The sequence below is a fragment of the Acinetobacter sp. CFCC 11171 genome (assembly GCF_003268405.1).
In the GTDB taxonomy this organism is placed as follows: Bacteria; Pseudomonadota; Gammaproteobacteria; order Pseudomonadales; family Moraxellaceae; genus Acinetobacter; species Acinetobacter amyesii.
On the sequence record NZ_LQXP01000025.1, the window covers coordinates 1 to 54671 of the forward strand.

Sequence of the window (54671 nt, forward strand, 5' to 3'; positions counted from 1 at the left end):
GAAGATCGTCCACGTCGCGAATTTAACAGCGATCGTCCACGTCGTGAAGGTGGTTTTGATCGTCGTTCTAACGATGACAACCGTGGTAACCGTGTAGATTACAAACCAGCTCGTGAAGGTTATGGCGATCGTCCAAAACGTTCATTTGGTGAAGATCGTCCACGTCGTGAATTCAACGGTGACCGTCCTCAACGTTCATTTGGTGAAGATCGTCCAAAACGTTTCGGCGATGACCGTCCAAAACGTTTCGGTGATGATAAACCACGTGGTGAACGCACTTTCGGTGAAGACCGTCCACGTCGTAAATTCAATGACTAATTGAATTTTGAAAGAAATATCGAAAAAACCGGTGGAAACACCGGTTTTTTTTATGGATTTAAATTAGCTTTTTAATCAGAAAAATGTATACTTGATCAAACTTTATGTGTTTAATGATAATTAATATGAACGGAAACGCGTTGGCAAATATGCGTACAGTGATGATCGAGGTACTTATGCCTTATATCGGTTTGACACTCTTATTGTGTAATATCGTTTACTATATATACAATTATTTTAACTAAATTCTTCTATTGGGTTGAAAGCACCCTCTATAAAATCGCATTAATAATAAAAAACAATTTACCTGATGGAATGCAGGGATATGCGCTCATGCAATGGTAACATTTTAAACTTCAATCCTTTATAGTATGCATGCTGAAAAAAATGCAGGAAAATCCTCAGCTATGAATAATCAAACGTCTTCTCAGACTCAGGCACTGATCGAAGTGAAAAACCTGAGTTTTAAGCGAGGAGAGCGCGTCATTTATGACAATGTCAGTTTAAAAATTCGTCGTGGTCAGATCACTGCAATTATGGGTCCATCTGGTACAGGTAAAACGACTTTACTCCGTTTAATTGGTGGTCAATTGACTCCCGATAATGGAGAAGTGTTGCTTGATGGGCAGGACATTGCACAGATGTCACGTCAGGAACTCTTCGCTGCGCGTGCGCGTATGGGGATGTTGTTTCAGAGCGGTGCATTATTTACCGATATGTCGGTATATGAAAACGTAGCCTTTCCAATTCGTGCCCATACCAAGTTGCCAGAGCATTTGATCGCTGAAATTGTTGCGTTGAAATTAGAGTCGGTTGGTTTACGTGGTGCAGAACAAATGATGCCCTCTGAACTATCGGGTGGTATGAATCGTCGTGTGGCTTTGGCCCGTGCAATTGCACTCGATCCTGAACTGATCATGTATGACGAACCCTTTGCAGGGCAAGACCCGATTGTGATGGGGGTTTTAACTCGCTTGATTCGTTCGCTACGTGAAGCTTTAGATTTAACTACGATTATTGTCTCGCATGATGTGGCTGAAACATTATCAATTGCAGATTACATCTATGTGGTGGCTGAAGGGAAAGTGCAGGGCGAGGGAACACCTGAGCAGTTAAAAGCACATGCCTCGCCTTTTGTGAAGCAGTTCTTGACGGGTTCGGTAGAAGGTCCAGTCGATTATCAATTCAGTCATCAGCCCTATTTAAATCATGAGGTTCGTTCATGAATGCTATTGCCGCATTAGGTAGACGCGTCATTGAACGTGTTCGAGGAATCGGCGTAGCAACCATTATGTTGCTGCAGATTCTTTTTTCCATGCCGACTTTACTTGGCGTGAAATTGTTTATTTATCAGATGTACCGTGTTGGTGTGCTTTCATTACTGATTATTGTGGTATCTGGCTTATTTATTGGCTCGGTACTGGGTTTGCAAATGTATAGCATTCTGTCGACCTTTGGTAGTGAAGCAATGCTCGGTACCGCCGTTGCACTGACGTTACTGCGTGAACTTGCACCTGTGGTGGCGGCTTTACTCTTTGCAGGTCGTGCAGGCTCTGCTTTGACGGCTGAAATTGGTTTGATGAAAGCCACTGAACAGTTGTCGAGTATGGAAATGATCGGGGTCGATCCATTAAAACGAGTGATCTCGCCTCGACTTTGGGCCGGTATTTTTAGCTTACCAATGTTGTCGGTGATTTTCGCTGCGGTCGGCATCATGGGCGGTAAATTGGTGGGTGTTGATTTTCTAGGTGCAGATGAAGGCTCTTATTGGAGTGGCATCGAGAACAGTGTGCAATTCTTTAAAGACGTCTTTAATGGCACCATCATCAAAAGTTTTGTTTTTGCATTAATTTGTACTTGGATTGCGGTCTATCAGGGTTATGCCTGTGTCCCAACTTCAGAAGGTATTGCAACGTCGACCACACGTACTGTCGTGTATTCTTCGTTGTGTGTTTTAGGTTCAGATTTCGTGTTGACTGCGGTCATGTTCGGAGGTATTTAATGAAATCACGTACGAGTGAACTGGCCGTCGGTTTTTTTGTCATTCTGTTTGCTATCGCTATTTTCTTCTTGGCGATGCGTGTGAGTGGTTTGGTCGGCAATAACATTGAAGACAGTTATGAATTGACCGCGACATTTGAAAATGTAAACGGGATTAAACCCCGTGCCAAAGTCACCTTAAGCGGTGTTAAAGTTGGTCAAGTGGAATCGTTGAAACTCGATCCTGTGACGCGTTTAGTGACAGCACATCTGATTATGGATGGTTCATTAACCTCTTATAACGCAGAACAATTAAAAGAAGTGCAAAAGAATGCACTCGAAGAACTGCGTTACACATCAGACTATGAAGCAGCGACACCTGCGAAACAAAAAGAAATGGAACAGCAACTGATTGCTAACATGAAATCCATCACCAATATCGATGAAGATGCTTACATTATGGTGGCAACCAATGGTTTATTGGGCGAGAAATATTTAAAAATTGTACCGGGTGGTGGTGTCAACTTCTTAAAACGTGGTGACCAAATTGGTAATACCCAAGGTACGATGGAAATCGAAGATTTGGTGTCTAAATTTGTGACCGGTGGTGCAGGGAACAAATCTGACAACACAGCAGATGCTGAACAAAAAACAGAAACTGCTGACACAACAACGGCAGACGAACCTGCATTTGTTGAATAATTTTTAGGAGAAATTAAGTGAACACATTGTTAAAACATACGCTTACAGCAAGTATCTTATCAACTATGATGGCAGGTACAGCTTTTGCTGCTCCAAGCGAAGCACCACCTGCATTTGTAAAAAAAAGTGGCTGATGGCCTCATTACACGTTTAAAAGCAGACCACGCAAAACTACAAAATAACCCTGCGGCTGTGAAAACGATTGTTCGTCAAAACTTAGACCCGTATATCGATTCACAAGCGTTCACACGTATCGTGATGGGTACGTATGCAACGAATCAATACAGCTCAGCGGCTCAACGTGCGCAGTTTGAACGTAACTTCCGTGCAACACTGATCGAAAACTATGGTTCAGCTTTTGCCAAGTTTAGTAACCAAACATATAGCATGCGTCCATATAAAGCATCGAACAGTAAGAACCCTGTTGTAACGATTGATTTCCATAACAACGGTGAAAAAATTCCAGTCTCTTTCCAGTTGGCGGATAAAGGTTCACAATGGAAAATCCGTAATATCAACGTTTCGGGTATCGATCTAGGCTTACAATTCCGTAATCAGTTTGCGGCGACTGTAAAACGTAATGGCGGTAACATTGATAAAGCAATTGCGAACTTCAAACCTGATGCTGATGCTGCATTAGACAAGAAAAAATAAGATAGGTGATGTGTGATTAAACTTCATCAACAAGAATTGATGGTTTCAGGCAAAATCGATTACAACAATGCCGAATTGTATTATCAAGACGGCTTGAAATTGATTCAACAACAGCAAGCTTTTCCCTTGGTGGTCAATCTTGCTGAGCTTGAGCATGGCAGTACTTTGGCTTTAGCTGTTTTAGTCCGTTGGTTACGTCAAACGCCAAAAGCGCAAGGTTTACAGTTTAAAGCAGTCCCTGAAAAAATGATGAAGATTATTCAAGCCTGTCATCTTGAGCATGACTTGCAATTGATCTAAATAAAAAAAAGCACCGTAAGGTGCTTTTTTTATTTTAGCGGGGCAAGAAACTCTCGCAAGTCTACGCAATAGGAACGGATTAAATCCATTTCTTCCAGCGGAAGTACATCAATGGGCCAATAAAGAATGCCACGATGATTAAGCTGACCACGATAAAACTGGTTGTACCATGCGCGAATGGCAGTACATCGGTGTTCATCCCATAGACGCTAGCTACTAACATCGGTGGCGCAAGCATACTCGGTAAAATCGAGAATCGACGAATCGTATCGTTCTGCTCGGTGTTAATGAACCCAGAAGTGGTATCCAGTAAGAATCGAACCTTTTGGAATAAGAACGCATCATGCTCAACAAGAGAACGTACGTCTTCACTGAGTTCTCGGATGTCGGCATCATAAATATGACTGCCCAAGGCCCGAGGACGTGACAGGAAGGTGAGAACACGACGTAAATCGATCAGACACAGCTGAGCTTTCCCGAGCATATCTTCTAAATGCGCAAGTCGGGTAATCATGTCATCTAAGTCTAAAATCATCTCACGATGACGGTTATTCAGTACTTCTGTAGAATACTTTTCTAAGTCCTTGTGGATATCTTCCAAGATATCCGCAAGTTCATCGAGTTTGGCTTCTAAAAGACCCAATAAAATCCAAGTTGGATCTTTATAGTCAATTTCATAATCGTTACGACGCGCGCGGGCACGAAAGGCACGGAAAGCCACCAGCTTTTCACCCCGTAAAGTGAATAAGCGTTCTTTATGTAAAATAAAGGCAACTGTTTGTACGGTAGCTAAGGTGCTAGCATTTTCTTCGGGTTCACCATCGACCTGAAAATTTTTATTTTTCGTTAAAAAATAGGTGCTGATGTGCAAAATACCATCGTCATCACGGTAGAATCGTGCACTCGACGAAATATCTTCTAATGATTTTAATGTGGGTAAATTTTGATCATAGGCATCCATAATCCATTGCTGCTCTTCCTGAGACGGGGCAATGAGATCGAGCCAGACTAAATCCTGATGTAAATCGAAGTCACCATTGATGGTGACATCTTCTAAGCTACCGCGCTCTGTCGCGTAAAAGGCTTCAAGCATGTTGTCTTTTCCCCTTACGCAGTAAGTTAAAAATGAATGGGTGTATTTTAGACAAGGATTTGCTGAAAAACACTGTTCTAATGCTTAATTTATGAAAAAATCTGTTTAAAGTTGATTTTTCCAGCATAGCGTTCCTGATCTGATGGTGATTATAAATGAAATCTATCGCAATTTTCTGTGGTTCCGCCCTTGGTAACAATCCTGCCTATTTACAGGTGGCTGAAAAAGTCGGTCGTCATTTAGCGGCCCAAGGTATTACATTAGTCTATGGTGGTGGCCGTTCAGGTTTGATGGGGGTTGTGGCAGATAGTGCTTTGCGTGCAGGTGGGCAAGTCATTGGGGTGATTCCAAAAGTCTTGGTCGATAAAGAATTGGCACATCCAGATTTAACCGAATTGCATGTGGTAGAAAATATGCAACAACGGAAAACCAAAATGTCTGAACTCTCGGATGGATTTGTAGCGATTCCAGGTGGAGCAGGGACTTTAGAGGAAATTTTTGAGCAGTGGACGTGGGCTCAATTGGGCATTCATTTAAAGCCATGTGCCTTTCTCAATGTAGATGGTTTTTATGACGATTTATTGAATTTTCTAAAAACAACTGCAGAAAAAGGCTTTACCCATCCGCGTTTTATCGAAGCCTTAATTGCAGAAGATAATATTGAAACGATTGTTGAGCAGTTTCAACATTTCACTGCGCCAGAGCCGAAATGGGGCATGGTTGAACGTACAGCCTTTATCGCCGATTTGGAACAAGATTGATGAAAATTATCACTGTTGCCGCAGCCATTATTTTAAATGAACAGCATGAACTTTTAGTGGTTCGTAAAAAACACACGGCATTCTTTATGCAAGTAGGCGGCAAGTTAGAACCCCATGAAGCTCCTGAAATCACCATGCTACGTGAAATTCAGGAAGAAATTGGCTGCGCTGCGCAGATTGAACAATTCATTGGTCGTTTTGAAACGGCCGCTGCGAACGAAGCTGATCATCTACTGGTGAGTTATGTCTATCTGGTCCAGTTGCAAGGTGAACCGAAAATTGATGCGGAAATTGCAGCAATGCAATGGGTCAGCTTGGATGATACACAAACAAAACTTGCGCCTTTAACGCGTGAGGTGGTGATTCCTTGGGTGAAGCAGCAGGCGCGATCTCTTGCTGAAAGCTAAACCGCTTTGCTTGCTCAGTTTCTTTATTAGTGGTTGATGTTTGAAACTAAGGCTGTGCCGCAGCAATGCATGCGGCATATACCTGCGTGCAATGTAGCTGATGTAACAGCGTACTTAATGCATGGATTGAACTCCCCGTGGTCACCACATCATCGATGATGAGGACTTTACGGAAACGGCGTTTTTTAGTTGGGTCGATAATAAATTGCTGTTCGATATTTTCTAGGCGTTCTAGCCGACTTAAACCTTTTTGAGCGTGCTGTGCTTGACGAATCACGGGTTGCCAAACAGGGATGCGCAATTGCTTTGCCATCATGTGTGCAACGAGCAGCATTTGGTTGTATCCACGGTCCTTAAGGCGTTCAACTGAAATAGGCATGGGCACAATGGCTTGAACCCTAGCTAAGCGCAAGCTTAAAAGGCTCTGTGCCAGTAAATTTTGATAGTGCAATTGTTGCTCATACTTATAGCTTTGGATGATGCGATCTATTGGAAAATCATAGTGAAAGGCACAAGAGATGCTGTGTTCATGGCGATTAACCATTTTTTTAAACCAAGGCAGTTGTTCCCAGCAGTCAGTACAAAGCGAATGATGTTGTTGTCGATCGATACCACAGAGCAGGCAAGGGGAAACGCTCTGCATTCCTTTTCGGATGAAATGTTGGATGGATTGGAGCATATTTTTATTCTAATCATTCTTTTTTGAGTATTTTGCACAGATTGCTGTGAAGTGCAATCACGACACTACAGCAATCTGTTCGACAAGCTTACTGGTTAAAGCCAATCTGTATTTTAGGATGATCGATCTGTCATCCCAATAATTATTATACATAGGCATAACGGGGTGCTTCAGGCAGCCATCGTTTTAAAAGCGCTTGAGCCTGTGCAGGATAATCATTTAGGACTTGTTGAGCCACATAGTGTGCCTGATTGAGTAAATGGTCATCGCGCTCTAATTTTGCTACACGAAAGCCCATATCGCCTGTTTGTTTAGTGCCGAGGAGCTCACCGGGGCCGCGAATTTCCAAATCTTTTTCAGCAATAATAAAGCCGTCATTGGTCTCACGCATAATGCGTAGACGCTCTTGCCCATTTTGCGATAAAGGATTTTTATACAGCAAGGCACAGAAACTGGCTTTTGCACCACGTCCTACACGACCACGTAGCTGATGTAGTTGTGAAAGCCCTAGGCGTTCTGCATTTTCAATCACCATGATCGAGGCATTTGGGACGTCAACACCGACTTCAATCACTGTGGTTGCAATGAGTAATTGCAACTCATTATTTTTAAATTGTTGCATCACTGCTTGCTTTTCATCGGCCTTCATTTTGCCGTGAACCAGACCAATATTGAGGTCTGGGAAGCGTTCTTTAATTTCATTAAAAGTTGCCTCAGCGGCTTGAGCATCTAAGGTTTCGGATTGTTCCACTAGGGTGCAGACCCAATAGGCTTGTTTGCCTTCAGCACAATTGCTGGCAATCCGCTGTAGCACTTCTTCACGACGGTCAAGTGGGATGGTAACCGTTTGAATCGGTGTACGACCGGGTGGCAGTTCATCAATGACGGAGGTGTCTAAGTCACCATAAGCCGACATGGCCAAGGTGCGAGGAATAGGGGTTGCCGTCATCACCAGTTGATGTGGTGTCATGCCATTGAGACCTTTGTTCCGAAGTGCCAAACGCTGATCGACGCCAAAACGGTGTTGTTCATCAATAATCACTAAACCTAATTTGGCAAATTGTACATTGTCTTGAAATAAAGCATGTGTACCGACCACTAAATTGGCGGAACCATCTTGAATACTTTGTTCTGCAGCAGCTCGAGCTTTACCTTTTTGCTTGCCGGAAAGCCAAGACACGGTCAGACCCATAGGCTCAAACCATTTTTTGAAATTTAGATAATGTTGTTCGGCCAAAATTTCTGTTGGCGCCATCATGGCCACTTGCCAACCTTCCTCGAGCGCATGACAGGCTGCAACGCCTGCAACCAAAGTTTTACCTGCACCTACATCGCCTTGTACGAGTCGAAGCATAGGTTTGTTCTTTTTCAGATCGACCGCAATTTCTTTGGACACGCGTTTTTGTGCGCCGGTCATTTCAAACGGTAGTGTACTTAAAAGTTGTTTGGTGAAGTTCTTACTTGTAGAGAATGACGGTGCTTCGATTTGTTGAATATAAGCACGGCGGCTGAGCAAACTGACCTGATGGGCAACCAATTCTTCGAAAATTAAACGTTGCTGTGCAGGATGAGAACCTTGGCTGAGTTGCAACATATTGGCATCGACAGGGGGGTGATGAATATAGTCCAGTGCTTGTTTTAGGGCATAGCCATTGGTGAATTTTTCCGGCAATAATTCAGGTAAGTCATCACTATATAACTGTAGTGCTTGTTTGACATATTCACGCAATTTGGACTGCGTTAAGCCTTCGGTTGCGGGGTAAATCGCAGTGAGTTGGGTTTGTGGTAAAGGTGTGTGTTCAGTAATCACCTGTAGTTCAGGATGATACATTTCTAAGCCACGAGCACCAACACGGACTTCACCAAAAATCCGTAAACGATTGCCCGGTTTTACCCGATCAGTAATGCCTTTGTAGATATGGTAAAAACGTAAAGTAACTTTGCCACAGTCGTCATCCAGTAGGGCGGCCATCGATTTACGCTTTCCGGGTGGAAAGTCGATACTTTTGACTGTGCCTTCCAGTAAATAACTACGACCCACGGTCAATTGGTTCATGGGGATGATCGTGCTACGATCTTCATAGTCGCGTGGCAGATGAAACAAAAGATCATCTGTCGTGAAAATATTTAGTTTTTCAAGTAAAGCAGCGGCGGCATTGCCAACCCCTTGCAATTGATGGACGGCAGCCATGTCCCCTCAACTTCGGTTTATATGATCTAAATGGATCAGTTCTGAGAATAGGTCGTTTGATGCATATTCTATTTATCGGTTATGGTAAAACATCGCAACGTGTTGCTAAACAATTATTTCAGCAAGGTCACCAAATTACCACAGTGAGTCGTAGTGCGAAAGAGGATGATTTTGCAGAACATTTAATCCAAGATATTCACCAACTGGATTTGTCGCAGGTTCAACCGATTGATACTGTCTATGTTCTTTTGGCTCCTGCACGTCATGCTCAATTCAATGCTGTGGATGCTTACCGAAATACTTATGTCGATTCTGTACAGCCAATTGTTCAAGCATTAGCACATCATCCAATACAACGTTTAATCGTGGTGTCGTCCACTCGTGTCTATGGTGAGCATGCGGGGGAGCGCATTGATGATGACACTGTGCCACAACCGATCGATGAGCAGGGGATGCTGTTACGCGAAATGGAGCATCGCTACTCACAAGCATTTCCTACCGAATGCGTGATTGTACGTCCATCTGGGATTTATGGCACATCGACAAAACGAATGCAGAAACTGGCCGAAACGACTCATCGCTATCCCAATATCCATTGGTCAAATCGAATACATATCGATGATTTGGCAAAATTTCTGTGTCATCTACTTCACGTGGAACATCCTGAGAAATCATATATTTGTTCTAATAAACAACCTCAACCATTACATGAGCGGATCTTGGAATTACAAAGAGCTATGCATTTACCCGAATTGGTTTTAGAGAGCGAAGTAGAAACAGGTAAAAAGATTTATGCAACGCGGATGATGGAGAGTGGTTTTAAGTTGGAGTGTTGAGTATTTTGGGGTATTTAGATTTTGAATTTAAATAATTATTGAGTTTATTTGATAAAAACAAATGGTGCTTTAATATTTATTTATAAAGAATAATTCAATTCAGTTAACTATAAGGGGATTTATGTCGAGCTATATTGATTATATTAAGCTTTCCACAAGTGCTATTTGTGATGCTGTCATGACCTTTGATCAAGCACGTTCTGCTGAAAAAATGATGGGATGGGAATATATGGGAGAAGATAATTCTGCTTGGAAGGAAGGCCCTTATTTGTCATTGGGAGCAAATCAGAAAGATATGGATAGGAGCCAGCCATATTGTATGAGATCAAGTATTTATATGCGTGCAATAGCAGGAGTTGTTTTAGATAATCAATTTCATAATACGGGGAAAACACAGATACCTACATCAAAGCTTGAACCGCATCAATCGAGGGTTGAGCCTGTAATATCAAAGTTGATTATGATTGAACAATTTGAAATTTTTAAAGATTTTATGGTTTCGTGTGATGGTCCATATAATAAGAAACAAGTAGCAAAATGGGAGGGGAAGCTTCCAAATGATATTTTGAATAAAATATCAAGTTTAACAATAAGAAGAAATGCATTAACCCATGACATTGATTATGAACTTCCAACAATGAAAGAGGCTGTAGAGTTTTTTTATGCTTTAAGATACATAGTAAATAATTACTTTAATTTTTCTTCTGAAAAAAATGAAGATTCCAAAATTTAAAGCTCATTATCTCTAATGAACAGAGACAAGCCTTTTACAACTTGTCCCTGATTTTGCTCATCTTCTTCCGCTTTTATGGCGAAAAAATCAGAACGGTTTATTTTCTCTTACGTTTCAAACGTTTTTTAGCTTGTTCAGCAGCCACTTTATCCAGTGCTTCTTTTAACTCTTCATCACTAAAGGTTGTAATGTGCTGCAACATTTGGAGTGTCACATCATCCAAAACGAGGTTGGTATATTGCGCAACATTTTGGAAATTTTCATCAAACACAATGGCGTTGTTTTCATTGGTGCTGATATAACCTTGTTGTGTTAAGACTTTAATAAAGCTTTGGAATAAGGCCTTATCAAAGAACTCTGGCGAGTTAAATTCATACAACACAGATAGACGTTGACCAACCAAGTGACTGAGTTCTTCAACCTGACGCGTTGAGATATTACCCGAACCACGTTGTGTGATTAAAGCCAAAGTCATGTAGTAACGCTCTAGACTTTGCATCACGGGTGCAGCCAAGACTACTAACTGATTGTGCTGCTCTGAGTTAGGCGCAGGGGAGATCAGGTTGCCTTCTGCATCTTCAGAAATTAGCTTGGCTTTAATCAGTACTTCTGCATACGCACAGATCTGATCTTTAAGCTCTTCATCATTCCATTTGAGGAATAACTCAGCTTTTAAGAATGGATACAGTGTACGAATGACATTAATTAAATCACCACGGCGAATTGAACCATTATGTTCAACCAAAGCGGCAATGAGTGATGGCAAAATAAATGCGTGCAGGATGTTGTTACGGAAGTAGGTTAACAGCACCGCTTGATTATCAGCAATGGCAATAATATCGCCAAGGACATGATTAACACGTTTAATCAGCTTGAGTTTTAAACCATAAGCAATGATTTCTTTACCTGACAGCGGTGTTACTTGCATGCGCTCATCGTAAGGTAAGGCAGTTAAAAGATCGCGATAGGTATCTAACTGCTTAATGCAAATCTCTTCATCTAAAGTATGTTTAGATGTCGCCAATAAAATCAATGAAAGCAATGAAACTGGGTTCACCACTGCTGCACGGTTAATATTTTCTAAAATCACGTGTGCAGAGCTGTTAATGGCATCCGAAACTTCTGGCGGAATTGGGTCGTCATTTTTCTCGATTTTGATGTTGCTTGCATTGTGCTGTTTCAACATGTCATCAAGGAAAACCGGCTCACCAAAATTCAAATGAACTTTACCGAAAATACGTTCGATCTTACGCAGGGTTTTCATAATCCCGATGATTGATTCGCCTTCTTTTGGCTTACCATTCATTTCACCAACGTAGGTCGCACCTTCCATTAAACGCTCATAACCAATATAGGTCGGTAAGAACACGATCGGTTTGGCTGGATTACGTAAATGACCATGGACAGTCATGGCGAGCATGCCGGTCTTCGGTGGTAATAAACGACCAGTACGTGAACGCCCACCTTCGATGAAGTATTCAAGCGGCGTATTACGCGCCAAAATACTGTAGAGGTATTCTTTAAATACGGTGGTGTAGAGACCATTGCCACGGAATGAACGACGAATAAAGAACGCGCCGCCGCCACGTAAAATTTGCCCGACAAATGGCATGTTTAAGTTATCGCCCGCAGCAATGTACGGCACCATCAAGCCACGTTTATAGATCACATATGACAATAATAAATAGTCGATATGACTACGATGGCATGGGGTGTAAATGATCTCGTAGTCTTTGGCCAGTTCACGAACGGTACTGAAGTTATGCACTTCGACGCCATCATAAAGCTGTGTCCACAGACGAGTCAGTGCTAAGTCAGCAAAACGTACTGTTGATGCAGAATAGTCAGAAACGATTTCATTTAAATAACCAATCGCACGACGTTCAGCTTCAACCATGCTGATTTTACTGCGAATGCTTTCACGACGAATCGCATCTTGCACATCCGTAGATTTGATCAGGCCATGCATCACATTACGACGGTCAGATAAATCCGGACCCAAAACCACTTCACGCTGCGCATCTAAATAATCATTCAGTGTGCTAACAATATAAGTCGCAGGTGACAAGTTTGGATGTGTAGTTTTGGCATATTCAACCAAACGACGCAAAGACTGTGGCTCATGGAATTCGAGGTACGATTGACGACCGTGCAAACCAATATTGACCAGCTGCTTCACTTTGCTTGGTGTAGACCATGTATCGGTAAATAATAATTTAAACCAAGAATCTTCTTTATCGGGTTCACGGCCCCACAGCACGGTTACAGGAACGAGCTCAACATCCGCATCAGGATTTTTTTCCAAAACCTCAATTAAACGTAATAAACGAGGTGGAAAGGCATGTGGCGGTGGATTGAGTAAGTTGTCTTCATCATGATGTTGTAAAAACACCACAGAGGCTTTTTCTGTTTGCGTACCCACAGTCATTGGGTCGAGTGCAGGGTGTAGCTTTAAACGACGGGTTTCACCATCGACAATTAAAGCATTACTCCGTGAATGATTTTGCAGAACGTAGCAGGTAATTTTCGTTGTCTGTACGCCGGTATCTGTATCGGTTTCAGTCACTACAGGTTCTACAGGGACTTCACCTAAAACATGCGGTGTTACCACAAGGTCAAGCAGTTTACTCGAAAGCTTTCGATACATCTGACCAAAGCCGCTCTTGGACATACAAACTCCTACTTTTCATGACCAAACCACAGAGATTCTGAGGGGAATCTATTCTGCGTAATTGTACTTAAAAACTGTATGTCATTTTCTGACAAATTGCATAGATATTGTAAGATTTTATCGTTAAAAAACGTATTTTTAGCAGTTATATTGCATCAGCAAGGTGACAGATCAGTCAGCGAATCTTTAGGGTTTTAGTCTGGATTTATGGCAAAATGGAAAATATATTTAAACATCTGTTGATGTTGCCTGCATTAGCTTAATCCCGAATGATAGATAGGTTTGTTATGAATGCCTTAACACAAGAGTTGGTTGATTTACTCAGCCTTGAAAAATTAGAAGAAAATATTTTTCGTGGGCAAAGCCGAAATTTGGTCGGGAAACGTGTCTTTGGTGGACAGGTTTTAGGTCAGGCGCTACGTGCAGCATCTTATACGACAGATCGACCTGCTCATTCTTTACATGCCTATTTCTTATTTGGCGGTGATATCAGTGCACCGATCATTTATGAAGTAGATCGTATTCGCGATGGACGCAGTTTTGTGAGTCGTCAGGTTCGTGCGATTCAACATGGTAAAACCATTTTTATGTGTATGGTGTCATTTGCAGAGCAAGAAGAAGGGTTGAACTACCAAGTTGCAGAGCCAGAATATCCAGCTGTAGAGGATTTAAAATCTGAAGCTGAGCTAAAACGGATGATGGTGGAGTTTGTCCCTGAAAACGTCCGTACGTCTTTTATGCGCGACCGTCATGTAGAAATTCGCCCGATTGATCCACAAAACCCGTACCAACCGCAGCCTGCTGCGCCATCGTATGCACACTATATTCGTACCCATGACACGATTGCTGCCGATGTTGATGACATCTCTTTACATCAGGCTATTGCGGCATTCTATTCAGACTTTACGCTGATGACGACTGCACTTCGTCCACATGGTTTAAGTTATTTATCACCTAGTTTGCAGTGTGCGAGTATTGATCATGCCATGTATTTCCATAAGCCATTCCGTGTGGATGAATGGATGCTTTATGATATGGATGCCACCGTCAGTGCTAGTTCACGTGGTCTAAATTTCGGTCGCATGTGGCAAAACGGTGAGTTGGTCTGTAGTACGACACAAGAAGGCTTGATCCGTTTACGTGAAATTGAAACCCAATAAGCTTTGAACAAGATGTGTTAAGTAGTAAAAGCTGAATACTGAAAAAACCGAATCAGAAGATTCGGTTTTTTATTACCTTTATTTATCTGTATGAGCCTACTCGTAGATTTGATCTATCTCGTTAGTGTCTTTCGGCATAGGTTAAATTAAGCTGAATTCGGGCTTTGCAGAATTGTAGCAGTACATGTGACAAAAAATTCCTCGAATCTCAATGGGTCGCATGGCATAGTGCCTGAATAAAGGATGATAAATGCAAGGCACAATGAGCTTAAATACGCAGATTTTAATTGCCGCAATATTGGGTGTGGCATTTGGCTTTTTATTAATTCAGTTTCCAGAGACGCAGTTTTTGTCTGCCAGCCTGTATGGCTTGGGGATTGCCAGTAGTATTTTTATTGGCTTGCTGAAAATGATCTTGGTTCCGTTGATCTTTAGTTCGATTGTGGTGGGGGTATCGAATTTACAAGCGGGTGGTCAGCTGAGTCGAACGTGGAAAATTACCTTAGCGTGCTGTGTCACTACCACAACTTTGGCACTGATCTTGGGTCTAGCATGCGCGCATATTTTTAAAGTCGGGCAGGGCGTGGACATCGTCATGTTCCAAGATGCAATGCAACAGCATCAAAGTCCTGACACCCTCACAGCAGGTTCATTCTTTACCAATTTTATTCAAAATACACTGATTAATCCGTTTAAAGCCTTTAGTGATGGCAACGTACTCGCAGTCGTGGTGTTTTCACTATTTCTCGGTGTGGCCTTGGTCAAAGGCGGTGAAAAATTTCGAAGTGTGAGAAAGCTCAGTCAGCAATTTTTTGACATCATGATGATGATTATCGGCTGGGTGATGAAGCTTGCACCGATTGGTATTTTTGCATTATTGGCTAAATTGATTGCTACAGAAGATATTTCGGTGTTGAGTCGCCTCGCGGAGTTTGCTGCCGTAGTCACAGGGACGACGATTTTCCATGGGGCAGTGGTGTTACCTCTGTTGCTTTGGATTTTTGGGAAAATGAGCCCACTGACATTTTTTAGAGGAACACGAGCTGCCTTAATCACTGCTTTTGCAACCAGTTCAAGTTCAGCAACGATGCCACTGTCGATGAAATGTGCGCAGGAAAATTTAGGTGTACGTCCTCAAACGGCAGGCTTTGTAATTCCTTTGGGCACGCAGTTGAATATGGATGGTACAGCGTTGTATGAAGCTGCTGCTGCGTTATTTATTGCCAACTTGATGGGCTTAGATTTAACCTTGGGTCAGCAGTTAATTGTTTGTGCAACCGCCATGATTGCGTCACTCGGCGCACCGGGCATTCCAAGCGCTGGAATGGTGACAATGATTATGGTTTTACAATCAGTCGGACTCCCTGCAGAAGCGATTGCGATTTTACTGCCGATAGATCGACTCTTAGATACAGTAAGGACTGTGGTGAACGTACAGGGCGATATGATGATTAGTGTAGTGGTTGATCGTCATACGCGAGATGTCGATGAACCAACGTTGTCGAATTAAGCAGATAAAGAGCTAAAATGTGGGTTGTAGACGATCTCCCACAGATGCCCGTCTAAGTCTTGAAAATAGCCTGCATAACCACCGTAAAACGTGGGCTGTGCGGGGTTAATTGTTTTTGCACCTGCGCGTTGGGCTTGGTGCATGATTTGATCGACGGCTGCGGGACTGTTGACGTTATGACCAAGAGACATTTGAGTTGGACAAAATACTGATGTATTGATGTCTGTGTCATGACTAAGGCTATCTTGCGGCCAGAGTGCGAGCTTTAAACCGTGTTGTAAATCAAAAAATGCCACAGCGCCATGTTCAAATTCAGTCCCAATAATCCCTGCGCTATTTAGACCTAAACCCTCCTGATAAAACGCAAATGCAGCATGTAAATCATTCACGGCCAGTGTAATGACGGAGATGTGAGCGTGCATGGAGATGCTCCTGATCGATGTATTTTTATTTTAGGATGAGGCTGAATATAAATGCATTTTAAAGAGAATAGGGAGTTCGGAATAACTGTACTTTAAACATCGAACTTACGATCCTATCCATCTTGAGTGTGTTGATTGCGCAATAAAAAAAATGGAGCGTAATGGATGTGAGCACAAAGAAAAGCAGGGCGAACCCTGCTTAATACAGATTTTAAATGGTGTTTAAGCAACTTTCAGTGCGGCACGCTTTGCAGCAGGAGAGTTGTCGAGGTAAGCAATCGCATCTTCAGTTTTTGCTTCATGCACAGGATCGTACCAAGGCATTAAATACCCCAATTGCTGCGACACTAACCAAAGCGGATGTGGCAATAAGCGATTGTCTTTTTGCGCGATACGCGCCCATTCACGCCAAATCCACGGTTTATATACGGCAGGTTTAATCGATGCATAGCGCGAGTCTTGCTGCATGATATGTGCAGCACCATCGACCCATAGACCAAGTACGGCAGCAATCACGATCACACTTTGATAATAGCGAGAAATATAGCCCCCACCAAGGTGACGATACAAATCAAAGGCCACGGTACGATGCTCTATTTCTTCTGCACCATGCCATTTTACTAGATCGAGCATATTCGGATCAGCACCGAGGCGTTCCCACTCTTTATTATATAAAGCATATTTGCCTAGTACACAGGTCATGTGCTCAACTGTTGCAATTACCCCTAAACGAAAGAGATCCCATTGATGATCCAAAGCTTTAGGTACGTTGAACCCTAAAGGTTGATCCGCAAGCAGTTTGCCAAAGAGGAAGTCCATGATTTCAAGGTTGCGTTGAATACTGATATTGCGCTGAGATAAGTATTCTTTATTAGCAGAGTTATGTGCTTGAGCATGCATGGCTTCTTGGCGGATGAATGCTTTAACGTCCTCTGCTAATTTTTCATCTCTAATTTGTGGCAATACTTTGTTATACAAACGGCAAAACCAAAACTCACCTGCAGGTAAGATCATATTAATTTCATTAATAAAATAGCTAACAAAAGGTTGGTTGGGCACCCAGTCAACTTGAGTATCTTGCCACTCAAATTTCACTTTACGTGGTTTAATTTTATATTCGATTGATGATCCAAATTTTGTGTTTCTCAAGCGGGAGAGTAATTTCATGACCTATCCTTGTTTTTATGTGATCGAGTGCACATCTGATATATTCAGTATCCAAAAAAAATCCTGCATTGTGATTAGCAATACAGGACATTTCATTATCTTCAGAAGATACTTTTTGTCAGACAATCATTCTTGCGCTGACTTTAAAATTACTCGATTAGTGGTCTGAATTTTTGCCTTCAGTTTGGGGTAAGTCTTCAGATGTAGTGTGGAAGTCATTGAATGCTTCCGCGTCCACATCGATTTCAATATCATCTTCCGAGGCTTCAGGTATGCTGTCGAGATCAAACTCTGTGGATTGCTCTAGAGTGAAGTTTAGACGACCCGCCATGACACTCGCTAACTCTTCTAAACCTTGTTTATTCAATGATGAGAACAATTGGATAGAGAAGTTCAGCTTCATTTTTTTCAATGCCGCTTTCACTTCTTGTAGTGCTTTAGAGGCTGGGCCACGGTTTAATTTATCTGATTTGGTGAGCAGTACATGCACGAACAATTTACGTGAATGTGCCCATTCCAACATCATGACGTCAAAATGTTGTAGTGGATGACGGATATCCATCAACAGAACAAGGCCTTGTAAACTTTCACGGTGTATCAGATAGTTTTCTAACTCTTTTTGCCACACGATTTTCATCGCTTCAGGTACAGCGGCATAGCCATAACCCGGTAAGTCGACCAAACGTTGATCAGGATTTCCTAGACTGAAAAAGTTGATCATTTGGGTACGACCCGGTTTTTTCGACGCACGTGCCAATTGTTTTTGGTTGGTGAGCGCATTAATGGCACTTGACTTACCCGCATTAGAGCGGCCAGCAAAGGCAATTTCATAGCCGGTATCTTCAACGCAGAGGTTGAGTTTAGGCGCACTCATTAAGAACTCAGCTTTGCGTAGCCAGTTGAGCGAGCGCACAGCATATTCAGTAATCGCAGAGTCTACTTTTTTCTCATAAGTAATCTTTTGCTTCGGCGCATTGGCCGCTTTACTGTTTCGTGATTTTCCTCTGTGCTGATGCATAACCCAACTTCAATAACTGATTTAACAACACGCATTATAAAGGAAGTCGGGCAGGCAAGCGAATTTTGTCGCAGGCAAAGTGAAATTAGAGATTGATCAGTTGAATCGGAGATTGTGTTGTAAATTTAGATGCGCTGCTTGGTTGTAAAACATCGGCAAGTTTGTACTGATCGAGACTTTGATAAAACTGTTCTAAAGCTTGGTCTAAGAGGCTTTTTAAACCACACTGACTGCGTAGTACGCAGGGTGGGTCATTGCATTCTACTATCTGGTGATGGCCTTGCAGAATTCGTACGATTTGACCGAGCTGAGCGTCAAGTGCTTCAGGGTTTAAGCGAATGCCGCCACCTTTGCCGCGGCTGGTGATTAACCAGTTTTGTTTTGCCATAAAATGCACAATTTTCACCAAGTGATTACGCGAAACATGCAGGTCTTCTGCAATTTCAGCAATGTTATAAGGCACATCACGAGGGCGTGCGATATAGAGCAAAATGCGTAATGCATAATCGGTGAATTTATTGAGTTGCATGATAATACTGTGAGTCTAAGAGAAATAAATAAGGGCTAGTCTAGCATAACTAAACTAACCCTTTGTATTTCAGGTGAATAGCTTAGTTAGTGTTTTACACCACCAGTGCCGAAAGCTTCGCTGTGAATATTGCTAGCAGGAATACCACGAGCAATTAAAGCTTTCTGTTGTTCAGCCATAAATGGCATTGGACCGCAAAGGTAATAATCCGCATTGATCGGTAACAGTGCAGTATCCATGCTGCCTAAGTCTAGACGACCAGCAGCATCATAATCTTCACCTAATTTATCATTAGCATGAGGGAACTCATACGCTGTAAAAGTGCTAAGACGTGGGTATTTTGCTTCCAAATCCTGAATGTGTTTATGCATTGCATGCACTTGTTTGCTACGGCAGGCATGGATAAAGGTTACAGGTTGTGGCATGTCTAAAGTCACCAACTGATTCAGCATCGCAATCATTGGTGTTAGACCTACACCACCACTGATAAAGACATTGCGTTTTTGTGAATCAATCAGGAAGAAATTACCTGTTGGTGCAGACACTTCGATTTCTGAACCGATCTCCAAGCCATGCAGTGTATTTGATACCCAACCTGGAACCAAGTCACCTTTCTGATCTTCACGTTTTACAGAGATACGTAAGTAGTTGTCTTGTGGGCTGGTAGACAGTGTATATTGACGTGGTTGTTTTAGACTCAGCTCATCGACCAATACACGTACAGAGATGTACTGACCTGCTTCATATTTTGGTAAATCACCACCATCAGAAGGCTCAAGGTAGAATGAGGTGATTTCATCACTTTCAGCCACTTTTTTCGCGATTTTGAAATTACGCCAACCTAACCAACTGCCTTTAGTTTGCTGATGTTGCTCATAAATCGCTTTTTCAGTGCTGATAAACAAGTCTGCCAATTGTCCATATGCTGCTGCCCAAGCTGCAATCAGTGGATCTTCCATTGAAATGCTTAATACTTCACTGATCGAGTGCAGCAAATTTTCGCCGACAATATTATAGTCTGGAGCTTGAATGTTAAGACTCACATGTTTATGCGCAATTAATTCTACAACTGGTAAAAGTACAGATGGGTCCTCAATATTTTCAGCATAAGCCAATACAGCACCCGCCAAAGCTTGTGCCTGAGCACCGCTGCGCTGATGTCCCATGTTAAAGGTTTCTTTGAGGTCAGGGTTATTGCCCAACATACGATTATAGAAGTAACCAGTCAGCGCGACACCATTTTCACGTAGAACAGGAACAGTAGCTTTTACTAGGTCAATTTGCTGCGGAGTCATAGCTGATCTCTCATGGCTGTTATTTATAAGATGTATTTAAAATACATTTTTAAATACATCCGCGCAATACATGTTTTAGTAAAAACCATAAAAAAATTATGGAATATAAAAAGATTCCATAAATTTGTATTTTTTAATTGGGCTTTTAGATTATTTCTTGCCGAAGATAGAACCTAAGAGGCCACGGATAATTTTCTGACCTGTCGACCCGCCCAAGCTGCGTGCAGCACTTTTTGCAAAAGTTCCTACCGTGTCTTGAATCAGTTTTTCACGTTGTTTGGCTGAACGCTCAGCTTCTTTTTGTTGTTCGCGCGCAAGGCGTTCTTGTTCACGTGCTTGCTGTTTGGCGAGTGCATCTGCTTCTTTGGCTTGTTGTTTGGCCAACGCTTCTTGTTCTTTGGCTTCTATTTTATCTTGTTCCGCTTGGACGGCTTGTTGTTGGCGCTCCGCCACTTTATTTTGTAAAAGTTCATAGGCACTTTCACGATCTGCTTCGGTGTCATACACACCTGCGACAATGCTATTTGCCATCAGAGCTTTGCGTTCTTCTACAGCAATTGGGCTAAATGAAGAGTAGGGTGGCATCACCCAAGCACGTTCAACAATTTGAGGTGTGCCTTGTTCATCTAGACAGCTAATCAGAGCTTCACCTACAGCCAGTTCCGTAATTACTTGATCGACTTTAAACGCAGGATTGGCTCGGAAAGTATCTGCTGCCGTCTTGACCGCTTTCTGATCTTTCGGGGTAAATGCACGTAGCGCATGCTGAACGCGGTTACCCAGTTGGCCTAAAACACTTTCAGGTAAGTCAAGTGGATTTTGCGTTACAAAGTAAATGCCGACACCTTTAGAGCGAATCAGACGAACCACTTGCTCAATCTTTTCTTGTAAAGCAGGGCTGGCATTATCAAACAATAAATGTGCTTCATCAAAGAAGAACACCAGTTTGGGGTTATCCATATCTCCAACTTCGGGCAATTGTTCAAACAGTTCTGACAGCATCCACAGTAAGAAAGTTGCATAGAGCTTAGGAGTATTCATTAACTTGTCGGCGGCGAGCAGGTTGATGTTGCCACGACCTTGTGCATCCGTTTGGATAAAGTCCATGATATTGAGCGCAGGCTCACCAAAAAACTTGTCACCACCTTGATCTGCCAATGCAAGCAAATTACGTTGAATTGCACCTAAGCTTGCAGGTGATAAATTGCCATATTCATTTTTAAATTCGGATGCATGTTCACTGACGTAGCTGATCATGGCTTTTAAGTCTTTAAAGTCGATGAGCAATAAGCCCTGATCATCGGCAATACGAAAGACCGCAGATAACACACCTTCTTGCGTGTCGTTTAAATTCAGAATTCGGGCAAGGAGCAGTGGACCAATTTCAGAAATGGTGGTGCGAATGGGATGTCCTTGTTCACCGAACAAATCCCAAAACACCACAGGGGAGGCTGCAAAAGGAATGCTCTCGATATTTAAACTTTTAATTCGTTCGTCAAACTTAGGATTGCTTTCACCTGCTTTGGCAAGGCTAGAAACATCCCCTTTGGCATCGGCTAAAAATACAGGTACACCCAGCCGAGAAAAACTTTCTGCCAACACCTTCAACGTCACCGTCTTACCAGTACCTGTGGCCCCAGCAATCAAACCATGGCGGTTTGCAAATTGTGAATGAAGCACCACATCCTGTGTGGTGTCTTGTGTTTTTTTGCCAATAATTATTGGTGTACCCATAGATGTTCCTGTATTTATTCGAGTTGCTGTTTATTTAAATGTTGTAGTGCGTTTTCTATATCTTGTATTAAATCTGCAGGATGTTCTAGTCCTATACAAAAGCGAACCAGTAAGCCAGCTTGAATATGTGAATGTTCGAGTACACGCATATCTTTTAAGTTATATAACATGACTAAACTGACTGGGCCACCCCAGCTAAAACCGAGCTTAAAGAGTTTTAGTGCATCGCAAAAGCGGCGTACATCTTGCAAGCTATATTTTTCATTAAATACCACGCTGACCAAGCCGGCACTGTGTTGTTCTGTACAAATTTCTTTCCAATACTGATGTCCTGCGGAAGCTTCATCGGCAGGATGTAAAACCTGTACAAAGGCTGGTTGCTGTTTTAGCCAATTTAATAAAGTTAAAGCACTTTGTGACTGGTGTTCATAGCGCAGTCGCATAGAAGCCAGACTGCGTTGTACTTGCGCGGCGTCATCACCAGAGATACTAATGCCTTGAATGGCGTGCGCACGAAACAGTTTGTGATGAAGCTTTTTATCTCGTGTAATTACCGAACCCATCAAAATATCCCCGCCGCCACTTGGGTATTTGGTCAAGGCATGCACACTGATATCGACACCCAGGTGCTCAGCACTAAAATCAAAAGCATTAAAGGCAAGTCCTGCGCCCCACGTATTGTCCAGTGCAGTGAGAATGTTCTGCGCTTGAGCTTTTTTGACCAAGCCGACTAAATCTGGAAACTCTAAAGTGACAGAACCCGCCGCTTCTAACCAGATAAGCTTGGCTTGCGCTGAAGGGCTAAATGAATCGACATCAATAGGGTTATAAACCTTGACCACGATGCCATAGCGGGTTTCTAAATTGCGTAAATGGTCCATATTGGGGCCATAGATATTATCTGCGACCCACACTTCATCCCCTTGACTTAAAAAACATGAATTGACCAAATTAATTGCAGATAAACCGCTTGGTGCGAGTAAGTGATACAAGCCACCTTCAATCTGAGCAATCTGATCGCCTAGGGTAAATGTAGTGGGTGTGCCATGTGTTCCATAGCTATAGTCATAATCATCAGTCCAATGGCGATTAAATAGCGCATCTGTATTTTCGAAAATTATAGTGGATGCACGAAACAGGGGAGGTTGAACACTATTGATGTATTGCGGTGCCTTTCTTGGTGCATGAATGAGTTCGGTTTGAGGATTCTTTTTCACGTGGCGCTCTGAAATGATCAAAATAATAATGAATGTTCAAAAGAATACGACTAAAACGCATGGATTTACGGTGCTTTGTATAGAAAATTAAGTGAAAAGCAAAGTTGGCTTCATTCTTGCAAAACCGATATCAGAGCAACAACAATAGGTTTAGCGCATGAAGTCGCATTTAAAAGTACATTATTTTCAGCATATTGCTGGCGAAGGGTTCGGCAGTTGTTATGAATTTTTAAAACAGCATCAGGCCAAAATTACGGCCACAGAATTCTTTGCATTACCTGTCGATCAAGCCTTAGATCTCGAGGCTTTGCCGCATGTTGAAGATGTCGATTTACTTATCATTATGGGTGGAACCATGAGCGTAAATGATGAGGCAAATTTCCCATGGTTAAAAATAGAAAAGCGTTGGCTGCGACGCTATTTAGCCCTCGGTAAACCCGCAATCGGCCTTTGTTTAGGTGGGCAATTGATTGCTAATGCTTTGGGTGGTGCGGTGAGTCGAAATGCACAACAAGAATTGGGTTGGACGACCATCCGTAAGGTCGCTAACGTACCGCATGGCTGTTTCAAACTACCGGAAGAGTTTAAAGTCATGCAGTGGCACAGTGAAACATTTGAAATTCCCAAAGGAGCGGTATTACTGGCGGAAAATGATGCATGTCGTAATCAAATGTATCAAATTGGACAAAATGTTTTGGGCTTTCAATTTCATCCTGAAATTACCCCTGAAGTACTCGATTTATTTTTGGAAAATGATGAAGAAGTGGCATATTTTTCAGGAACACATGTACAGCCAGTACATGATCTGCGGAAAAGCGAAAAAAACAAATTTATTGAGGGAAATCAAATACTAAACCAAGCAATAGAGTATGTATTAAGAAAAAATGCCTGTTGATTAAAAGTTAAGCAATTGATCTTGCATAAAAAATGAAAAATATAAGAAAAACAGCAAAAGGGATTTGCTTATGCATTAAACAATAGCTATAATGGGCGACCCTTTGATGAAGGGGGTTAGCTACGAATAAAGTAGTTAACATCGTGACAGTCACGGCATCGATCGTGACCTTAGTGATATTTCACTGCTCTTGACACTTGCCTCTTTTAAAGTGGGGTGAGATGCGTCAAGGGTGATTCTTTATATATTTGGCTTGGAGTTAACTGGTATGTCTAACCAGAGAATTCGTATCCGTCTTAAGTCTTTTGATCATCGTTTAATTGATCAATCAGCTCAAGAAATCGTAGAAACAGCAAAACGTACTGGTGCACAAGTTTGTGGTCCAATCCCGATGCCTACACGTATCGAACGTTTTAACGTTTTAACATCACCACACGTTAACAAAGATGCGCGTGATCAATACGAGATCCGCACTTACAAACGTTTGATCGACATCGTTCAACCTACAGATAAAACTGTTGATGCATTGATGAAGTTAGATCTTGCAGCTGGTGTTGATGTTCAGATCGCTTTGGGTTAAGGCTTTCGGTTAATTAACGCTCTAAGTTAATTAGGCCGCTTTTTTAGAGGTTTATGCACATGGCTATTGGTTTAGTCGGTCGCAAGTGCGGTATGACACGTATCTTTACAGATGCTGGTGTTTCTGTACCTGTAACAGTGATTGAGGTTGATCCTAACCGCATCACACAAATCAAAACGCTTGAAACTGATGGTTATCAAGCGATTCAAATCACTACTGGTGAACGTCGCGAATCTCGCGTAACTAATGCTCAGAAAGGTCACTTTGCGAAAGCTGGTGTTGCTGCTGGTCGTCTAGTTCAAGAATTTCGCGCTACAGAAGCTGATCTTGAAGGTCGTGAAGTTGGCGGAACTATCGGTGTAGATGTGTTTACAGTGGGTCAAATTGTTGACGTTACTGGTACATCTAAAGGTAAAGGTTTCCAAGGTGGTGTTAAGCGTTGGAACTTCCGTACTCAAGACGCTACACATGGTAACTCTGTATCTCACCGTGTTATCGGTTCTACAGGTCAAAACCAGACTCCTGGTCGCGTGTTCAAAGGCAAAAAAATGCCTGGTCACTTAGGTGCTGAACGTGTAACTACACAGGGTCTTGAAATCGTTGCTATCGACGCAGAACGTTCAGTTCTAGTTGTTAAAGGCGCGGTTCCTGGTGCTACTGGTGGCGACGTTACTGTTCGTCCTACTATCAAGGCCTGAGGGGAAATAACGTGAATTTAAATACTGTTTCCGGCTCTGCTGTTGAGTTATCTGAAGTTGCGTTTGGTCGTGATTTTAACGAAGCTCTTGTACACCAAGTTGTTACAGCTTACTTAGCTGGTGGTCGTCAAGGTTCTAAAGCGCAAAAATCACGTGCTGACGTTTCTGGCGGTGGTAAAAAACCTTTCCGTCAAAAAGGTACTGGCCGCGCTCGTGCTGGTTCTATTCGTAGCCCAATCTGGGTTGGCGGTGGTAAAACTTTTGCTGCTCGTCCACAAGACTGGTCTCAAAAAGTAAACCGTAAAATGTATCGCGGTGCTATGCAATGCATCCTGGCTGAGCTTGTTCGTCAAGATCGCCTTGTTTTAGTTGAAGAGATTGCTGTTGCAGCTCCAAAAACTAAAGAATTGCTTGCAAAACTTAACGACTTGAATGCACCTCGTGCATTAATCGTTACAGATGCTGTTGATGAGAACTTGTATCTTGCTGCTCGCAACATTCCACACGTTGATGTGGTTGATGCTGCTGCAATCGATCCTGTTAGCTTGATCGCGTTCGATAAAGTTGTTATGTCTGTTGCTGCTGCTAAGAAAATTGAGGTAGAACTCGGATGAACAACGAACGTATCTATCAAGTCCTACAAGGACCTGTATTCTCAGAAAAAGCACAAGTTTTAGGCGAAACTGCTGGTGTTCAAGTGTTCAAAGTTGCACTAGATGCAAACAAACTTGAAATCAAAAAAGCCGTTGAGCAACTATTTGGTGTTCAAGTTGTTAAAGTTAACACAACGATCACTAAAGGTAAGACTAAACGCTTTGGTAAAACATTAGGACGTCGTTCTGATGTTAAAAAAGCATACGTCACCCTGAAAGCTGGCCAAGATGTTGAAATGGCTGACTTGGGCGATACCGCTGAAAACGCAGCGGAATAAGGACGAAAATTATGCCGATTCAAAAATGTAAGCCAACGTCTCCAGGACGTCGCTTTGTAGAGAAAGTGGTTCATAACCACCTTCACAAAGGCGCGCCATATGCTCCGTTGGTTGAAGCTAAAAAACGTACTGGCGGTCGTAATAACAACGGTCACATTACAACTCGTCACGTTGGTGGTGGTCATAAACAGCACTACCGTATCGTAGACTTCAAACGTAACAAAGATAGCATCCCTGCTGTAGTTGAGCGTATTGAATACGATCCAAACCGTACAGCTCATATTGCTTTATTGAAATATGCTGACGGTGAACGTCGCTATATTATTGCACCTAAAGGCCTTCGCGCTGGTGATCAAGTTCAGTCTGGTAACGATGCTCCAATCCGTCCAGGTAACTGCTTGCCACTTCGCAACATGCCTATCGGTTCTACTCTTCACAACATCGAGCTTAAAATCGGTAAAGGCGCACAATTAGTACGTTCTGCTGGTACATCTGCTCAATTGTTGGGTCGTGACGGTTCTTACGCTATCATTCGTCTTCGTTCAGGCGAAATGCGTAAAGTACACGTTGAATGCCGTGCTGTGTTAGGTGAAGTTTCTAACTCAGAAAGCAACCTTCGTTCACTTGGTAAAGCAGGTGCATCACGCTGGCGTGGCGTTCGTCCTACCGTACGTGGTATGGCGATGAACCCAGTAGACCATCCACATGGTGGTGGTGAAGGACGTAACAAAGGTATTCAACCTGTAAGTCCATGGGGTCAAAAAGCTAAAGGGTACAAAACACGTACCAACAAGCGTACGACTAAGATGATCATTCGCGACCGTCGCGTTAAGTAACAAGTAAAGGAATCTGACAATGCCTCGTTCTCTGAAAAAAGGCCCATTCGTCGATGCGCACTTGTTCGCTAAGGTTGAAGCGGCTATCGCGGCTAATAACCGTAAGCCGATCAAAACTTGGTCGCGTCGTTCGATGATCTTACCGGATTTTGTTGGTCTAACAATTTCTGTACACAATGGCCGTAACCATGTTCCAGTGATCGTATCTGAGCATATGGTTGGTCATAAATTAGGTGAATTCGCGCCAACTCGTACCTATCGTGGTCACGGTGTTGACAAGAAGTCTAAACGTTAATAGGTGCTATGATGGAAGTAACTGCTAAATTACGCGGTGCCGCTATCTCGGCACAAAAAGCACGTTTGGTTGCAGACCTAATTCGCGGCAAATCTGTTGCGCATGCTTTAAATATCTTAAACTTCAGCAACAAAAAAGCTGCAGTTTTAGTTAAAAAAGCATTGGAATCTGCGATTGCAAACGCTGAACACAATAACAGTTTAGATGTAGACGACCTTAAAGTTTCTACGATCTACGTTGATGAAGGCATGAGCCTGAAACGTATTTTGCCACGTGCTAAAGGCCGTGCAGATCGTATTACTAAGCGTACTTGTCACATTACCGTTAAGGTAGGGGTTTGATATGGGTCAGAAGGTTCATCCAATCGGTATCCGCCTAGGTGTTGTGAAACGTCATAACGCTAACTGGTATGCGAATCCGAAACAATATGCTGAATATTTGCTAAAAGATCTTCAAGTTCGTGAGTTTTTAACTAAAAAACTTAAGAATGCGATGGTGAGCAATATTCTTATCGAACGCCCTACAGGCGCAGCTAAAGTAACTATTAGCACTGCACGTCCTGGTATCGTGATCGGTAAAAAAGGCGAAGACATTGAGAAATTACAACGCGAATTAACAGCCATTATGGGTGTTCCTGCGCAAGTAAGTATCAACGAAATCGATCGCCCAGATTTAGACGCTCGTTTAGTTGCTGAAGCAATCGCTTCTCAATTAGAAAAACGTGTAATGTTCCGTCGTGCTATGAAGCGTGCGGTTCAAAACTCTATGCGTGCTGGTGCTAAAGGTATCAAAGTAGAAGTTTCAGGCCGTCTAGGTGGTGCTGAGATTGCTCGTACTGAATGGTATCGTGAAGGTCGTGTACCTCTTCATACTCTTCGTGCTGACATCGACTATGCTACTATGCGTGCTGAGACTACTTACGGTACGATCGGCGTTAAAGTATGGATCTTCCGTGGTGAGATCTTGGGCGGCATGAAACAAGTCATGAACCCAGCTCCAGCTGAAGAACGTCCAGCTAAACGTGGTCGTGGTCGTGGTGAAGGTCAAGAGCGTCGTGGTCGTCGCAATGATCGTTCTGCTGAAAAAGGAGAATAATCCATGTTACAACCTAAACGTACTAAATTCCGTAAAGTGCAAAAAGGCCGTAACACTGGTCTAGCACATCGCGGTAGCTCAGTATCTTTTGGTACTATTGCACTTAAATCAGTTGAACGTGGTCAAATGACTGCACGTCAAATTGAAGCAGCGCGTCGTACAATCAGCCGTCGTATTAAACGTGGTGGTAAGATCTTTATCCGTGTTTTCCCAGACAAACCAATTACTGAAAAACCATTAGAAGTTCGTATGGGTAAAGGTAAAGGTTCTGTGGAATACTGGGTTTGCCAAATCAAACCAGGTAAAGTCTTGTACGAAATTGATGGTGTTAACGAAGAACTTGCTCGCGAAGCATTTACGCTTGCTGCTGCAAAACTTCCGTTTAAAACCACTATCGTGACTCGGACGGTAATGTAATGAAAACTAATGATCTACGTGAAAAGTCGGTAGAAGAGTTGACAGCTTTGCTTGATGAGCAACAGCTTAACCAATTCCGTCTTCGTATGGCGAAAGCAACTGGTCAATTGGGTAAATCGCACGAAGTTGCGCTTACTCGTAAAACTATTGCTCGTATTAAGACACTCCTAACCGAAAAACAGGGGAACGGACAATGAGTGAACAAACAGTTCGCACGTTAACCGGTAAAGTAGTTAGCGACAAGATGGACAAGTCTATCGTTGTTCTTATCGAACGCCGCGTTCAACACCCGTTGTATGGCAAATCAATCCGCCGTTCAACTAAATTACACGCTCATGATGAAAACAATGTTGCTAAAGTTGGTGACGTAGTAAGCATCAAAGAAAGCCGCCCAATTTCTAAAACTAAGTCTTGGACTTTAGTTGAAGTTGTTGAAGCTGCTGCTGAGTAATTAAACGTTCTTGCATCATCGGTCAATTTCGAGTACTCTTTGAGCCTTTCGAAATTGCGACCGGTGATGCTCGGTTTTGGAGTAGGGCAATGATTCAAACCGAAAGTATGCTCGACGTAGCAGACAACAGTGGTGCTCGCCGCGTACAATGTATTAAAGTACTTGGTGGTTCACATCGTCGTTATGCTTCTGTTGGCGACATTATTAAAGTTACTGTAAAAGAAGCTATTCCACGCGCACGTGTTAAAAAAGGTGACGTGATGAATGCTGTAGTTGTACGTACAAAATTCGGCATCCGTCGTGCAGATGGTTCAGTTATTCGTTTCGACGATAACGCAGCTGTTATTTTGAACAACAACAAAGCGCCGATTGCAACTCGTATTTTCGGACCAGTGACTCGTGAACTTCGTACTGAACAGTTCATGAAAATTATTTCATTGGCTCCTGAAGTTCTATAAGAGGCACTCATGGCTAAGATTAAAAAGGGCGATCAAGTAATTGTGATCGCAGGTAAAGAAAAAGGCAAACAAGGTACTGTTTTGTCTGTTTCAAATGACCGTGTTAAGGTTGAAGGCCTTAACTTGGTAACGAAGCATCAAAAGCCTAACCGAGCTACTGGCGCTGAAGGCGGCATCGTAACTCAAGAAGCTGAGCTTCATATCTCTAACGTGGCAATTTTTAATGCTACAACCCAAAAGGCTGACCGTGTTGGTTACCAAGTGATTGAAGGCGTGAAAACTCGCGTATTCAAATCTAATGGTGAATCAGTGGCGGTAGCGAAGTAATAGGTTGACTAGGCAATGGCCAGACTTAAAACGCGTTACAACGACGAACTTAAGGCTCAATTAAAAGAAACATTGGGCGTTAAGAATGTGATGGATATTCCTCGCATTACAAAAATCACCATCAACATGGGTGTTGGTGCTGCATCAGCTGACAAGAAATTGTTAGATGGCGCTCTTTCTGATATGCAAGCAATTGCTGGTCAAAAACCAGTACTTACTTTAGCTCGTAAATCTATCGCTGGTTTCAAAATCCGTGATGGTTGGCCGATCGGCTGTAAAGTTACTTTACGCGGCGAACGTATGTACGAATTCTTAGACCGTTTGATCTCTATCGCGATCCCTCGTATCCGTGACTTCCGTGGTTTCTCTGCGAAATCATTCGATGGTCGTGGTAACTACTCAATGGGTCTTAAGGAACAAATCATGTTCCCTGAAATCGATTTTGATAAGATTGATCGTATTCGTGGTATGGACATTACCATCACTACGACTGCTCGCACCGATGACGAAGGCCGTGCGCTTATGCGTGCATTCGGCTTCCCGTTCAAATAAGAGGTCGATATGGCTAAGAAAGGTATGATTAATCGCGAATTGAAACGCGAAGCTACTGTTGCTAAATACGCTGCGAAACGTGCTGAATTAAAAGCAATTATCGCAAACGTTAATGCATCAGACGAAGAACGTTTCGAAGCGATGATGAAATTTCAAGCATTACCACGTAATGCGTCTCCAGTACGTCTACGTAACCGTTGTGGTTTAACTGGTCGTCCTCATGGTTACTTCCGTAAGTTCGGCTTAAGCCGTAACAAATTACGTGAAACAGTAATGCAAGGTGATGTACCGGGCGTTGTTAAGGCAAGCTGGTAAGGAGCACTATAAATGAGTATGCAAGATACCGTTGCCGACATGCTAACACGTGTTCGTAACGCACAAATGGCAAAGAAACAAACTGTTTCTATGCCAAACTCAAAGTTGAAAGTTGCGATTGCTAACGTACTTCAACAAGAAGGTTATATCGCTGATGTAGCTGTTGCTGACAATGAAGGCAAAGCGACTTTAACGATTACTTTAAAATATTTCGAAGGCAAACCAGTTATCGATACTGTGAAACGCGTAAGCCGTCCTGGTCTACGTCAATATCGCGGTAAAGATGCACTTCCTAGCGTTAAGCAAGGTTTAGGTATTGCAATTGTTTCTACAAGCAAAGGCATCATGACTGATCGCGCTGCACGTGCTGCAGGTATCGGTGGTGAAGTTATTGCTTTTGTTTCTTAATAGGTGATTCCTCATGTCTCGTGTGGCTAAAGCCCCAGTAACTGTACCTAACGGTGTTACAGTTACTCAGAACGGCCGGCAGGTCGAAGTGAAAGGCAGCAAAGGTACATTGTCTTTCAACCTGCATGCGCTGGTCGAGCTAAAACAGGAAGACGGTACTCTAGTTATTGCTCCTAAAGCTGAATCTAAAGATGCTTGGATGCAAGCTGGTACTGCTCGCGCTGTGCTTAACAACCTTGTAAAAGGTGTTAACGAAGGTTTCGAACGTAAGTTACAGCTTATCGGTGTTGGTTATAAAGCTGCGGTTAAAGGTAACATTGTTAACCTTAACCTTGGTTTCTCTCACCCGATCGACTACAACCTTCCTGAAGGTGTAACTGCAGAAACTCCTACTGCAACTGAAATTGTACTTAAATCAGCTGATAAAGCTAAATTAGGTCAAGTTGCTGCAGAAATCCGTGGTTACCGTCCGCCAGAGCCTTATAAAGGTAAAGGTGTTCGTTATTCTGACGAAGTTGTACTTCGTAAAGAAGCTAAGAAGAAATAAGGCGCGAGGTTCTTATGAACGAAAAGAAACAATCCCGTTTGCGTCGTGCGAAAAGCACACGCTTGCACATCCGTGCATTGGGTGCGACTCGTTTGTGTGTAAACCGCACTCCGCGTCACATCTATGCTCAAGTTATCTCTGCAGATGGTGGCAAAGTATTAGCGCAAGCTTCTACTTTAGACGCTACTCTACGTGCTGGTACTACTGGTAACGTTGAATCGGCTCAGAAAGTTGGTGCTTTAATTGCAGAACGTGCTAAAGCGGCTGGTGTAACTAAAGTTGCATTTGACCGTTCTGGTTTCAAATATCATGGTCGTATCAAAGCCTTGGCTGATGCTGCTCGTGAAAACGGCTTGGAGTTCTAATCATGGCTAAAGTTGAACAAAACGAAGGTCTTGTTGAAAAGCTGGTTGCCGTTGATCGTGTAGCCAAAGTTGTTAAGGGTGGTCGTATCTTCTCTTTCACAGCATTAACTGTTGTGGGTGATGGTAATGGTCGCGTAGGTTTTGGTCGTGGTAAAGCACGTGAAGTTCCAGCTGCTATTTCTAAAGCACTTGAAGCTGCTCGTCGCAACATGATTACTGTTGACCTTGTTGACGGTACTGTTCAGCACCCTATCAATGCTCGTCACGGTGCAAGCCGCGTTTACATGCAACCTGCTTCTGAAGGTACTGGTGTAATTGCTGGTGGCGCTATGCGTGCAGTTTTAGAAGCTGTAGGTGTACGTAACGTATTAACTAAGTGTTATGGTTCTACTAACGCTGCTAACGTAGTAAACGCAACTTTTAACGGTTTGCGTGATATGACTTCTCCTGAGAAAGTTGCTGCGAAACGTGGTTTATCAGTAGCACAAATTCAAGGGTAATCAATCATGAAAACGATTAAAGTTACCCAGACTAAATCTTCATCGCATCGCTTGAAAAATCACAAGCTTAGCCTTAAAGGTTTAGGTCTGCGTCGTATTGGTCATACAGTTGAAGTGCAAGATACGCCTTCTAACCGTGGTATGATCAACCAAGTTTACTATATGGTTAGTGTAGAGGAATAAGCCATGACTCTGCGTTTAAATACAATTGCACCTGCAGAAGGTGCTAAGCGTGACAACCTTCGTTTAGGCCGTGGTATCGGTTCTGGCGTTGGTAAGACTGGTGGCCGTGGTGTCAAAGGTCAAAACTCACGTAAGAGCGGTGGTACACGTCCTGGTTTCGAAGGTGGTCAAACTGCGTTATACCGTCGTTTACCTAAATTCGGTTTCACTAGCCAAATGGCTTTGAAAACTGCTGAAGTACGTTTATCAGAACTTGCTAAAGTTGAAGGCGACATCGTGTCTCTTGAAACTTTAAAAGCTGCTAACGTTGTACGTAAAGATATGTTGCGTGCACGCATCGTACTTTCTGGTGAAATTACTCGTGCGTTCACTGTTCAAGGTGTTGCATTGACTAAAGGCGCTAAAGCTGCTGTTGAAGCTGCTGGCGGTAAAGTCGAGGAGTAATCCCCAGTGTCTATGACTCCTAGTTCGACAGGTCATGTTAACATGATGAAAGGCCAACCTTTTCATGTGAAATATCGTGAAATTATTCGCCGTATGATGTTCCTCATCGGGGCGTTGTTGGTTTTTCGACTGGGAGCACATATTCCAGTACCGGGCATTAACAATGCCGCACTAGAGAATCTGTTTAATGCAAACCAAGGTACGATCCTTGGTTTGTTTAACATGTTCTCAGGTGGTGCATTAGAGCGTATGTCAATTCTTGCTCTTGGGATTATGCCGTATATCTCTGCATCGATTATCGTGCAGTTAATGTCTACGGTTGTTCCTTCGCTGGAAGCTTTAAAGAAAGAAGGCGAACAAGGTAAGCGTAAGATCAATCAATATACGCGACAAGGCACATTGTTTCTTGCACTTGTGCAAGCCGTTGGGATGTGTGCAGGTCTGATTAGTCAAAATATTACTTTGACTAGTGGACTTGCTTTTTACGTTCCTGCTGTAACTTCTTTGGTTGCAGGTACAATGTTCCTGATGTGGTTAGGTGAGCAAATTACTGAGCGTGGAGTAGGGAATGGTATTTCCATGATCATCTTCGCTGGTATCGTTGCTGGTTTGCCGAACTTGGTTCTGCAATCTTTAACCTCAGTAGATAATGGCCAATCAAGTTTAATTGGTCTTGCAATCTTTGCATTGCTATCTGTTGCAGTGTTAGCAGCAATTGTGTTTATTGAGAAGGCGCAGCGTCGCATTCCAGTAAACTATGCTCAAAAACAGCAAGGTCGTCGTGTATTTACTGCTCAGCAAACACATTTGCCATTAAAAATTAATATGGCGGGTGTGATTCCTGCAATTTTTGCGAGTTCATTGCTATTGTTCCCAGCGAGCTTAGGGCAATGGGTTGGCAGTGCAGACCCAAATGCTGGCGTGATTAAACGTGGCCTACAAGATTTGGCACTCGTATTGTCGCCGGGTCAACCGATGTATTTGGTGCTATTTGGTGCATTAATTATCTTCTTCTGTTACTTCTATACTGCGCTAGTATTTAGTCCGAAAGAAGTGTCAGAGAATTTAAAACGTAGTGGTGCTTATGTACCGGGTATTCGTCCTGGTGAGCAAACTGCACGCTATTTAGATCATATTTTGAATCGTTTGACTTTTATTGGCGCGGTTTATATCACAATCATCTGTTTAATGCCGATGATTCTACAAAGCTCATTTGGTATTCCATTTAGCTTAGGTGGTACGTCTTTACTGATCGTAGTGGTGGTGGTGATGGACTTTATGGCTCAGCTCCAAGCTCATCTCACATCGCATCAATATGACAATCAATCGTTAATGCGTAAAACGACTGCTCATCCGAAAGGATAAGCGCACTTAGAGGTTTCATTATGAAAGTTCAAGCTTCTGTAAAGAAAATTTGTGGTAGCTGTAAAGTTATCCGTCGTAATGGGGTTATTCGCGTAATTTGCAGCGCAGAACCTCGTCATAAGCAGCGTCAAGGTTAATCTGATCAAGACCTGTTGATTTCAGTAGGCTAATTAGGTTATTATCCGCCCCTCAAAGATTTTGTCGGGCGGTTGATTATCTTAACTGCCTTTTTGGAGAAAATTGAATGGCTCGTATTGCCGGTGTAAACATTCCGGATAACAAGCATGCTGTTATCTCTCTAACGTACATTTTTGGTATTGGTCGCCACACTGCAAAAGCTATCTTAGCTGCTGCTGGTATTGCACCAACAACTAAAATTCGTGAATTAGATGACGCTCAGCTTGATGCGATTCGTGCAGAAGTTACTAAGGTTCCTACCGAAGGTGATTTACGTCGCGAAATTTCCATGAACATTAAACGTTTAATGGATTTAGGCTGCTACCGCGGTCTTCGTCATCGTCGCAGCTTGCCTGTCCGTGGTCAACGCACCAAAACTAACGCACGTACCCGTAAAGGTCCGCGCAAACCTATTAAGAAATAAGATTTCTGGAAGCTAAAAGATGGCTAAAGATACTCGCACACGCAAGAAGGTCACTCGTACCGTCTCTGAAGGTGTTGCACACATTCACGCTTCTTTTAATAACACCATTGTGACTATTACCGATCGTCAAGGTAATGCACTGGCTTGGGCTACCTCTGGTGGACAAGGCTTCCGTGGATCACGTAAATCAACTCCGTTTGCTGCTCAGGTAGCTGCTGAAGTTGCTGGTAAAGCTGCTTTAGATTACGGTTTGAAAAACTTGGACGTCCTTGTAAAAGGTCCTGGTCCAGGTCGTGAATCTGCGGTTCGTGCTTTAGGTGCAGTGGGTTATAAAATTAACAGCATTACCGATGTGACGCCAATCCCGCACAACGGTTGCCGTCCACCTAAAAAACGTCGCGTGTAAGGAGAAACATTCATGGCTCGTTATATTGGTCCAAAATGCAAACTCTCTCGCCGCGAAGGGACAGACCTGCAATTAAAATCTGGCGTTAAACCATTGACGTCAAAACAAAAAAAGCTGCTAAAGCACCTGGCCAACATGGTGGCGCTCGTGGCGGCAAACAATCTGAGTACTCACTACAATTACGTGAAAAACAAAAAGTACGTCGTATGTACGGTGTTTTAGAGCGTCAATTTAGTAACTACTACAAAGAAGCTGCTCGTGTTAAAGGCGCAACAGGTGAAAACTTGTTGAAACTTCTTGAAAGCCGTCTAGATAACGTTGTTTATCGCATGGGTTTTGGTTCTACACGTGCAGAAGCTCGTCAGCTTGTATCTCACCGTTCAATCACTTTAAATGGTCGTCGTGTTAACATCGCGTCTATCCAAGTTAAAGCTGGTGACGTTGTTGCAGTTCACGAAGGTGCTAAACAACAATTGCGTATCAAAAACGCAGTTGAGTTAGCGACTCAACGTGGCATTCCAGCTTGGATTGAAATTGATCATTCTAAATTGGAAGGTACGTTCAAAGCTGCACCAGATCGTTCTGATTTACCTGCTGAAATCAACGAAAGCTTGATTGTAGAATTGTATTCTAAATAATCCTTGAGGTAGCAATAATGACGCGTACTGCAAATGAGTTTCTAACTCCGCAAGCGATCAAGGTCGAAGCGGCAAGCGGGACCTCGGCAAAAGTTATTCTAGAACCATTAGAGCGTGGCTTTGGTCATACTCTTGGTAATGCTTTACGTCGTATCCTTTTGTCTTCTTTACCTGGCGCAGCCGTGGTTGAAGTAGAGATTGAAGGTGTCGAGCACGAGTACAGTACTTTGGAAGGCTTGCAGCAGGACATCGTCGAGCTCTTGCTGAACCTAAAAGGATTGTCTATTAAGCTGTTCGATCAAAATGAAGCTTATCTGACATTGGAAAAACAAGGTCCTGGCGACGTTACAGCCGCTGACCTTCGTTTACCACACAATGTTGAAGTGGTTAACCCTGAACACTTGATCGGTACTTTAAGTGCTTCTGGCTCATTAAAAATGCGCCTGAAAGTTTCTCAAGGTCGTGGTTATGAGACTTCTGATTCACGCTTCCCTGAAGGCGAAACTCGCCCAGTGGGTCGTTTACAATTAGATGCTTCTTACAGCCCAATCAAACGTGTGTCTTACACAGTGGAAAACGCTCGTGTAGAACAACGTACTGACCTTGATAAATTGATCATTGATCTTGAAACCAACGGTACTGTTGATCCTGAAGAAGCAATCCGCAAAGCGGCAACAATCTTGCAACAACAAATTGCAATTTTTGTTGATCTTCAGAAAGATCAAGCACCAGTTGCTCAAGAACCTCGTGAAGAAGTTGATCCGATTTTGCTTCGTCCAGTAGATGATCTAGAGCTTACTGTTCGTTCTGCTAACTGTTTGAAAGCAGAAAATATTTACTACATTGGCGATCTTGTTCAACGTACTGAAGTTGAGTTGCTTAAAACTCCTAACTTAGGTAAAAAATCGTTGACTGAGATTAAAGATGTTCTGGCATCGAAAGGCTTGCAATTGGGCATGCGTTTAGAGAACTGGCCACCGGCTAGCCTCCGCATGGACGATCGCTTTGCTTATCGTAGCCGTTAATTAAGTAGGACTATCACCATGCGTCATCGTAATAGTGGTGTGAAATTAGGCCGTACAAGCAGTCATCGTAAAGCGATGTTCCAAAACATGGCTAATTCTTTGTTCGAACACGAGTTAATTAAAACTACTGTTCCTAAAGCAAAAGAATTACGTCGTGTTGCTGAGCCTTTAATCACTTTAGCTAAAGTCGATTCTGTAGCAAACCGTCGTTTAGCGTTTGCTCGTACTCGTTCAGCTGCAACTGTTGGTAAATTATTTACCGTTCTTGGCCCTCGTTACAAAGAACGTAACGGCGGTTATCTACGTGTTCTTAAAGCGGGCTTCCGTGCAGGTGATGCTGCACCGATGGCTTACGTTGAGCTAGTAGATCGCGAAGTTAACTAATTTCGTGAAGAGCAGCGTACGTTGTTCTAAAAAAGTCGGTTTTTAACCGACCTTTTTTAATGCCTGCAGTTTTGTATTGGCTGTATATTGTTAGACAATAATTCAATTTGTCCTTAAAAGATAAAAATAAATCGCCTTTTGCTTAAACTTGACATTGTGCATTGTCAAAAATGTGATTTAATAAATATAAATCTAAGATAGGTTAAAAGAACAACATGGAAAAACAAGTTGATATTCTCATTGTAGGTGCAGGGATCTCTGGTGTAGGTTTGGCTGCTCATCTTTCAAAAAATTGTCCAAATCGTTCATTTGAAATTATTGAACGACGTGAAAGTTTCGGTGGTACATGGGATCTTTTTAAATATCCGGGTATTCGTTCTGATTCGGATATGTCAACTTTTGGCTTCAATTTTAAGCCGTGGAAAAAATCTAGTGTGCTTGCTGATGGGTCTTCGATTAAAGGCTATCTTTCTGAAGTGATTGATGAATATAAGATTAAAGAAAAAATTCATTTTCAGCACCGTGTTGTGAGTGCGAACTACGATTCACAAACTCGTAAATGGTCTGTTGTTATTGAAGATGCGAAGAAGAAACAACAAACCTGGGTTGCAAATTTCGTCTTTGGCTGTACGGGTTATTATAATTATGACCAAGGTTTCCAACCTGAGTTTAAAGGGCAGGAAAACTTTAAAGGTACCTTCATTCATCCACAACATTGGCCTGAAAATTTTAATTATGCAGGCAAAAAAGTTGTGATTATTGGTAGTGGCGCAACAGCAATTACCCTTGTGCCAGCAATGGCAAAAGGCGGTGCAGGGCATGTAACTATGCTACAGCGCTCTCCGACCTATATTGCCTCAGTACCTTCTATTGACATCATTTACGACAAAATGCGTAAAGTATTACCTGAAGATGTTGCTTATAAACTTACCCGTGCACGAAATATCGGTGTCCAACGGGCTGTTTATGCTATTGCACAAAAGCAACCTAAATTACTCCGTAAATTTTTATTAAAATCAATTGAGTTGCAGTTGAAAGGTAAAGTGGATATGAAGCACTTTACCCCAGATTACAATCCTTGGGATCAGCGCCTTTGTGTGGTGCCAGATGGTGATTTGTTTAAAATTTTACGCGAAGGCCGTGCATCTGTTGAAACCGATCAAATTGAAAGTTTTACTGAAAATGGCATTCAATTAAAATCAGGTAAACATTTAGAAGCGGACGTGGTGATTTCAGCTACAGGACTCAACATTCAAATTCTAGGCGGGATCAGTGCCACAATCGATGGACAGCCATTAAATACCTCTAAGCATATGTTGTACCGTGGCGTGATGGTCAGTGATGTACCAAATATGGCGATGATTATTGGCTATATTAATGCTTCATGGACATTAAAAGTTGATATTGCTTCTGAATACATCTGTAAATTGATTAACTATATGGATCAAAATGGTTATAACCAAGTGATTCCACAAGGCGATGCGACCGAGTTGTTAGAAGACACAGTAATGGGAAGCTTGACTTCAGGTTATATTGCACGTGCGGCAGATGTGATGCCAAAACAGGGTAAACATGCACCGTGGAAAGTCAGCAATAACTATTTGGCAGATCGTAAAGAATTAAAGCATGCTTCATTTGAAGATGGAGTGCTGAAATTTGAAAAAAAGTCTGATCAAGTGGCGGCTAAACCCAGATTAGTTTCTTAAGTCAGTTACATAAAAAAGGAGCATCATGCTCCTTTTTTTGCTTTAGATATGTGACTTTAGGGTTTTATTTGATGCGCTTTATTTGTTGAAAAATATATGATGTTGAAAACAAGGAAAAACACACAGGGTTAATGTGAAGAATCAAGAACATTCAGAATTTATAAAATTAAATGATTATGAGCTATATACCAAAGCTTGGCAGCCTGAAACAGCAGATAAAGATGCAACTTTGGCCCCGATTATATTGATGCATGATTCACTGGGGAGTGTGGATTTATGGCGTGATTTTCCTGCGCAATTGGCTGCTGAGTCTGGCAGAACGGTGATTGCCTATGATCGATTGGGTTTTGGCCGATCGTCAGCGAATCCTCATCTATTAAGTACAGATTTTGTCTATGCTGAAGCGCGGCAGGGCTTTAAGGCACTTCTTCAACATTATTCCATTCAACAGTTTATCGTGATGGGGCATAGTGTTGGCGGGGGAATGTCAGTCGTGATTGTCAGTGAATATACTGAACAATGTTATGGTCTGATTACCATAGCTGCGCAGTATGAAGTGGAAGAACTGACATTATCGGGTATACGTGAAGCCAAAACAGGTTTTGCGCAGCCGGGACAGCTTGAACGCTTGGCTAAATACCATGGGGATAAAGCCCAGTGGGTTTTGGATGCTTGGACGGAAACTTGGCTTTCACCAAGTTTGTCAATGGAACCTCGAAGATTATGTTGGAAAAGTACAGTGTCCAAGCTTGATCATCCATGGAGAACTGGATGAATACGGGACGACAGCACAAGCTCAGAAACTTTTTTCGGGTATAAAAGCTGATGCAGTGCTAGAGATTTTGGAAGGGCTTCATCACATGCCGCACAAAGAGCAACCCGCATTGGTCGCTGCATTAATCTGTGATTTTGTGAATGATTTAAGTTGATATCGAAAGAATGAAAAAAGCCCATCATCTGATGGGCTTATTTGTTATAAAGAGCGGGAAATCAGCTCTTTCATAATTTCATTGGTACCGGCATAAATACGATTGGCTCGATTGTCAATATAAGCCCGTGCAATTGGATATTCAAGCATATAGCCATAGCCACCATGCAACTGCAGACATTCATCCACGACTTTGGAGAACATCTCTGAAATTTTGTATTTAGCAGCTGCGGCTGCGTCAATACCGAGCTGTTCCACAAGTTGCAGCTCCATACAACGGTCTAGATAAGTTCGACAAAAATCGATTTCAGTGCGTAGCTCTGCCAATTTAAAACGGGTGTTTTGGAAACTAGATACGGTCTTGCCAAATGCCTTACGCTCTTTGGTGTATTGAACAGTGTGCGCAAAGGCTGCTTCTGCACCGGCTTGGCAAATAATCGCGACCAACATACGTTCCCAAGCCAATTCCTTCATCAGCATCATAAAGCCCATACCTTGCATGCCAAGTAAGTTGCTTTTAGGGACGCGGACATTGTCAAAGAACAGTTCACAGGTATCCTGACCTTTCATGCCAATTTTGTTTAAAGGTTTGCCTTTACTAAAACCGACGCGATCTGCCTCGACGATAATTAGCGATAAATTGGCTGAACCTTTTTCACTATTGCCTGTCTTGCAGACCACAATTGCCATGTCACATAAATAGCCATTGGTGATAAAGATTTTTGACCCATTAATAATATAGTCATCACCATCTTCTGTAGCGGTTGTGCGTACGGCTTGTAGGTCTGAACCTGTGCCCGGTTCGGTCATTGCAATGGCAGTCACGGTTTCGCCAGATGCCATTTTCGGCAGCCAATGCAACTTTTGTTCTTCATTGCCAAAGTTATGAATATAATTGGCCACGATGTCGGAGTGCAGTGAAAAGCCGGTAGAGGAGTCCATAGCATAGGCCTGCTCTTCAATCAGAATCATGCTATAGAGTCGGTCTACACCATAGCCGCCATAAGCTTCGGGCATGGTCGGGCAAAGCAAGCCCATGGCACCGGCTTTATTCCATAAGTCACGGTCTACATGTTGTTGTTTTTCATACTTTTCGATATTGGGCACAACTTCTTTTTCATAAAATTTTCGTACTGTTTCACGAAATGCATCATGTTCTGCATTAAATAATTGACGTGGCAGCATGTTGTTGAGTGGGCGAATCGCTCCAGATTGCATTTTGAATATCCTATTCATTTTTATGGCTTTGTCTCAACTTATAAGATGCAGCGAGTGACTGCAATGTGCAGAACATTCAAAAGCAGGAAATGCGATGAAGTATTCGGTCAATCTGTGAAAACACTCCACTTCAATGGGGTGGATGAGTTACACTAGACCGGTTCAACGATTGGGGAAGACAATGACTGATGAAATCAGCTTAGAAGAGCGTAAAGTGATCTACCGTGCACGTCGTGGTTTAAAAGAGATTGATGTTTATTTTGATCCCTACGTCAAAAATTACTATTTACAAGCCGATGCAGCTGAAAAAGACATGTTTGCAGAACTCGTTGCTGCAGAAGATCCAGATTTGTTGGATTGGTTTATGGAAGTTAGTGAACCGCCACGTCCTGAATTAAAAACGTTTATTCAAAAATTAAAACATTACGTTCATGGATAATCGGCAATTCAAACTGAAACGCAGTTTTTTATCGCATGCGTTTCAGTTTTTTATTTTTGCGGTATTGATGACGCTGCTTTATCAGTTACTAACACCCATGCTTTGGGGGATATTTTTTCTCATCGGGCTAGTGGTTTATGTTCTGTTTTTCCGTAAGCATTTACACGTCACCAGTCTAGAATATTTGGATGGAACTGATTGGTCTTTGCAACGACTGAACCGCCCAGTACAACGTGTTCAAATTAGCCATATTTTGGATCATCAAATGTATATTGTGGTGTACTTTATGCATGCACGTGCAAAACCGGTGATTATTTGGCGCGATCAATTGTCATTGAAACAGTGGAAATCACTCAAAGTATTGGCCAAAATGATCTAATTGTTAGACAACCTTATTTTTTAAAATTCAATAAAATACAAATATTTCATTATCTTATCTTGTAGGTAAAATAATCTTGTCTGACTGGATTGGATTTTATTGGCAAAATATTTAAATTGTCAGACAATTTTAAGCTGTGCGGTGATTCTCTGCCTATATATTAGCCTTACCAACAGCCGTTAAAGGAAATCATCATGATGATGCCAACTTGGATGTTTCTGGTAATAGCGATTGTGTTAGCAATTGTTATAGGACGACTAGGAACAGTGCTGAAGGAACAGTTAACTCAAAAATAAGCAGTCAAACGCTTTCACAGTTAATAAGTAGCATGTGCCGAACCGTCGCTATGCTACTTTTTTTTGCCTAAAATTTAGTCTTTGTAAAAAATCAGTCAATTGCATTCAGCTTGATTCGTGGCACAGTGTGTCGTTCAAATTAGAGCAAATACTCTTTTATTCATTTTTTGCTTCTGATATGTTTGTCGTGATGGACATAAACACAATTATAGAGGACAGGAAAATGTCGAGCGTCCAAAAAATATGCCAGGGTGTGGCAGTTGTAGCAATAACAAGTACATTATTCGCGGGTTGTTCGCAGGTTGTAAAAACCGGTGCTAATGTTGCACTCGGATTTACCGAAAAACATATTGTGCCACCAATTTTAGCCATGGAAGATGCTGAAATGGTGTGTAATTCAGGTAATTCATTAACCCCAGCCATTATGGCCACTAAAGATATGGGCGCAGACCCAACACGTGTGGCAGTGTTGATGTATTCAGCAGCAGGAATATGTGCAGAACAAAAAGCCTTAGATGCAGAGTTACGCTATTTACGTGCATCTAAAGCCAACCAAGTGACAGAAGCACAAGATGCCCGTGTTGAGCAAAAGCGTTGGGCGGCACTTGCGGCACAGCGTCAATATACTGGCTATCAATTATTTCAAGATCGTTTTGAAAAGAAGTATAAGAAAAGTCTAGGTGAAGGCTGTCAAAAAATGAACAGCGACATTGACCAAACAGTGTATATGTTGGGAATGTTAAGTGGCTTACAGGCCATGACCAATGATATTAACTCAGGTGGGGCGGTAAACGTTCCGAAAGACATTGCTGCGATTGTTGAACGCGGTATGGTGTGTCTGAATAATGAAAAATTCTGGGGCGCACCAAATGCAACCCGCGCTGTGATCTGGACCTTATTACCGGGTGCTGGAGATGGAAAACCTGATCCATACCAAACCTTAAAACAATCCGCGCAAATTGGTGAGCAAAAAGGCGTAAGACTGTCACATGCGTTATATGCAGTTGCTGCACAAGCCAGTGGCGATGATGCGAAAATTCGTGATGCATTACGTACCTTTGCACAAGCGCGTAGTGATGAAAAACCTGTTAACCCGCAATTTAAGCTCATCGATAGTATGGCTGAAAGCATGGTGAAAGGGATTTCAGATCGTTATTGGACTGAACATACAGGCGTTCGTACCGGTGATGATGGTATGGAACATTTCTGGGATGAAAGTGCCAATAGTTCAGAACTCGATGATTTGTTTAGTGGTGATGATAAAACCAGTGGGGCTACAGAAACGAGTGGTGCTGCAACAAATTAATAAAGCATTTAGTCCAAATGTGAGGTACAGGGGGAGCGAAAATGAAAACACAATTTTTAATTCCGAAAATTGTCTTTCTTGCCGTATTCGTTTCGATCTGTGCCTCGCTACAGGTATTTAAAGACTATTTTATCTACTGGCAAGATGATTTATTTCATGACTTTTGGCGCTTATGGACGGCCCATTGGGTTCATGTTGGTTGGATTCATTTTGCTTTAAATATGTTGGCCTTTATCTGCTTACCGTTTATTTTTCCAAGAGTTTCAATATGGCACTTTGTTGCCATCTTATTGATTTTATCCCCTTTAATCAGTCTAAGTTTCTATTTTTTCCTTCCCGATATTGAAGCCTATGCAGGATTATCTGGTGTCTTGCATGGCGCTTATGTTGCAGTCGCTTGCGTACATTTAATGTATAAACGGGAGCGAAATTTTGCAGCCTTTGTTCTCTTGCTGATTTTGGCAAAATTGGTCTGGGAAAATACCGTAGGGAATACCGGAACGGCAGAATTAATAGGAAGCCCCGTTTTAGTCGAAGCCCATTTATTGGGGGTGATTTGGGGCATTGTCATCGCGGTGTTTTATCTTATTGGTAATTATTTCTGGGATCGCTAGCGCACTTTAGGTGATTGGGTTGACAAAAAAAACCGAAAAGAAAATACATATTGTCATTTTAATGTTTTGAATATTGATGCAAATTTAAACGTAATAATAAAACAGTTAGGTCAGGGAAAGGAACTTCTCGAGCCGATAAGGAAAAGGATGCTTGGCTCCGCTAGGCTCCAAAATAAAAAATAGGAAGACTCATGCAAAATGATGCACAAAACAGATCCGGCATCGTCGGGCTGTTAAGGTATGTCTGGACAGAATGGATTTCGACTCTAGTCGTGTTGATCTTGCTTCTGCTTACATTGATTATCGGGACAGGGGAGATGATTCATGGTCAGCTTCTGCGTACTGGTGAGCGTTTGTATGGTAATGAAAGCATTGGGATGCAGTATTCATTTTTACGTGCAGAACCGACCAAGCCAGATTGTGACCGCCACCCAGATGTAGAAAAAATGGTGCAAACGCAAATGAAAGCCAATGCGGCTGACGAATTTGCTGACATTTTTGGTACAGCATCTGAATCCGATGTACGTGCATCGGTCATGGCAGGTGTACAGCAATGTGAAGAAAAATTCCAATTTTATGACAAAGCAAAAGCTTATTTAGATGAGCATCCAAGTATTCGTACTTATCGTGCGATTGAAACGACATTCTTTGGCATCTTTAAATTTGGTTCCGAAAACCGTGTATTGATTCTTTTACTGATGGTCTTGGTGTCTGCCATTACTGCTTCAGTGAAGTTCCATCATATTGGTCTACGTGCGCCAACAACACGCTTGGATTATAAAGTCTATGCTTTATTCATGGCGATTGGGAATGGCCTATTAACCTTCTCGGTATATAGTCAGTTTAATTCAGTCCTAAATTCTGGGGTGAAATCGACCACAGAAACCTTGGCGGTATATTGGTTGTGGCTAGCCCTGTTTGGTATTGTCACCCTCATCAGTATTTATCAGTTCTTTAAACCACCTGCGGCGAAAGAACCGGGGCCGGGGAATATTGGTTTTGCGCTATTGAGTGTACCGTTGTATGCCTTTATGGCGATTATTACGGGTGTAGCATTTACCTTCTTTATGGACTACCCAATGGGTCAGGGGATTTACCTCGGACAATTGGTCGAATTCTCTGGGATTTTCCTGAACCTTGCACTGTTTATTTGGGCCGGGATGTTATTGACCCAACGCGCGTGATGGATTTGTTCTTGGGGATTTTACGTCCATGGAACTTAGCACCTGAGACTTTGACGTGGTTAATTCTGATTGCCGCGGCTATTCCAACTGCTTATACCGGTGCTTCGGGGATCTTTGTTGTAGCAGCAGGTGCAATTATTTATAAAGAAGTGTGGAACTCTGGCTCTCGTCGTCAGTTCGCACTCGCTGTATCTGCAATGTCAGGTTCCTTAGGTGTGGTCATCCGTCCATGTCTATTGATTATCCTGATCTCGATGCTTGATAGCCGCCATGTGACGTCAGATGAGCTATTTGATCACGGTATCTATGTGTTCTGGCTCACAGCATTCTTGTTCTTGGGAATTTCACTGTTCTTGGCAGAAACACGTTTCCGTGTGGCATCGCCGAAAGTGGCTATTCCGGGCATGCTGAAAGCGTTCATTCCTGTGATTCCGTATATCGTACTGACCTTGCTTGTCATTGCTTTCTACAAGTACGGTTTAGATACACAAATGGATGAGTTCACCGCACCTGTGGTTCTACCGATTATTCTGATTGTTTACATTATGTTTGATCGTTGGTTTGCAGATCGTTTTACTTCGCAAACTGTAGATGCACATGAACAACTCAGCTTACAACATGAGCAAAGTTCTGAGTTCATGCGTGAACATGGTGGACATGGGGCTAACCGTCGTGGTTTCGGTAGTTCAATTTGGTTTGCCTCTTCAGAAACGGTTGGACACATTGGCGCATTAATTATCTTAATGGCCTTGTCGGCAAGTGTCGGCGGTTTGATTGAACGTACAGAAATCGTTGAATTATTACCAACGCATTTGGGCAATATCTATATTTCGTTAGCCTTTATCGCATTGTTGTTGGCGATTATTGGTATGACGACAGATCCATTCGGGGCAGTGATTTTGGTTGCAGCAACGATTGCACCAGTCGCTTACGAAAATGGTATCCATCCGATTCACTTCTGGATGATCGTTTTGGTTGCCTTTGAGCTCGGTTATGTTTCGCCACCTGTAGCGCTGAATCACTTGCTGACACGACTCTCCGTCGGGGATGAAGAGGTGCGGGCAGCGGATGCAGAAGCAAAAGCCCAATACACCAATTTCTATTATCGCTATGAACGTTGGATTTTACCGATCCTTGTATTGTTCCCAGCTTTGGTGATCGTGACTTATGCTCCTTATATTCTGAAACTGTTTGGTTGGTACCAATAAATTCGCAGTGAGCTATACAAAAAGCACCTTCGGGTGCTTTTTTATTGAATAAGGGGCTGTGCATTTGATGGTAAATGGTTTGAATCTTTATGACTTTTTAAACTTATTTTGTAGGATTGGACTACAGAGCAAAATCGCTAAAAATATAAAAGCAAAGCCGAATAGGCTGTAAATGTCTGGCAGTTCCTGCCAAAGAACAAAGCCCCAAATACCTGCAAAAATAATCGTGATATAGTTCACGGGGCCAATTTGACCTGCGGGTGCGAGCTTATAGGCATTGGACATAAAAATTTGACTGATATTGGCCAAAAGTCCCGCTGTAATCAGAAAAGCTAACTCTTTTAAACTATAGGGACGCCAGAGCCAAAACATTGGGATCATGGAAATAAGTGTGCCAAAAAAGCAGAAATAAAACACAATGCGTTCAGGCGGTTCTGTTGCTGTAAGCGCACGGACAGTGACAAATGCCATGGCTGCCAAGAAGCTTGCGGTTAGTCCGATGAGTGATAACTGATTGAACATTCCTGCATCGGGCTTTGCGACGAAGAGGACGCCAATCAAACCAATGACTGCGGCAATGAGCATTCTCAGGGTCATTTTTTCTTTTAAAAATAACCATGCAATTAAGGGAATGAAGATCGGCGAGGAATAGGTGAAGACCATGGCATTGGAGAGTTTTAAGTGTGCGATGGCATAAAAAAAGCCATACATTGCCACCAAGCCTACGATTGAACGCCATGTATGCATCCACAGTTTTTCAGTTCTAAAAAATGTGCTCCCTTTTTGCAGGATCAAAGGGAGAAAGATCAATAAGCCAACCGCATTTCGAAAAAATACGATGGTGGCATTATCTACCGTGTGAGATGCGTAGCGTATACAAACCCCCATGATGGAAAAAAGCAGCGCTGACAGCATGAGAAAGCCAATTGCTTTGGGGATATTCTGTGGTGTAGTAGTGGACATAACAAAAAGGCTAAAAAATCTGATGATATTCTAGCCTATAAGTACGCAGGGTGTAGCAGAAGTCGGTTATTTTGCTTGTTGTGCTAACTGGGCTTCGAGTAATTTAATTTGTTCTTCTTTCAGTTTAATCAGCTCATCTGCATCTGAATGCTGCTGTTTTAAGCTTTGTTCCTGATCATTCAATTGCTGTTGAATGTCATCTAATTTGGCAATTTCTTCTTTGGCTAAAGAGGCATTTTCAGGCACAGCTGCATCTAAAATGTCTTCTTCGACCAATTTAATGGTGTCAGTCTCTGCGGTAGGGACTGATGCTTCAGTTTCAGATTGGACAGGGACTGCAACAGGCGGTTTAGCCGGTGCAGCGACCATTTCTTCTTGAAGTACAGATTTATCAGCTGTACTGCTGCTTAACCATTGATATGCAAAAAAGATAGCAATCAATAACGTTAAGCCCCCAATGATTCCAACTAACAGTTTTGGATTATTTCTTTGATCTACTAGCATTATGTGACCTTAATTTTTATTTAGGCTGGCGCGGCTTAAATTGGATCACACCGATATCATCTGGCACGGCTGGTTGTTCAGGTTGATCGACATGAGTCGGTCGATTTTCACTGTAACCACAATCAATGCATTCGATCCATTCGTCTTCGCCAGAGGTCAGCATGACAACCCGGTCCATCGCTTGGCATTTTGGACATTTTGCACCTGCAATGAAGCGTCGTTTAATGGTCATCATACTTACCTTGAATCTAACTAAGGTCACTAGTTTAAGCGTTTTTAGATGCGTTCGTCCAACCTTGATGACGCAGCAAAGCATCTATTTTTGGCTCGCGTCCACGGAAATTGATAAATGCGTCAAGTGCCGTATCTTTTCCGCCAACTGCTAGAATAAATTGTCTAAACGACTTGCCAGTCGAAGTATTAAAAATTCCTTCATTTTCGAATCGGTCGAAGGCATCACTCGCCAAAACCTCTGCCCATTTGTATGAATAATAACCAGCAGCGTAACCACCTGCGAAGATATGACTGAAACCATGTTGGAAACGGTTGTACGAAGTGGTGGGTGCAACCGCATATTTTTGACGAATATCATCTAAGGTTTGTTGGATGCTTGCAGCGTCCAAAGCAGGGTTGGCTTTATGGATATTTAAGTCAAACATGGCAAATTCAATTTGACGTAAAGTTTGCATCCCTGACTGGAAGAAGCGTGCATCTAACAGCGCTTTAAGCAGGTGTTCAGGCAGAGTGTCTTGGTTTTCAATATGCGCACTCAGCATATCTAAACTGTCTTGATCCCAAGCCCAGAATTCCATGAATTGGCTTGGTAATTCCACCGCATCCCAAGCGACACCGTGTGTACCTGCCACAGCAATATTATCCACTTCGGTCAGCAGGTGATGTAAGCCATGTCCAAATTCATGGAATAGGGTGATGACTTCATCATGCGTTAAAAGCGCGGGTTGATCTGCCACAGGTGGGGTAAAGTTACACACCATATAGCAAATTGGTTTTTGTAAACCTTGTGCCAATTGCATGCGTGAACGGAAACCACTCATCCATGCGCCGCCGCGTTTGCCTGTACGGGCATATAGATCAAAGTAAAAACCACCAATCACTTGACCTTGATCTTCAAGTTCAAAATAACGTGCATCAGGATGCCAAACAGGGGCAGCGCGCTCAATAATATCGACATCGTATAAACGCTTGACGATGCTAAATAGACCTTCAACCACTTTCGGTGCAGGGAAATATGGTTTTAACATTTCTTGTGAAAGGTTAAATTGCTGTAATTTTAATTTTTCAGAATAGTAGCCTGTATCCCACGGTTGTAAGGTATCAATCCCATCTTGGGCGGCAATGGCTTTGAGTTCGGCAATTTCTTGTTCTGCAGGTGCACGAGCATGTTCTGCCAGTTCACGCAGGAATTGATCGACTGCTTCGACACTTGGTGCCATTTTGCTGGCAAGGGATAATTCTGCATAGTTGTTAAAACCGAGCAATTGCGCCATTTCTTGACGTAAACGCAAGATTTCTTCCATGATCGGGGTGTTGTCAAATTCAGACTGGGCTGATTGATCGGACGCGCGAGTAGTGTATGCCTGATACAAGGTTTCGCGCAAAGCACGATCATCGGCATAGGTCATAATGGCTAAATAGGCAGGAATATCCAGTGTTGCCACAGCTTGTTCCAATTCGCGTTGCTGACCATATTGTTTCAGCAATTCAACGCTGCTTGGCGGTAAACCTTTGAGCTGATCTTCGGACAATACTTTGTAATAGGCTTGGGTGGCATCCAACACATGATTGGAAAAGTCTGATGACAGTTGCGATAAACGCGCTGAAATTTCAGCATAGCGTTTTTTAGCTTCACCTTCTAAGGCCACACCTGACAGTTTAAAGTCGCGCAATGCCAGTTGAATTGCGCTTTGTTGTGCAGCAGGCAAATCTTTAAAGGTGTTGGCGTCGTGAATATGTTGATAGCTTTGATACAACACCGTGTGCTGACCCAATTGAGTGTAGTAGTCGCTTAAACTTGGTAACAGCGCTTGATACACTTCGCGGGTTTCAGGATTATTCATGACCGCATTTAAATGTGACAGCACGCCCCATGCTTCGCTCATGTTATTTTCGAGCTGATCAATCTGTTCTAAAACATTTAATTGCGCCGTCGTATTTTCAGGTACTGCAGTCAGATTATTTAAAAAGTTTTGTCCCTGCTGAATGGCATGCTCAATTTTTTGTTTTAAATCTGCCAGTGTAATTTGATCAAATTGTGGAACAGGCAAAGTTGCCTTTTCTAATGTCATGTCGGTCTGCCGATTTATTTCCTGTGTTATTTGTAGAAGTAAGGCTTCTAGAAGGATAAATCAAGCCTTGGGTGCTATTTATTCGCTCTTGTTTCACCGTGGATAGATTGAATATCTTGGATGTAGGTGCCAAAGCGCCCCTCAATGACCGATAATTTTATGAATAGATTTTGATTTTTGTAGTGTTCATATTCATCTACATTGATTCGAAACATACCAGTAGAGTCATACGGTGTTTCAATAGAATAGTAGACACTTCCTTTTTTACCATGTTTTTTAACAGCGCTTGCTTCCAATGTCACCACAGTAGGTGTACCCAAAACTAGGGTATGAAGCAGAGGAGGATAGACAACTAGATTTAAGTAAAGAAACAGAATTACAAAAATAGGGAAGAGGAGTAAAAAATAGAATTTTGGCTTTTTTTGTACATTTGTCCATGTACGTGGAATGATCCATTGTCCGTATCTATGCAGAACATAAAAGTAGATCAAAACAGCCAAATAAATCAACGTTGCAACAATGAAGGCTGTGATTTTGACTTGATTTGTTGGGGTGAAGTCTATAAAAAAGAGAGCAATCAGTGCTGAAATACTAAGTACAAAGACTAAGCATATTACATATTCATGGTAATAGTATTTAGTAATTTTCTGTGATGTCATGATTTTTAAGTGGTTTATTTTTATAGAGATATATTAAATGAAAAAGAGCGCCGTAGCACTCTTTTTTATTTAGTAAAATTTACTCACCCTTTGCTTTGGCATTGGATTTTTTCTTTTTTACTTTTAACTTTTTCTTCACTTTATCTTTAGCCTTCGCTTCAGACTTTGTTGCAGATTTTTTAGCAGGTTTTTGGCTGTAGGAGCTGGGTTTTCCTTTGTCTTTTTTGCGTCGTATGGGCTGTTCTCCATCTTCAGCAACGTTGGTTTTACGCTCTGAAAAGACTTCTTCTTTGGCTGTGGGTTTTGCAACACGAGGGGCACGCGCGCGAATAGCACGGCCTGCATGGCTCAATTGTTGAATCAATTCAAAGTCGATTTTGCGCTCTTCTAGATTTACACCAGCAACTTTAATTTTCACTTCATCGCCGAGACTGAAAACTTGACCGCGAGATTGACCAATTAAGCTCTGACTTGGTTGGTCATAGACAAAGAAGTCATCACCCAATTGGCTGACGTGGATCATGCCATCAACATATAAGTCTTTGAGCGTTACAAACAGGCCAAATTCAGCAGTTGCACTGATGGTACCGACAAACTCTTCACCCAAATGCTGCTGCATGTAATGGCACTTCAACCATGTAGTGACAGAACGTGAAGCTTCATCAGCACGGCGCTCGGTCGCAGAGAAGTGTTCACCTGCATCATCCAGCGAAGCACCAGAAATTGGATAAGGTTTTTTCTTCAATTGTGCTTTGATGGCACGGTGAAGTAACAAGTCTGGATAACGACGGATTGGAGATGTGAAATGCGTATATGCTTCGTAAGCCAAGCCAAAGTGACCTGCATTGTTCGCGCCATAATAGGCTTGCATCATTGAGCGGAGTAAAACGGCATGAATGCTTGGAGCATCAATACGGTCTTTCGTGGCATCAATCACGGCTTGATAGTCAGCTTGAGTCGGCTGTTCAGGGAATGGAAGACCCAATAACTTCACAAAATCACGAACCTTTTGAATACGTGAGAACTCAGGTGGTTCATGCACACGGTACAGCATCGGAATTTCGTTTTTTAATGCATATTCTGCCGCTGCGACGTTTGCCAACAACATGCATTCTTCAATTAACTTATGTGCATCATTACGGCTACGCGGTAAGATTTCATTAATACCGCCAAGCTCATCAAAAGTCATATAAGTTTCAACGGTTTCAAATTCCATCGCGTGGCGTTCAGCACGTAAGCCTTTCAACACTTGATACAATTGGAATAGGGTATTGACCGATTTACGCACATCACGGTTTTCAGGAATGGCTTGACTATTACCCTCAAAATATTCGGCAACTTGGGTATAGGTCAAACGAGCTTTTGAATGCATCACACCCGGATAGAATTCAAACTTAGTGACACGACCCGCGCGAGATAAGTTTAAATCACAGACCATACATAAACGGTCTAGGTGTGGGTTCAAAGAACATAAACCATTCGACAGCGCCTCAGGCAACATCGGCAATACAAAATGAGGGAAGTACACCGATGTACCGCGCTCTTGAGCTTCGTCATCGAGCGGTTTACCCGGACGTACATAATGGCTGACATCGGCAATTGCCACGACAACACGATAACCACCACCCGGACGTTTTTCCGCATACACGGCATCATCGAAGTCGCGGGCATCTTCACCATCAATGGTGACAAGCGCTAAATCACGTAAGTCGACACGATCTTCACGATCTTGTTCTGATGGCTCTTTAAAGCTGTTGGCTTCTTGTTGTACCGCTTCAGGGAATTCGTAAGGTAAACCAAATTCTAAAATGGTTTGTGGAATAATAATTTCAGTGTCTGCTTTATCTGCCATCGACTGAACAATATGACCTGTCGCAAATTCTTCTTTGGTTGGGTAGCTGTCAATCGCAATACGCACAGAGTCGCCGAGTTTGACTTTGGCATGCTCGATTAATTCTTTTTCTAAAGTAATCGGTTGGTGTGCATTGGGATTTGCCGGTTGAATAAAATATTCACCTTCATATTCAGACACTTTACCAATAATTTCTTTGACACGATGCTGTAGAACTTCAGTAATAAAGCCCCATGCCTTGCCTTTACGGTCTACCGATGTTTGGCGGACTTTAACACGGTCACCATTAAACACCTGACGCAACTCACGTTCAGGAAGTAAAAGGTCATCTTCACCGCTAATATTGGCTGTGCCTAAACCTTTTGAGTTGATATAAACCGTTGCTTCATGAGTCGGTTGCTCAGCTGCAAGCTGGAACTTAAATCCATCTTTCATCAACTGACCATCTCGAACCATCGCAATCAGACGATGACTCAGCGCATCAATACTTTTTTGATCGGCAATTTCAAAATGTTCTACAAGATCGGCATGCGACATTGCAGTTTTCAGTTGTTCAATCGTCTCTTGAATTAGAGTACGGCTTGGAATTGGATTGTCATAACGTTCGGCTTCAGCTTTTGCTTCAGGATCGACCCAGTTTTTCATATGTATTTGGCTTCAAATCAGAAGATTAGGATTAGCATAAGTCATGCAAGCAGATACTGCACGCAATTGATTGCAATAAAGTGTTTTATGCCGATATTTTATAAGGTTTAAAGCTGAAAAGTAGAGGACAGCAGTGCGTGCTGAATTAATTTTGCACTAATTTTTTGAAAATCGTTTAAAAAATATCTAATTGAGTAAAAAAATGAAAAAAATATAACGACTGTGCTTGCAGTCGTATCATGATCTTTGTATTATGGCGGCACGTTACGGTGAGATGGGTGAGTGGCTGAAACCACATCCCTGCTAAGGATGCATACGGGCAACTGTATCGAGGGTTCGAATCCCTCTCTCACCGCCACGATTTACTTATG

General features: G+C 42.4%; 64 protein-coding genes, 1 tRNA gene and 4 pseudogenes. 51 read left to right on the plus strand and 18 right to left on the minus strand.

Annotation, left to right across the window (positions count from 1 at the left end; all coding sequences use genetic code 11):
• The 6 genes and pseudogenes from AVJ20_RS12100 to AVJ20_RS12125 form a co-directional block, all read left to right on the plus strand.
• Positions 1-318 (plus strand): annotated as a pseudogene (locus AVJ20_RS12100) (DEAD/DEAH box helicase); the annotation flags it as partial.
• Between the two features lie 407 nt (positions 319-725).
• Positions 726-1544 (plus strand): ABC transporter ATP-binding protein, encoded by an 819-nt coding sequence (locus tag AVJ20_RS12105; RefSeq protein WP_111885426.1) that lies wholly within the window; start codon positions 726-728, stop codon positions 1542-1544.
• On the plus strand, positions 1541-2320 hold the full coding sequence (gene mlaE / locus AVJ20_RS12110; protein ID WP_078189301.1) for a lipid asymmetry maintenance ABC transporter permease subunit MlaE: 780 nt from the start codon (positions 1541-1543) through the stop codon (positions 2318-2320). Before AVJ20_RS12105 ends, mlaE begins: the two co-directional genes overlap by 4 nt.
• Complete coding sequence (locus tag AVJ20_RS12115; protein ID WP_111885400.1) at positions 2320-3000, plus strand: outer membrane lipid asymmetry maintenance protein MlaD; 681 nt, start codon at positions 2320-2322, stop codon at positions 2998-3000. The genes mlaE and AVJ20_RS12115 overlap by 1 nt, the downstream gene beginning before the upstream one ends.
• Positions 3001-3017: 17 nt before the next feature.
• A pseudogene (locus AVJ20_RS12120) lies at positions 3018-3654 on the plus strand (MlaC/ttg2D family ABC transporter substrate-binding protein).
• Between the two features lie 39 nt (positions 3655-3693).
• Positions 3694-3954, plus strand: coding sequence for an STAS domain-containing protein (locus AVJ20_RS12125; protein ID WP_218945760.1), 261 nt, complete (start codon positions 3694-3696; stop codon positions 3952-3954).
• A gap of 79 nt (positions 3955-4033) precedes the next feature.
• Here AVJ20_RS12125 and AVJ20_RS12130 read toward each other — a convergent pair whose 3' ends face one another.
• A complete protein-coding gene (locus AVJ20_RS12130) occupies positions 4034-5047 on the minus strand; it encodes a CorA family divalent cation transporter (protein WP_078189297.1) in 1014 nt (337 codons plus the stop codon).
• Positions 5048-5202: 155 nt separating this feature from the next.
• Between AVJ20_RS12130 and AVJ20_RS12135 the strand changes: the two genes are divergently transcribed.
• Together AVJ20_RS12135 and AVJ20_RS12140 are read left to right on the plus strand one after the other, a co-directional pair.
• Positions 5203-5808, plus strand: a complete 606-nt coding sequence (locus tag AVJ20_RS12135) for a TIGR00730 family Rossman fold protein (RefSeq protein WP_111885402.1) — start codon at positions 5203-5205, stop codon at positions 5806-5808.
• On the plus strand, positions 5808-6215 hold the full coding sequence (locus tag AVJ20_RS12140) for an NUDIX hydrolase (protein WP_078192470.1): 408 nt from the start codon (positions 5808-5810) through the stop codon (positions 6213-6215). Before AVJ20_RS12135 ends, AVJ20_RS12140 begins: the two co-directional genes overlap by 1 nt.
• Before the next feature lie 46 nt (positions 6216-6261).
• On the opposite strand, the gene AVJ20_RS12145 is transcribed toward AVJ20_RS12140, so the two are convergent.
• Both AVJ20_RS12145 and recG read right to left on the minus strand, forming a co-directional pair.
• Entirely contained in the window at positions 6262-6894 is a 633-nt protein-coding gene (locus AVJ20_RS12145; protein WP_111885403.1) for a ComF family protein, read from the minus strand.
• Positions 6895-7039: 145 nt separating this feature from the next.
• Positions 7040-9085 (minus strand): ATP-dependent DNA helicase RecG, encoded by a 2046-nt coding sequence (recG, locus tag AVJ20_RS12150; RefSeq protein WP_111885404.1) that lies wholly within the window; start codon positions 9083-9085, stop codon positions 7040-7042.
• Between the two features lie 59 nt (positions 9086-9144).
• On the opposite strand from recG, the gene AVJ20_RS12155 reads away from it, so the two are divergent.
• Both AVJ20_RS12155 and AVJ20_RS12160 read left to right on the plus strand, forming a co-directional pair.
• Complete coding sequence (locus AVJ20_RS12155) at positions 9145-9921, plus strand: NAD-dependent epimerase/dehydratase family protein (protein WP_111885405.1); 777 nt, start codon at positions 9145-9147, stop codon at positions 9919-9921.
• A 121-nt stretch (positions 9922-10042) separates the two neighbouring features.
• Complete coding sequence (locus tag AVJ20_RS12160; protein WP_111885406.1) at positions 10043-10654, plus strand: hypothetical protein; 612 nt, start codon at positions 10043-10045, stop codon at positions 10652-10654.
• A 97-nt stretch (positions 10655-10751) separates the two neighbouring features.
• Here the strand turns inward: AVJ20_RS12160 and plsB are convergent, their stop codons facing one another.
• Positions 10752-13325 (minus strand): glycerol-3-phosphate 1-O-acyltransferase PlsB, encoded by a 2574-nt coding sequence (gene plsB / locus AVJ20_RS12165; protein ID WP_111885407.1) that lies wholly within the window; start codon positions 13323-13325, stop codon positions 10752-10754.
• 287 nt (positions 13326-13612) lie between these two features.
• On the opposite strand from plsB, the gene AVJ20_RS12170 reads away from it, so the two are divergent.
• Together AVJ20_RS12170 and AVJ20_RS12175 are read left to right on the plus strand one after the other, a co-directional pair.
• Complete coding sequence (locus AVJ20_RS12170; RefSeq protein ID WP_111885408.1) at positions 13613-14485, plus strand: acyl-CoA thioesterase; 873 nt, start codon at positions 13613-13615, stop codon at positions 14483-14485.
• A gap of 250 nt (positions 14486-14735) precedes the next feature.
• Positions 14736-15995, plus strand: a complete 1260-nt coding sequence (locus tag AVJ20_RS12175; RefSeq protein WP_171319277.1) for a dicarboxylate/amino acid:cation symporter — start codon at positions 14736-14738, stop codon at positions 15993-15995.
• Here the strand turns inward: AVJ20_RS12175 and AVJ20_RS12180 are convergent.
• From AVJ20_RS12180 to AVJ20_RS12210, 7 genes are all read right to left on the minus strand, one after another.
• The gene (locus AVJ20_RS12180; protein WP_111885409.1) at positions 15992-16417 is read right to left on the minus strand and encodes a VOC family protein; all 426 of its coding nucleotides are present in this window, start codon (positions 16415-16417) and stop codon (positions 15992-15994) included. The genes AVJ20_RS12175 and AVJ20_RS12180 overlap by 4 nt on opposite strands.
• 222 nt (positions 16418-16639) lie before the next feature.
• Positions 16640-17584 (minus strand): metal-dependent hydrolase, encoded by a 945-nt coding sequence (locus AVJ20_RS12185; RefSeq protein WP_111885410.1) that lies wholly within the window; start codon positions 17582-17584, stop codon positions 16640-16642.
• 157 nt (positions 17585-17741) lie between these two features.
• Complete coding sequence (yihA, locus tag AVJ20_RS12190) at positions 17742-18602, minus strand: ribosome biogenesis GTP-binding protein YihA/YsxC (protein ID WP_111885411.1); 861 nt, start codon at positions 18600-18602, stop codon at positions 17742-17744.
• A gap of 85 nt (positions 18603-18687) precedes the next feature.
• The gene (locus AVJ20_RS12195) at positions 18688-19131 is read right to left on the minus strand and encodes an RrF2 family transcriptional regulator (RefSeq protein WP_111885412.1); all 444 of its coding nucleotides are present in this window, start codon (positions 19129-19131) and stop codon (positions 18688-18690) included.
• An 86-nt stretch (positions 19132-19217) separates the two neighbouring features.
• Positions 19218-20426 carry an NO-inducible flavohemoprotein gene (gene hmpA / locus AVJ20_RS12200; protein WP_111885413.1) on the minus strand — a complete coding sequence of 403 codons (1209 nt, stop codon included), beginning with the start codon at positions 20424-20426 and terminating at the stop codon, positions 19218-19220.
• Positions 20427-20576: 150 nt separating this feature from the next.
• Entirely contained in the window at positions 20577-22160 is a 1584-nt protein-coding gene (locus tag AVJ20_RS12205) for a helicase HerA-like domain-containing protein (protein WP_111885414.1), read from the minus strand.
• A gap of 14 nt (positions 22161-22174) precedes the next feature.
• Positions 22175-23377 (minus strand): PLP-dependent transferase, encoded by a 1203-nt coding sequence (locus AVJ20_RS12210; RefSeq protein ID WP_111885415.1) that lies wholly within the window; start codon positions 23375-23377, stop codon positions 22175-22177.
• Positions 23378-23534: 157 nt separating this feature from the next.
• Here AVJ20_RS12210 and AVJ20_RS12215 point away from each other — a divergent pair, with 157 nt between their 5' ends.
• The 32 genes and pseudogenes from AVJ20_RS12215 (at position 23535) to AVJ20_RS18735 (ending at position 40728) form a co-directional block, all read left to right on the plus strand.
• A complete protein-coding gene (locus tag AVJ20_RS12215) occupies positions 23535-24272 on the plus strand; it encodes a type 1 glutamine amidotransferase (RefSeq protein WP_111885416.1) in 738 nt (245 codons plus the stop codon).
• Between the two features lie 268 nt (positions 24273-24540).
• Positions 24541-24852, plus strand: coding sequence for a 30S ribosomal protein S10 (gene rpsJ / locus AVJ20_RS12220; protein ID WP_000070912.1), 312 nt, complete (start codon positions 24541-24543; stop codon positions 24850-24852).
• Between the two features lie 59 nt (positions 24853-24911).
• Positions 24912-25550 carry a 50S ribosomal protein L3 gene (gene rplC / locus AVJ20_RS12225; RefSeq protein ID WP_078189280.1) on the plus strand — a complete coding sequence of 213 codons (639 nt, stop codon included), beginning with the start codon at positions 24912-24914 and terminating at the stop codon, positions 25548-25550.
• An 11-nt stretch (positions 25551-25561) separates the two neighbouring features.
• A complete protein-coding gene (rplD, locus tag AVJ20_RS12230; RefSeq protein WP_078189279.1) occupies positions 25562-26164 on the plus strand; it encodes a 50S ribosomal protein L4 in 603 nt (200 codons plus the stop codon).
• Complete coding sequence (rplW, locus tag AVJ20_RS12235; RefSeq protein ID WP_005012992.1) at positions 26161-26481, plus strand: 50S ribosomal protein L23; 321 nt, start codon at positions 26161-26163, stop codon at positions 26479-26481. The genes rplD and rplW overlap by 4 nt, the downstream gene beginning before the upstream one ends.
• Before the next feature lie 11 nt (positions 26482-26492).
• Positions 26493-27317, plus strand: coding sequence for a 50S ribosomal protein L2 (rplB, locus tag AVJ20_RS12240; RefSeq protein WP_078189278.1), 825 nt, complete (start codon positions 26493-26495; stop codon positions 27315-27317).
• 19 nt (positions 27318-27336) lie between these two features.
• Complete coding sequence (gene rpsS / locus AVJ20_RS12245; protein WP_004281508.1) at positions 27337-27612, plus strand: 30S ribosomal protein S19; 276 nt, start codon at positions 27337-27339, stop codon at positions 27610-27612.
• Between the two features lie 11 nt (positions 27613-27623).
• Positions 27624-27953, plus strand: coding sequence for a 50S ribosomal protein L22 (gene rplV / locus AVJ20_RS12250; protein WP_035265103.1), 330 nt, complete (start codon positions 27624-27626; stop codon positions 27951-27953).
• A gap of 1 nt (position 27954) precedes the next feature.
• A pseudogene (gene rpsC / locus AVJ20_RS12255) lies at positions 27955-28771 on the plus strand (30S ribosomal protein S3).
• Positions 28711-29124 carry a 50S ribosomal protein L16 gene (gene rplP, locus AVJ20_RS12260; protein ID WP_068909575.1) on the plus strand — a complete coding sequence of 138 codons (414 nt, stop codon included), beginning with the start codon at positions 28711-28713 and terminating at the stop codon, positions 29122-29124. Before rpsC ends, rplP begins: the two are co-directional and overlap by 61 nt.
• Entirely contained in the window at positions 29124-29321 is a 198-nt protein-coding gene (gene rpmC / locus AVJ20_RS12265) for a 50S ribosomal protein L29 (protein WP_005012982.1), read from the plus strand. Before rplP ends, rpmC begins: the two co-directional genes overlap by 1 nt.
• Positions 29318-29575 (plus strand): 30S ribosomal protein S17, encoded by a 258-nt coding sequence (rpsQ, locus tag AVJ20_RS12270; protein ID WP_078189275.1) that lies wholly within the window; start codon positions 29318-29320, stop codon positions 29573-29575. The genes rpmC and rpsQ overlap by 4 nt, the downstream gene beginning before the upstream one ends.
• Before the next feature lie 89 nt (positions 29576-29664).
• Positions 29665-30033 (plus strand): 50S ribosomal protein L14, encoded by a 369-nt coding sequence (gene rplN / locus AVJ20_RS12275; RefSeq protein WP_005012978.1) that lies wholly within the window; start codon positions 29665-29667, stop codon positions 30031-30033.
• Positions 30034-30042: 9 nt separating this feature from the next.
• On the plus strand, positions 30043-30360 hold the full coding sequence (gene rplX, locus AVJ20_RS12280) for a 50S ribosomal protein L24 (protein ID WP_078189274.1): 318 nt from the start codon (positions 30043-30045) through the stop codon (positions 30358-30360).
• A gap of 15 nt (positions 30361-30375) precedes the next feature.
• A complete protein-coding gene (rplE, locus tag AVJ20_RS12285) occupies positions 30376-30912 on the plus strand; it encodes a 50S ribosomal protein L5 (protein ID WP_067762907.1) in 537 nt (178 codons plus the stop codon).
• Positions 30913-30921: 9 nt separating this feature from the next.
• Positions 30922-31227 (plus strand): 30S ribosomal protein S14, encoded by a 306-nt coding sequence (gene rpsN, locus AVJ20_RS12290; RefSeq protein WP_067762906.1) that lies wholly within the window; start codon positions 30922-30924, stop codon positions 31225-31227.
• A gap of 12 nt (positions 31228-31239) precedes the next feature.
• Positions 31240-31635: a 30S ribosomal protein S8 gene (rpsH, locus tag AVJ20_RS12295; RefSeq protein ID WP_078189273.1), complete on the plus strand. Its 396-nt coding sequence runs from the start codon at positions 31240-31242 to the stop codon at positions 31633-31635.
• A 13-nt stretch (positions 31636-31648) separates the two neighbouring features.
• Entirely contained in the window at positions 31649-32182 is a 534-nt protein-coding gene (gene rplF, locus AVJ20_RS12300) for a 50S ribosomal protein L6 (RefSeq protein WP_078189272.1), read from the plus strand.
• Between the two features lie 14 nt (positions 32183-32196).
• On the plus strand, positions 32197-32547 hold the full coding sequence (gene rplR / locus AVJ20_RS12305) for a 50S ribosomal protein L18 (RefSeq protein WP_067762903.1): 351 nt from the start codon (positions 32197-32199) through the stop codon (positions 32545-32547).
• A gap of 2 nt (positions 32548-32549) precedes the next feature.
• Positions 32550-33047, plus strand: a complete 498-nt coding sequence (gene rpsE, locus AVJ20_RS12310) for a 30S ribosomal protein S5 (protein ID WP_067762902.1) — start codon at positions 32550-32552, stop codon at positions 33045-33047.
• 6 nt (positions 33048-33053) lie between these two features.
• Positions 33054-33230 (plus strand): 50S ribosomal protein L30, encoded by a 177-nt coding sequence (gene rpmD, locus AVJ20_RS12315; protein ID WP_005012961.1) that lies wholly within the window; start codon positions 33054-33056, stop codon positions 33228-33230.
• 3 nt (positions 33231-33233) lie between these two features.
• Entirely contained in the window at positions 33234-33674 is a 441-nt protein-coding gene (gene rplO / locus AVJ20_RS12320; protein WP_078189271.1) for a 50S ribosomal protein L15, read from the plus strand.
• A 45-nt stretch (positions 33675-33719) separates the two neighbouring features.
• Positions 33720-35039 carry a preprotein translocase subunit SecY gene (gene secY, locus AVJ20_RS12325; protein WP_171263746.1) on the plus strand — a complete coding sequence of 440 codons (1320 nt, stop codon included), beginning with the start codon at positions 33720-33722 and terminating at the stop codon, positions 35037-35039.
• Positions 35040-35059: 20 nt separating this feature from the next.
• Positions 35060-35176, plus strand: a complete 117-nt coding sequence (rpmJ, locus tag AVJ20_RS12330; RefSeq protein WP_000867907.1) for a 50S ribosomal protein L36 — start codon at positions 35060-35062, stop codon at positions 35174-35176.
• A 107-nt stretch (positions 35177-35283) separates the two neighbouring features.
• Positions 35284-35640, plus strand: coding sequence for a 30S ribosomal protein S13 (gene rpsM, locus AVJ20_RS12335; RefSeq protein WP_078189269.1), 357 nt, complete (start codon positions 35284-35286; stop codon positions 35638-35640).
• A gap of 19 nt (positions 35641-35659) precedes the next feature.
• Positions 35660-36046: a 30S ribosomal protein S11 gene (gene rpsK, locus AVJ20_RS12340; RefSeq protein WP_001040166.1), complete on the plus strand. Its 387-nt coding sequence runs from the start codon at positions 35660-35662 to the stop codon at positions 36044-36046.
• A gap of 12 nt (positions 36047-36058) precedes the next feature.
• Positions 36059-36684 (plus strand): annotated as a pseudogene (gene rpsD, locus AVJ20_RS12345) (30S ribosomal protein S4).
• A gap of 17 nt (positions 36685-36701) precedes the next feature.
• A complete protein-coding gene (locus tag AVJ20_RS12350; protein ID WP_004650465.1) occupies positions 36702-37709 on the plus strand; it encodes a DNA-directed RNA polymerase subunit alpha in 1008 nt (335 codons plus the stop codon).
• An 18-nt stretch (positions 37710-37727) separates the two neighbouring features.
• On the plus strand, positions 37728-38093 hold the full coding sequence (rplQ, locus tag AVJ20_RS12355) for a 50S ribosomal protein L17 (protein ID WP_005012953.1): 366 nt from the start codon (positions 37728-37730) through the stop codon (positions 38091-38093).
• Positions 38094-38308: 215 nt separating this feature from the next.
• Entirely contained in the window at positions 38309-39799 is a 1491-nt protein-coding gene (locus tag AVJ20_RS12360; protein WP_111885417.1) for a flavin-containing monooxygenase, read from the plus strand.
• Positions 39800-39932: 133 nt separating this feature from the next.
• On the plus strand, positions 39933-40574 hold the full coding sequence (locus tag AVJ20_RS18730; RefSeq protein ID WP_228157207.1) for an alpha/beta fold hydrolase: 642 nt from the start codon (positions 39933-39935) through the stop codon (positions 40572-40574).
• Complete coding sequence (locus AVJ20_RS18735; RefSeq protein WP_228157208.1) at positions 40468-40728, plus strand: alpha/beta fold hydrolase; 261 nt, start codon at positions 40468-40470, stop codon at positions 40726-40728. The genes AVJ20_RS18730 and AVJ20_RS18735 overlap by 107 nt, the downstream gene beginning before the upstream one ends.
• Positions 40729-40772: 44 nt before the next feature.
• On the opposite strand, the gene AVJ20_RS12370 is transcribed toward AVJ20_RS18735, so the two are convergent.
• Positions 40773-41945, minus strand: coding sequence for an acyl-CoA dehydrogenase family protein (locus AVJ20_RS12370; protein ID WP_111885418.1), 1173 nt, complete (start codon positions 41943-41945; stop codon positions 40773-40775).
• A 181-nt stretch (positions 41946-42126) separates the two neighbouring features.
• Between AVJ20_RS12370 and AVJ20_RS12375 the strand changes: the two genes are divergently transcribed.
• The 6 genes from AVJ20_RS12375 to AVJ20_RS19005 all read left to right on the plus strand — a co-directional run bounded on the left by AVJ20_RS12375 (position 42127) and on the right by AVJ20_RS19005 (position 47371).
• Positions 42127-42384 (plus strand): succinate dehydrogenase assembly factor 2, encoded by a 258-nt coding sequence (locus AVJ20_RS12375; protein WP_078189264.1) that lies wholly within the window; start codon positions 42127-42129, stop codon positions 42382-42384.
• Complete coding sequence (locus AVJ20_RS12380; RefSeq protein WP_111885419.1) at positions 42377-42763, plus strand: hypothetical protein; 387 nt, start codon at positions 42377-42379, stop codon at positions 42761-42763. Before AVJ20_RS12375 ends, AVJ20_RS12380 begins: the two co-directional genes overlap by 8 nt.
• 519 nt (positions 42764-43282) lie before the next feature.
• Positions 43283-44365: a hypothetical protein gene (locus AVJ20_RS12385; protein WP_111885420.1), complete on the plus strand. Its 1083-nt coding sequence runs from the start codon at positions 43283-43285 to the stop codon at positions 44363-44365.
• A gap of 41 nt (positions 44366-44406) precedes the next feature.
• Positions 44407-44979, plus strand: coding sequence for a rhombosortase (gene rrtA, locus AVJ20_RS12390; protein ID WP_078192449.1), 573 nt, complete (start codon positions 44407-44409; stop codon positions 44977-44979).
• A 191-nt stretch (positions 44980-45170) separates the two neighbouring features.
• Positions 45171-46163 carry a hypothetical protein gene (locus AVJ20_RS19000; RefSeq protein WP_416240548.1) on the plus strand — a complete coding sequence of 331 codons (993 nt, stop codon included), beginning with the start codon at positions 45171-45173 and terminating at the stop codon, positions 46161-46163.
• On the plus strand, positions 46163-47371 hold the full coding sequence (locus tag AVJ20_RS19005; RefSeq protein ID WP_416240549.1) for a TRAP transporter large permease subunit: 1209 nt from the start codon (positions 46163-46165) through the stop codon (positions 47369-47371). The genes AVJ20_RS19000 and AVJ20_RS19005 overlap by 1 nt, the downstream gene beginning before the upstream one ends.
• A gap of 87 nt (positions 47372-47458) precedes the next feature.
• On the opposite strand, the gene AVJ20_RS12400 is transcribed toward AVJ20_RS19005, so the two are convergent.
• The 6 genes from AVJ20_RS12400 to rnr form a co-directional block, all read right to left on the minus strand.
• Entirely contained in the window at positions 47459-48334 is an 876-nt protein-coding gene (locus tag AVJ20_RS12400) for a DMT family transporter (RefSeq protein ID WP_111885421.1), read from the minus strand.
• 66 nt (positions 48335-48400) lie between these two features.
• Positions 48401-48838 carry a hypothetical protein gene (locus AVJ20_RS12405; RefSeq protein ID WP_111885422.1) on the minus strand — a complete coding sequence of 146 codons (438 nt, stop codon included), beginning with the start codon at positions 48836-48838 and terminating at the stop codon, positions 48401-48403.
• 16 nt (positions 48839-48854) lie between these two features.
• Positions 48855-49064, minus strand: a complete 210-nt coding sequence (locus AVJ20_RS12410) for a YheV family putative zinc ribbon protein (RefSeq protein WP_171256675.1) — start codon at positions 49062-49064, stop codon at positions 48855-48857.
• Positions 49065-49104: 40 nt separating this feature from the next.
• Positions 49105-51144 (minus strand): M3 family metallopeptidase, encoded by a 2040-nt coding sequence (locus AVJ20_RS12415; RefSeq protein ID WP_111885423.1) that lies wholly within the window; start codon positions 51142-51144, stop codon positions 49105-49107.
• A 74-nt stretch (positions 51145-51218) separates the two neighbouring features.
• A complete protein-coding gene (locus tag AVJ20_RS12420) occupies positions 51219-51803 on the minus strand; it encodes a hypothetical protein (protein WP_111885424.1) in 585 nt (194 codons plus the stop codon).
• 79 nt (positions 51804-51882) lie between these two features.
• Positions 51883-54300 (minus strand): ribonuclease R, encoded by a 2418-nt coding sequence (gene rnr, locus AVJ20_RS12425; RefSeq protein WP_111885425.1) that lies wholly within the window; start codon positions 54298-54300, stop codon positions 51883-51885.
• 268 nt (positions 54301-54568) lie between these two features.
• Between rnr and AVJ20_RS12430 the strand changes: the two genes are divergently transcribed.
• A tRNA-Ser gene (locus tag AVJ20_RS12430) sits at positions 54569-54658 on the plus strand.
• Positions 54659-54671 lie beyond the last annotated feature (13 nt).

Excerpts from the sequence above, each read along its gene's own strand:
- AVJ20_RS12105 (WP_111885426.1), top strand. The coding sequence starts at position 726 with ATGAATAATCAAACGTCTTCTCAGACTCAGGCACTGATCGAAGTGAAA.
- mlaE (WP_078189301.1), top strand. The coding sequence starts at position 1,541 with ATGAATGCTATTGCCGCATTAGGTAGACGCGTCATTGAACGTGTTCGA.
- AVJ20_RS12115 (WP_111885400.1), top strand. The coding sequence starts at position 2,320 with ATGAAATCACGTACGAGTGAACTGGCCGTCGGTTTTTTTGTCATTCTG.
- AVJ20_RS12125 (WP_218945760.1), top strand. The coding sequence starts at position 3,694 with ATGGTTTCAGGCAAAATCGATTACAACAATGCCGAATTGTATTATCAA.
- AVJ20_RS12130 (WP_078189297.1), bottom strand. The coding sequence starts at position 5,047 with ATGCTTGAAGCCTTTTACGCGACAGAGCGCGGTAGCTTAGAAGATGTC.
- AVJ20_RS12135 (WP_111885402.1), top strand. The coding sequence starts at position 5,203 with ATGAAATCTATCGCAATTTTCTGTGGTTCCGCCCTTGGTAACAATCCT.
- AVJ20_RS12140 (WP_078192470.1), top strand. The coding sequence starts at position 5,808 with ATGAAAATTATCACTGTTGCCGCAGCCATTATTTTAAATGAACAGCAT.
- AVJ20_RS12145 (WP_111885403.1), bottom strand. The coding sequence starts at position 6,894 with ATGCTCCAATCCATCCAACATTTCATCCGAAAAGGAATGCAGAGCGTT.
- recG (WP_111885404.1), bottom strand. The coding sequence starts at position 9,085 with ATGGCTGCCGTCCATCAATTGCAAGGGGTTGGCAATGCCGCCGCTGCT.
- AVJ20_RS12155 (WP_111885405.1), top strand. The coding sequence starts at position 9,145 with ATGCATATTCTATTTATCGGTTATGGTAAAACATCGCAACGTGTTGCT.
- AVJ20_RS12160 (WP_111885406.1), top strand. The coding sequence starts at position 10,043 with ATGTCGAGCTATATTGATTATATTAAGCTTTCCACAAGTGCTATTTGT.
- plsB (WP_111885407.1), bottom strand. The coding sequence starts at position 13,325 with ATGTCCAAGAGCGGCTTTGGTCAGATGTATCGAAAGCTTTCGAGTAAA.
- AVJ20_RS12170 (WP_111885408.1), top strand. The coding sequence starts at position 13,613 with ATGAATGCCTTAACACAAGAGTTGGTTGATTTACTCAGCCTTGAAAAA.
- AVJ20_RS12175 (WP_171319277.1), top strand. The coding sequence starts at position 14,736 with ATGCAAGGCACAATGAGCTTAAATACGCAGATTTTAATTGCCGCAATA.
- AVJ20_RS12180 (WP_111885409.1), bottom strand. The coding sequence starts at position 16,417 with ATGCACGCTCACATCTCCGTCATTACACTGGCCGTGAATGATTTACAT.
- AVJ20_RS12185 (WP_111885410.1), bottom strand. The coding sequence starts at position 17,584 with ATGAAATTACTCTCCCGCTTGAGAAACACAAAATTTGGATCATCAATC.
- yihA (WP_111885411.1), bottom strand. The coding sequence starts at position 18,602 with ATGCATCAGCACAGAGGAAAATCACGAAACAGTAAAGCGGCCAATGCG.
- AVJ20_RS12195 (WP_111885412.1), bottom strand. The coding sequence starts at position 19,131 with ATGCAACTCAATAAATTCACCGATTATGCATTACGCATTTTGCTCTAT.
- hmpA (WP_111885413.1), bottom strand. The coding sequence starts at position 20,426 with ATGACTCCGCAGCAAATTGACCTAGTAAAAGCTACTGTTCCTGTTCTA.
- AVJ20_RS12205 (WP_111885414.1), bottom strand. The coding sequence starts at position 22,160 with ATGGGTACACCAATAATTATTGGCAAAAAAACACAAGACACCACACAG.
- AVJ20_RS12215 (WP_111885416.1), top strand. The coding sequence starts at position 23,535 with ATGAAGTCGCATTTAAAAGTACATTATTTTCAGCATATTGCTGGCGAA.
- rpsJ (WP_000070912.1), top strand. The coding sequence starts at position 24,541 with ATGTCTAACCAGAGAATTCGTATCCGTCTTAAGTCTTTTGATCATCGT.
- rplC (WP_078189280.1), top strand. The coding sequence starts at position 24,912 with ATGGCTATTGGTTTAGTCGGTCGCAAGTGCGGTATGACACGTATCTTT.
- rplW (WP_005012992.1), top strand. The coding sequence starts at position 26,161 with ATGAACAACGAACGTATCTATCAAGTCCTACAAGGACCTGTATTCTCA.
- rplB (WP_078189278.1), top strand. The coding sequence starts at position 26,493 with ATGCCGATTCAAAAATGTAAGCCAACGTCTCCAGGACGTCGCTTTGTA.
- rpsS (WP_004281508.1), top strand. The coding sequence starts at position 27,337 with ATGCCTCGTTCTCTGAAAAAAGGCCCATTCGTCGATGCGCACTTGTTC.
- rplV (WP_035265103.1), top strand. The coding sequence starts at position 27,624 with ATGGAAGTAACTGCTAAATTACGCGGTGCCGCTATCTCGGCACAAAAA.
- rplP (WP_068909575.1), top strand. The coding sequence starts at position 28,711 with ATGTTACAACCTAAACGTACTAAATTCCGTAAAGTGCAAAAAGGCCGT.
- rpmC (WP_005012982.1), top strand. The coding sequence starts at position 29,124 with ATGAAAACTAATGATCTACGTGAAAAGTCGGTAGAAGAGTTGACAGCT.
- rpsQ (WP_078189275.1), top strand. The coding sequence starts at position 29,318 with ATGAGTGAACAAACAGTTCGCACGTTAACCGGTAAAGTAGTTAGCGAC.
- rplN (WP_005012978.1), top strand. The coding sequence starts at position 29,665 with ATGATTCAAACCGAAAGTATGCTCGACGTAGCAGACAACAGTGGTGCT.
- rplX (WP_078189274.1), top strand. The coding sequence starts at position 30,043 with ATGGCTAAGATTAAAAAGGGCGATCAAGTAATTGTGATCGCAGGTAAA.
- rplE (WP_067762907.1), top strand. The coding sequence starts at position 30,376 with ATGGCCAGACTTAAAACGCGTTACAACGACGAACTTAAGGCTCAATTA.
- rpsN (WP_067762906.1), top strand. The coding sequence starts at position 30,922 with ATGGCTAAGAAAGGTATGATTAATCGCGAATTGAAACGCGAAGCTACT.
- rpsH (WP_078189273.1), top strand. The coding sequence starts at position 31,240 with ATGAGTATGCAAGATACCGTTGCCGACATGCTAACACGTGTTCGTAAC.
- rplF (WP_078189272.1), top strand. The coding sequence starts at position 31,649 with ATGTCTCGTGTGGCTAAAGCCCCAGTAACTGTACCTAACGGTGTTACA.
- rplR (WP_067762903.1), top strand. The coding sequence starts at position 32,197 with ATGAACGAAAAGAAACAATCCCGTTTGCGTCGTGCGAAAAGCACACGC.
- rpsE (WP_067762902.1), top strand. The coding sequence starts at position 32,550 with ATGGCTAAAGTTGAACAAAACGAAGGTCTTGTTGAAAAGCTGGTTGCC.
- rpmD (WP_005012961.1), top strand. The coding sequence starts at position 33,054 with ATGAAAACGATTAAAGTTACCCAGACTAAATCTTCATCGCATCGCTTG.
- rplO (WP_078189271.1), top strand. The coding sequence starts at position 33,234 with ATGACTCTGCGTTTAAATACAATTGCACCTGCAGAAGGTGCTAAGCGT.
- secY (WP_171263746.1), top strand. The coding sequence starts at position 33,720 with ATGAAAGGCCAACCTTTTCATGTGAAATATCGTGAAATTATTCGCCGT.
- rpmJ (WP_000867907.1), top strand. The coding sequence starts at position 35,060 with ATGAAAGTTCAAGCTTCTGTAAAGAAAATTTGTGGTAGCTGTAAAGTT.
- rpsM (WP_078189269.1), top strand. The coding sequence starts at position 35,284 with ATGGCTCGTATTGCCGGTGTAAACATTCCGGATAACAAGCATGCTGTT.
- rpsK (WP_001040166.1), top strand. The coding sequence starts at position 35,660 with ATGGCTAAAGATACTCGCACACGCAAGAAGGTCACTCGTACCGTCTCT.
- AVJ20_RS12350 (WP_004650465.1), top strand. The coding sequence starts at position 36,702 with ATGACGCGTACTGCAAATGAGTTTCTAACTCCGCAAGCGATCAAGGTC.
- rplQ (WP_005012953.1), top strand. The coding sequence starts at position 37,728 with ATGCGTCATCGTAATAGTGGTGTGAAATTAGGCCGTACAAGCAGTCAT.
- AVJ20_RS12360 (WP_111885417.1), top strand. The coding sequence starts at position 38,309 with ATGGAAAAACAAGTTGATATTCTCATTGTAGGTGCAGGGATCTCTGGT.
- AVJ20_RS18735 (WP_228157208.1), top strand. The coding sequence starts at position 40,468 with ATGCTTGGACGGAAACTTGGCTTTCACCAAGTTTGTCAATGGAACCTC.
- AVJ20_RS12370 (WP_111885418.1), bottom strand. The coding sequence starts at position 41,945 with ATGCAATCTGGAGCGATTCGCCCACTCAACAACATGCTGCCACGTCAA.
- AVJ20_RS12375 (WP_078189264.1), top strand. The coding sequence starts at position 42,127 with ATGACTGATGAAATCAGCTTAGAAGAGCGTAAAGTGATCTACCGTGCA.
- AVJ20_RS12380 (WP_111885419.1), top strand. The coding sequence starts at position 42,377 with ATGGATAATCGGCAATTCAAACTGAAACGCAGTTTTTTATCGCATGCG.
- AVJ20_RS12385 (WP_111885420.1), top strand. The coding sequence starts at position 43,283 with ATGTCGAGCGTCCAAAAAATATGCCAGGGTGTGGCAGTTGTAGCAATA.
- rrtA (WP_078192449.1), top strand. The coding sequence starts at position 44,407 with ATGAAAACACAATTTTTAATTCCGAAAATTGTCTTTCTTGCCGTATTC.
- AVJ20_RS19000 (WP_416240548.1), top strand. The coding sequence starts at position 45,171 with ATGCAAAATGATGCACAAAACAGATCCGGCATCGTCGGGCTGTTAAGG.
- AVJ20_RS19005 (WP_416240549.1), top strand. The coding sequence starts at position 46,163 with ATGGATTTGTTCTTGGGGATTTTACGTCCATGGAACTTAGCACCTGAG.
- AVJ20_RS12400 (WP_111885421.1), bottom strand. The coding sequence starts at position 48,334 with ATGTCCACTACTACACCACAGAATATCCCCAAAGCAATTGGCTTTCTC.
- AVJ20_RS12405 (WP_111885422.1), bottom strand. The coding sequence starts at position 48,838 with ATGCTAGTAGATCAAAGAAATAATCCAAAACTGTTAGTTGGAATCATT.
- AVJ20_RS12415 (WP_111885423.1), bottom strand. The coding sequence starts at position 51,144 with ATGACATTAGAAAAGGCAACTTTGCCTGTTCCACAATTTGATCAAATT.
- AVJ20_RS12420 (WP_111885424.1), bottom strand. The coding sequence starts at position 51,803 with ATGACATCACAGAAAATTACTAAATACTATTACCATGAATATGTAATA.
- rnr (WP_111885425.1), bottom strand. The coding sequence starts at position 54,300 with ATGAAAAACTGGGTCGATCCTGAAGCAAAAGCTGAAGCCGAACGTTAT.